The sequence below is a fragment of the Streptomyces sp. NPDC020742 genome, assembly GCF_040641675.1.
In the GTDB taxonomy this organism is placed as follows: domain Bacteria; phylum Actinomycetota; class Actinomycetes; order Streptomycetales; family Streptomycetaceae; genus Streptomyces.
In genome coordinates, this window is record NZ_JBFAEA010000033.1 from 1 (window position 1) to 55,140 (window position 55,140).

At 70.7% G+C, this 55,140-nt stretch carries 51 protein-coding genes and 3 pseudogenes (1 of these 54 only partly in view); 23 read left to right on the plus strand and 31 right to left on the minus strand.

Annotation, left to right across the window (positions count from 1 at the left end; all coding sequences use genetic code 11):
* Nucleotides 1–135 (minus strand): annotated as a pseudogene (locus AB0G84_RS32815) (aminofutalosine synthase MqnE); the annotation flags it as partial.
* Nucleotides 136–359: 224 nt separating this feature from the next.
* Nucleotides 360–818 (minus strand): Lrp/AsnC family transcriptional regulator, encoded by a 459-nt coding sequence (locus AB0G84_RS32820; RefSeq protein ID WP_361329115.1) that lies wholly within the window; start codon nt 816–818, stop codon nt 360–362.
* A gap of 120 nt (nt 819–938) precedes the next feature.
* Between AB0G84_RS32820 and AB0G84_RS32825 the strand changes: the two genes are divergently transcribed.
* A complete protein-coding gene (locus AB0G84_RS32825; protein WP_361329118.1) occupies nt 939–1,070 on the plus strand; it encodes a hypothetical protein in 132 nt (43 codons plus the stop codon).
* A gap of 54 nt (nt 1,071–1,124) precedes the next feature.
* Here the strand turns inward: AB0G84_RS32825 and AB0G84_RS32830 are convergent, their stop codons facing one another.
* Entirely contained in the window at nt 1,125–1,853 is a 729-nt protein-coding gene (locus tag AB0G84_RS32830; RefSeq protein WP_361329121.1) for a UbiX family flavin prenyltransferase, read from the minus strand.
* 114 nt (nt 1,854–1,967) lie between these two features.
* Here AB0G84_RS32830 and AB0G84_RS32835 point away from each other — a divergent pair, with 114 nt between their 5' ends.
* Entirely contained in the window at nt 1,968–2,573 is a 606-nt protein-coding gene (locus AB0G84_RS32835) for a rhomboid family intramembrane serine protease (protein ID WP_361329124.1), read from the plus strand.
* 103 nt (nt 2,574–2,676) lie between these two features.
* Nucleotides 2,677–3,345, plus strand: a complete 669-nt coding sequence (locus AB0G84_RS32840) for a DUF4870 domain-containing protein (protein WP_361329127.1) — start codon at nt 2,677–2,679, stop codon at nt 3,343–3,345.
* 45 nt (nt 3,346–3,390) lie between these two features.
* Here the strand turns inward: AB0G84_RS32840 and mqnP are convergent, their stop codons facing one another.
* Together mqnP and AB0G84_RS32850 are read right to left on the minus strand one after the other, a co-directional pair.
* The gene (gene mqnP / locus AB0G84_RS32845) at nt 3,391–4,293 is read right to left on the minus strand and encodes a menaquinone biosynthesis prenyltransferase MqnP (RefSeq protein ID WP_361329130.1); all 903 of its coding nucleotides are present in this window, start codon (nt 4,291–4,293) and stop codon (nt 3,391–3,393) included.
* Complete coding sequence (locus tag AB0G84_RS32850; protein ID WP_361329133.1) at nt 4,290–5,750, minus strand: menaquinone biosynthesis decarboxylase; 1,461 nt, start codon at nt 5,748–5,750, stop codon at nt 4,290–4,292. Before AB0G84_RS32850 ends, mqnP begins: the two co-directional genes overlap by 4 nt.
* An 88-nt stretch (nt 5,751–5,838) precedes the next feature.
* On the opposite strand from AB0G84_RS32850, the gene AB0G84_RS32855 reads away from it, so the two are divergent.
* The 3 genes from AB0G84_RS32855 (at nt 5,839) to AB0G84_RS32865 (ending at nt 8,702) form a co-directional block, all read left to right on the plus strand.
* A complete protein-coding gene (locus AB0G84_RS32855) occupies nt 5,839–6,267 on the plus strand; it encodes a PLD nuclease N-terminal domain-containing protein (RefSeq protein WP_361329136.1) in 429 nt (142 codons plus the stop codon).
* Between the two features lie 178 nt (nt 6,268–6,445).
* The gene (locus AB0G84_RS32860) at nt 6,446–7,060 is read left to right on the plus strand and encodes a DUF4291 domain-containing protein (RefSeq protein WP_361329139.1); all 615 of its coding nucleotides are present in this window, start codon (nt 6,446–6,448) and stop codon (nt 7,058–7,060) included.
* A gap of 214 nt (nt 7,061–7,274) precedes the next feature.
* Nucleotides 7,275–8,702, plus strand: coding sequence for an alkaline phosphatase family protein (locus tag AB0G84_RS32865; RefSeq protein WP_361329142.1), 1,428 nt, complete (start codon nt 7,275–7,277; stop codon nt 8,700–8,702).
* A gap of 124 nt (nt 8,703–8,826) precedes the next feature.
* Here the strand turns inward: AB0G84_RS32865 and ccsB are convergent, their stop codons facing one another.
* The 7 genes from ccsB to hemL all read right to left on the minus strand — a co-directional run bounded on the left by ccsB (nt 8,827) and on the right by hemL (nt 16,495).
* Nucleotides 8,827–9,915 carry a c-type cytochrome biogenesis protein CcsB gene (gene ccsB, locus AB0G84_RS32870; RefSeq protein WP_361329145.1) on the minus strand — a complete coding sequence of 363 codons (1,089 nt, stop codon included), beginning with the start codon at nt 9,913–9,915 and terminating at the stop codon, nt 8,827–8,829.
* The gene (locus AB0G84_RS32875) at nt 9,912–11,651 is read right to left on the minus strand and encodes a cytochrome c biogenesis protein ResB (protein WP_361329148.1); all 1,740 of its coding nucleotides are present in this window, start codon (nt 11,649–11,651) and stop codon (nt 9,912–9,914) included. The genes ccsB and AB0G84_RS32875 overlap by 4 nt, the downstream gene beginning before the upstream one ends.
* Before the next feature lie 3 nt (nt 11,652–11,654).
* The gene (locus AB0G84_RS32880) at nt 11,655–12,413 is read right to left on the minus strand and encodes a cytochrome c biogenesis protein CcdA (protein WP_361329283.1); all 759 of its coding nucleotides are present in this window, start codon (nt 12,411–12,413) and stop codon (nt 11,655–11,657) included.
* Between the two features lie 7 nt (nt 12,414–12,420).
* On the minus strand, nt 12,421–13,032 hold the full coding sequence (locus tag AB0G84_RS32885; protein ID WP_361329151.1) for a TlpA disulfide reductase family protein: 612 nt from the start codon (nt 13,030–13,032) through the stop codon (nt 12,421–12,423).
* 77 nt (nt 13,033–13,109) lie between these two features.
* Complete coding sequence (locus AB0G84_RS32890; protein WP_361329154.1) at nt 13,110–14,333, minus strand: hypothetical protein; 1,224 nt, start codon at nt 14,331–14,333, stop codon at nt 13,110–13,112.
* Nucleotides 14,334–14,480: 147 nt separating this feature from the next.
* On the minus strand, nt 14,481–15,161 hold the full coding sequence (locus tag AB0G84_RS32895; RefSeq protein ID WP_361329157.1) for a histidine phosphatase family protein: 681 nt from the start codon (nt 15,159–15,161) through the stop codon (nt 14,481–14,483).
* A gap of 8 nt (nt 15,162–15,169) precedes the next feature.
* A complete protein-coding gene (gene hemL / locus AB0G84_RS32900) occupies nt 15,170–16,495 on the minus strand; it encodes a glutamate-1-semialdehyde 2,1-aminomutase (RefSeq protein WP_361329159.1) in 1,326 nt (441 codons plus the stop codon).
* Between the two features lie 304 nt (nt 16,496–16,799).
* Here hemL and AB0G84_RS32905 point away from each other — a divergent pair, with 304 nt between their 5' ends.
* On the plus strand, nt 16,800–17,360 hold the full coding sequence (locus AB0G84_RS32905; RefSeq protein ID WP_361329286.1) for a hypothetical protein: 561 nt from the start codon (nt 16,800–16,802) through the stop codon (nt 17,358–17,360).
* Nucleotides 17,361–17,654: 294 nt separating this feature from the next.
* Here the strand turns inward: AB0G84_RS32905 and AB0G84_RS32910 are convergent, their stop codons facing one another.
* The 3 genes from AB0G84_RS32910 to AB0G84_RS32920 all read right to left on the minus strand — a co-directional run bounded on the left by AB0G84_RS32910 (nt 17,655) and on the right by AB0G84_RS32920 (nt 20,116).
* Nucleotides 17,655–18,545 carry an SDR family NAD(P)-dependent oxidoreductase gene (locus tag AB0G84_RS32910; protein ID WP_361329162.1) on the minus strand — a complete coding sequence of 297 codons (891 nt, stop codon included), beginning with the start codon at nt 18,543–18,545 and terminating at the stop codon, nt 17,655–17,657.
* Nucleotides 18,542–19,213 carry a cupin domain-containing protein gene (locus AB0G84_RS32915; protein ID WP_361329165.1) on the minus strand — a complete coding sequence of 224 codons (672 nt, stop codon included), beginning with the start codon at nt 19,211–19,213 and terminating at the stop codon, nt 18,542–18,544. The genes AB0G84_RS32910 and AB0G84_RS32915 overlap by 4 nt, the downstream gene beginning before the upstream one ends.
* A gap of 279 nt (nt 19,214–19,492) precedes the next feature.
* A complete protein-coding gene (locus AB0G84_RS32920; protein ID WP_361329168.1) occupies nt 19,493–20,116 on the minus strand; it encodes a TIGR03086 family metal-binding protein in 624 nt (207 codons plus the stop codon).
* A gap of 289 nt (nt 20,117–20,405) precedes the next feature.
* Here AB0G84_RS32920 and AB0G84_RS32925 point away from each other — a divergent pair, with 289 nt between their 5' ends.
* Entirely contained in the window at nt 20,406–21,377 is a 972-nt protein-coding gene (locus tag AB0G84_RS32925) for a helix-turn-helix domain-containing protein (protein ID WP_361329171.1), read from the plus strand.
* A 43-nt stretch (nt 21,378–21,420) separates the two neighbouring features.
* On the opposite strand, the gene AB0G84_RS32930 is transcribed toward AB0G84_RS32925, so the two are convergent.
* The gene (locus AB0G84_RS32930; RefSeq protein WP_361329175.1) at nt 21,421–22,125 is read right to left on the minus strand and encodes a TetR family transcriptional regulator; all 705 of its coding nucleotides are present in this window, start codon (nt 22,123–22,125) and stop codon (nt 21,421–21,423) included.
* A gap of 145 nt (nt 22,126–22,270) precedes the next feature.
* On the opposite strand from AB0G84_RS32930, the gene AB0G84_RS32935 reads away from it, so the two are divergent.
* Nucleotides 22,271–24,049 carry an FAD-dependent oxidoreductase gene (locus tag AB0G84_RS32935; protein WP_361329178.1) on the plus strand — a complete coding sequence of 593 codons (1,779 nt, stop codon included), beginning with the start codon at nt 22,271–22,273 and terminating at the stop codon, nt 24,047–24,049.
* Here the strand turns inward: AB0G84_RS32935 and AB0G84_RS32940 are convergent.
* A complete protein-coding gene (locus AB0G84_RS32940; protein ID WP_361329181.1) occupies nt 24,003–24,746 on the minus strand; it encodes an AAA family ATPase in 744 nt (247 codons plus the stop codon). The two genes, AB0G84_RS32935 and AB0G84_RS32940, sit on opposite strands and share 47 nt — an antisense overlap.
* Before the next feature lie 94 nt (nt 24,747–24,840).
* Between AB0G84_RS32940 and AB0G84_RS32945 the strand changes: the two genes are divergently transcribed.
* The 3 genes from AB0G84_RS32945 (at nt 24,841) to AB0G84_RS32955 (ending at nt 28,305) form a co-directional block, all read left to right on the plus strand.
* Nucleotides 24,841–25,176, plus strand: coding sequence for a YnfA family protein (locus AB0G84_RS32945; protein ID WP_361329184.1), 336 nt, complete (start codon nt 24,841–24,843; stop codon nt 25,174–25,176).
* Between the two features lie 157 nt (nt 25,177–25,333).
* Nucleotides 25,334–26,083 (plus strand): SDR family oxidoreductase, encoded by a 750-nt coding sequence (locus AB0G84_RS32950; protein ID WP_361329187.1) that lies wholly within the window; start codon nt 25,334–25,336, stop codon nt 26,081–26,083.
* A 593-nt stretch (nt 26,084–26,676) separates the two neighbouring features.
* Nucleotides 26,677–28,305, plus strand: a complete 1,629-nt coding sequence (locus tag AB0G84_RS32955) for an alpha/beta fold hydrolase (protein WP_361329190.1) — start codon at nt 26,677–26,679, stop codon at nt 28,303–28,305.
* A gap of 57 nt (nt 28,306–28,362) precedes the next feature.
* Here the strand turns inward: AB0G84_RS32955 and AB0G84_RS32960 are convergent, their stop codons facing one another.
* The gene (locus tag AB0G84_RS32960) at nt 28,363–29,487 is read right to left on the minus strand and encodes a homogentisate 1,2-dioxygenase (protein WP_361329193.1); all 1,125 of its coding nucleotides are present in this window, start codon (nt 29,485–29,487) and stop codon (nt 28,363–28,365) included.
* Between the two features lie 355 nt (nt 29,488–29,842).
* Between AB0G84_RS32960 and AB0G84_RS32965 the strand changes: the two genes are divergently transcribed.
* A complete protein-coding gene (locus AB0G84_RS32965; RefSeq protein ID WP_361329196.1) occupies nt 29,843–30,892 on the plus strand; it encodes a LysR family transcriptional regulator in 1,050 nt (349 codons plus the stop codon).
* On the opposite strand, the pseudogene AB0G84_RS32970 reads toward AB0G84_RS32965, so the two are convergent.
* Nucleotides 30,864–31,004, minus strand: a pseudogene (locus AB0G84_RS32970) (RtcB family protein); the annotation flags it as partial. The gene AB0G84_RS32965 and the pseudogene AB0G84_RS32970 sit on opposite strands and share 29 nt — an antisense overlap.
* A 288-nt stretch (nt 31,005–31,292) precedes the next feature.
* On the opposite strand from AB0G84_RS32970, the gene AB0G84_RS32975 reads away from it, so the two are divergent.
* Nucleotides 31,293–32,024 carry a glycosyltransferase family A protein gene (locus AB0G84_RS32975; protein WP_361329199.1) on the plus strand — a complete coding sequence of 244 codons (732 nt, stop codon included), beginning with the start codon at nt 31,293–31,295 and terminating at the stop codon, nt 32,022–32,024.
* A 188-nt stretch (nt 32,025–32,212) separates the two neighbouring features.
* Here the strand turns inward: AB0G84_RS32975 and AB0G84_RS32980 are convergent.
* Nucleotides 32,213–32,584, minus strand: a pseudogene (locus AB0G84_RS32980) (RtcB family protein); the annotation flags it as partial.
* Between AB0G84_RS32980 and AB0G84_RS32985 the strand changes: the two are divergent.
* From AB0G84_RS32985 to AB0G84_RS32995, 3 genes are all read left to right on the plus strand, one after another.
* Nucleotides 32,582–33,064: a hypothetical protein gene (locus AB0G84_RS32985; protein ID WP_361329295.1), complete on the plus strand. Its 483-nt coding sequence runs from the start codon at nt 32,582–32,584 to the stop codon at nt 33,062–33,064. The pseudogene AB0G84_RS32980 and the gene AB0G84_RS32985 overlap by 3 nt on opposite strands.
* A gap of 1,176 nt (nt 33,065–34,240) precedes the next feature.
* A complete protein-coding gene (locus AB0G84_RS32990; RefSeq protein WP_361329202.1) occupies nt 34,241–35,416 on the plus strand; it encodes a putative T7SS-secreted protein in 1,176 nt (391 codons plus the stop codon).
* 650 nt (nt 35,417–36,066) lie between these two features.
* Complete coding sequence (locus AB0G84_RS32995) at nt 36,067–36,798, plus strand: hypothetical protein (RefSeq protein WP_361329206.1); 732 nt, start codon at nt 36,067–36,069, stop codon at nt 36,796–36,798.
* A 94-nt stretch (nt 36,799–36,892) separates the two neighbouring features.
* Here AB0G84_RS32995 and AB0G84_RS33000 read toward each other — a convergent pair whose 3' ends face one another.
* Nucleotides 36,893–38,086 (minus strand): RtcB family protein, encoded by a 1,194-nt coding sequence (locus AB0G84_RS33000; RefSeq protein WP_361329209.1) that lies wholly within the window; start codon nt 38,084–38,086, stop codon nt 36,893–36,895.
* 171 nt (nt 38,087–38,257) lie between these two features.
* On the opposite strand from AB0G84_RS33000, the gene AB0G84_RS33005 reads away from it, so the two are divergent.
* The 3 genes from AB0G84_RS33005 to AB0G84_RS33015 all read left to right on the plus strand — a co-directional run bounded on the left by AB0G84_RS33005 (nt 38,258) and on the right by AB0G84_RS33015 (nt 41,758).
* A complete protein-coding gene (locus AB0G84_RS33005) occupies nt 38,258–39,199 on the plus strand; it encodes a hypothetical protein (protein WP_361329212.1) in 942 nt (313 codons plus the stop codon).
* A gap of 151 nt (nt 39,200–39,350) precedes the next feature.
* Nucleotides 39,351–40,064, plus strand: a complete 714-nt coding sequence (locus AB0G84_RS33010; RefSeq protein WP_361329215.1) for a DUF3558 family protein — start codon at nt 39,351–39,353, stop codon at nt 40,062–40,064.
* A 296-nt stretch (nt 40,065–40,360) separates the two neighbouring features.
* Complete coding sequence (locus tag AB0G84_RS33015) at nt 40,361–41,758, plus strand: DUF2637 domain-containing protein (protein WP_361329218.1); 1,398 nt, start codon at nt 40,361–40,363, stop codon at nt 41,756–41,758.
* Nucleotides 41,759–41,916: 158 nt separating this feature from the next.
* Here the strand turns inward: AB0G84_RS33015 and AB0G84_RS33020 are convergent, their stop codons facing one another.
* Together AB0G84_RS33020 and lysS are read right to left on the minus strand one after the other, a co-directional pair.
* Entirely contained in the window at nt 41,917–42,150 is a 234-nt protein-coding gene (locus AB0G84_RS33020; protein WP_361329221.1) for a hypothetical protein, read from the minus strand.
* A 124-nt stretch (nt 42,151–42,274) separates the two neighbouring features.
* The gene (gene lysS, locus AB0G84_RS33025; RefSeq protein ID WP_361329224.1) at nt 42,275–44,086 is read right to left on the minus strand and encodes a lysine--tRNA ligase; all 1,812 of its coding nucleotides are present in this window, start codon (nt 44,084–44,086) and stop codon (nt 42,275–42,277) included.
* A gap of 120 nt (nt 44,087–44,206) precedes the next feature.
* Between lysS and argS the strand changes: the two genes are divergently transcribed.
* Nucleotides 44,207–45,970, plus strand: coding sequence for an arginine--tRNA ligase (gene argS / locus AB0G84_RS33030; protein ID WP_361329227.1), 1,764 nt, complete (start codon nt 44,207–44,209; stop codon nt 45,968–45,970).
* Nucleotides 45,971–46,120: 150 nt separating this feature from the next.
* Here argS and AB0G84_RS33035 read toward each other — a convergent pair whose 3' ends face one another.
* From AB0G84_RS33035 to AB0G84_RS33050, 4 genes are all read right to left on the minus strand, one after another.
* On the minus strand, nt 46,121–46,306 hold the full coding sequence (locus AB0G84_RS33035) for a CsbD family protein (RefSeq protein WP_361329230.1): 186 nt from the start codon (nt 46,304–46,306) through the stop codon (nt 46,121–46,123).
* Between the two features lie 221 nt (nt 46,307–46,527).
* Entirely contained in the window at nt 46,528–47,517 is a 990-nt protein-coding gene (gene hemB, locus AB0G84_RS33040) for a porphobilinogen synthase (protein WP_361329233.1), read from the minus strand.
* Between the two features lie 84 nt (nt 47,518–47,601).
* Nucleotides 47,602–48,486 carry a helix-turn-helix domain-containing protein gene (locus AB0G84_RS33045; protein ID WP_361329236.1) on the minus strand — a complete coding sequence of 295 codons (885 nt, stop codon included), beginning with the start codon at nt 48,484–48,486 and terminating at the stop codon, nt 47,602–47,604.
* A 295-nt stretch (nt 48,487–48,781) separates the two neighbouring features.
* Complete coding sequence (locus AB0G84_RS33050; RefSeq protein ID WP_361329289.1) at nt 48,782–49,237, minus strand: ATP-binding protein; 456 nt, start codon at nt 49,235–49,237, stop codon at nt 48,782–48,784.
* Between the two features lie 194 nt (nt 49,238–49,431).
* On the opposite strand from AB0G84_RS33050, the gene AB0G84_RS33055 reads away from it, so the two are divergent.
* Entirely contained in the window at nt 49,432–50,244 is an 813-nt protein-coding gene (locus AB0G84_RS33055) for a helix-turn-helix transcriptional regulator (protein WP_361329239.1), read from the plus strand.
* The gene (locus AB0G84_RS33060) at nt 50,241–50,558 is read left to right on the plus strand and encodes a DUF397 domain-containing protein (protein WP_361329242.1); all 318 of its coding nucleotides are present in this window, start codon (nt 50,241–50,243) and stop codon (nt 50,556–50,558) included. Before AB0G84_RS33055 ends, AB0G84_RS33060 begins: the two co-directional genes overlap by 4 nt.
* Before the next feature lie 53 nt (nt 50,559–50,611).
* Here AB0G84_RS33060 and AB0G84_RS33065 read toward each other — a convergent pair whose 3' ends face one another.
* The 4 genes in view from AB0G84_RS33065 to AB0G84_RS33080 are tightly spaced (each overlapping or abutting the next) and all read right to left on the minus strand, a layout consistent with a single transcriptional unit that may run on beyond the window.
* Nucleotides 50,612–52,270: a bifunctional uroporphyrinogen-III C-methyltransferase/uroporphyrinogen-III synthase gene (locus AB0G84_RS33065; RefSeq protein WP_361329245.1), complete on the minus strand. Its 1,659-nt coding sequence runs from the start codon at nt 52,268–52,270 to the stop codon at nt 50,612–50,614.
* A complete protein-coding gene (gene hemC / locus AB0G84_RS33070; RefSeq protein WP_361329248.1) occupies nt 52,267–53,274 on the minus strand; it encodes a hydroxymethylbilane synthase in 1,008 nt (335 codons plus the stop codon). The genes AB0G84_RS33065 and hemC overlap by 4 nt, the downstream gene beginning before the upstream one ends.
* Nucleotides 53,271–54,668 carry a glutamyl-tRNA reductase gene (locus AB0G84_RS33075; RefSeq protein ID WP_361329251.1) on the minus strand — a complete coding sequence of 466 codons (1,398 nt, stop codon included), beginning with the start codon at nt 54,666–54,668 and terminating at the stop codon, nt 53,271–53,273. Before AB0G84_RS33075 ends, hemC begins: the two co-directional genes overlap by 4 nt.
* Nucleotides 54,665–55,140, minus strand: partial view of a redox-sensing transcriptional repressor Rex gene (locus AB0G84_RS33080; protein WP_361329254.1) — the 3' portion only. Its footprint extends 304 nt past the window's final position; 476 of the gene's 780 nt are visible here — the last part of the coding sequence; the start codon falls outside the window, past its right edge — the gene reads right to left on this strand; it ends in the stop codon at nt 54,665–54,667. The genes AB0G84_RS33075 and AB0G84_RS33080 overlap by 4 nt, the downstream gene beginning before the upstream one ends.

Genomic DNA, 55,140 nt, shown 5'->3' on the forward strand with positions numbered 1-55,140 from the left:
GGTACGCACCTCATGCGCCAGACCACCCAGCCACGCCAGGTCATCACACGCGTAGAGCGCGATACCGTCCTCACGGCTCAACCGCTCACCGGCGCGGACCTTGGCCTCCAGCTCGCGCTTGAGGCCCGCATCCATCGACGCAGCCATCCGGTCGCCTCCCAGTCTCCGCCGTGTCACCAGGCGTCTTCGCTAGCCGTCCTCAGCCGTCTCCCAGCCGCTCCGGCGGCGGTGTCGTCAGCTGTGCCTCCGGCCGTTCCCATGCGCAGAACGAGCCTTGCCGAGCCTACTCCCCCGTCACGACGGCGGACGGGCCGCCCTTGGCGCGCCCGCCCGCCGCGTTCGCCCTTGCGGCCGGCGGCCTACTCGACCTCTTCGGGGAGCTCGCCGACGCGGTTCTCCCACTTGGTGGAGAGCACGACCGTGGTGCGCGTACGGGAGACGCCCCTGGTGCCGGAGAGCCGCCGGATGGTGCGCTCCAGGCCGTCCACATCGCCAACGCGCACCTTGAGCATGTACGAGTCGTCGCCGGCGATGAACCAGCAGTCCTCGATCTCGGCGAGGTCCCGCAGCCGGCGGGCGACGTCCTCGTGGTCGGCGGCGTCGGAGAGCGAGATGCCGACGAGTGCGGTGACGCCGAGGCCGAGCGAGGCGGCGTCGACCGTCGCGCGGTAGCCGGTGATCACCCCGGCCGCTTCGAGGCGGTTGATCCGGTCCGTGACGCTCGGCCCGGAGAGCCCCACGAGCCGGCCGAGCTCCGCGTACGAGGCCCGGCCGTTCTCACGAAGTGCCTGGATGAGCTGCCTATCCACCGCGTCCATGCCCTCAAGCCTTCCAATCTTTACGCATTTTCGAGTTTTGCATGTAGAATCTAAGGCATGCAGGGTCGAAACCCTGCGAATCTTTCGGCGATCAAAGACGATCTCACAGGAGCTGTCACCGTGTACTCGATCGAGTTGGCCTACGCCCGCATGCGCGAGCTGCAGGACCAGGCCAATCGTTCACGTGCCCACAAGTCCGCACAGCAGCCGTCCCGGCGCCGCTTCGGCCGCGCCGCAGCGAAGAAGCGCTGACCCACGGGCCGGCCGGCCCGACGGGCTGACCGGCCGCCGCGGGACACCGCAGCGCTAAGGAGCGTCCGGGGCCTCCTCCGCATCCTTGGAACCGCCCCCGAGCTCCCCCTCCCAGCGCCGGTACAGCCCGTGCGGCACCTCGGCCGCATCGAGCACCCGGCCGGCGACGAAGTCCACCAGGTCCTGGATGTGCGTCGCCCCCGCATAGAACGCCGGTGAGGCGGGCAGCACCACGGCGCCCGCCTCGTCCAGCGCCACCAGATGCTTCAGCGTCGGCCCGTTCAACGGCGCCTCGCGCACCGTCACCACCAGCCGCCGCCGCTCCTTGAGCGTCACGCTCGCGACCCGCTGCAGCAGGTCCTTCGACAGTCCGAGCGCCACCCCCGCCACACACGCCGTGCTCGCCGGGACGATCAGCATCCCCTTCACCGGGTACGAGCCCGACGACGGCCCGGCGGCCAGGTCCCCGGCCGGCCAGTACCGCACGTCCGCCAGGTCCGCCTCGGTCACCGGGAACGCCGTCGGCTTGCCGTCCGCCCCGCGCGCCAGCCACTCCCGCAGGTCGGCGCGCCAGTGGGCGTCCCGGAAGGCGATACCGGTCTCGTCCAGTAGCGTCAGCCGCGACGCCCGGCTGACGATCAGGTCCACCGCCTCCCCGGCGGCGAGCAGCCCGCGCACCACGGACGCCGCGTACGGCGTTCCGGACGCGCCGGAGATCCCCACGACCCACGGACGGCGCCGGCCGGGGTCCTGCTTGCTGGTGTCGTTGTGCGGCGGCTCCACGCATCGAGCCTATCCGGCGGAACCACGGACCCCGTCACGGCCGTTGTTACCTGTGCGCCCCCGCCGGGCCCCGCCCGGGGCCGCCGCGGCGGAGGACGGGAAGGACGGCCCCGGATGCCAGGACGGACCACACGACGAGCGGTGCCCGCGCTCTGCCTGATGCTGGGCTGGGTCGCGTTGCTCTGGCTGCTGGAGGGCGTCGACGTCCTCACCGGGGGCGCCCTGGACGCCTTCGGCATACAGCCGCGCGACCCCGACGAGCTGGTCGACGTGGTGCCCGCCGCCTTCCTGCACTTCGGCTTCGGCCATCTGGCGGCCAACACCCTGCCGTTGCTGGTGCTCGGCTTCCTCGCCGCGCTGCGCAGCGGCATCCGCCGCTTCCTCGCCGTCGTGCTGCTGATCATCCTCGCCAGCGGGCTGGGCATCTGGCTGACCGCCGCCCCGAACAGCAACACCGTGGGCGCCTCCGGCGTCGTCTTCGGCCTCTTCGGCTACCTCCTGGTGCGCGGCTTCATCGAACGCTCGCCGCTCGACATCGGCATCGGCCTGGCCGTCGGCGTGGTGTACGGCTCGATCCTGTGGGGCGCGCTGCCGACCACCGCCGGCATCAGCTGGCAGGGGCACCTCTTCGGGCTGATCGGCGGCGTGGCGGCGGCCTTCGTCCTGCGCGAGCGTGCCCGGGGCGTCACCGACAGCACCACTGTCAGACCCGTCCCGTAGCCTCGAAAGCGGCACGATGACCGGGGCGCCGCCGCAGGAACGGGCGGGCCCCGAGCGCATCGGCGCAAGGGCGCAACAGGCAGTTCACACGGGGGTGCACACCATGTCCGACCCGCACGGAGGCGCATACGGCGCCGTTCCCGGCGGCCCTCAGGGGCCCTACGGCACCCCGCCGCACGGCCCCCAACCGGCCTACGGCACCCCGCCGCCGCCGTACGGCACCCCTCAACCGCCCTACGAGGCCCCGCCGTCCTACGGCTCGCCCTCGCCGTACGGGTCGCCCGCGCCGTACGGGGCGCCGCAGGGGTGGTCCGGCGGCGCGCCGCCGTCCGGGCCCTCGACCGGTCCCGCCATGTGGGCGCACCTCGGCGCGCTGCTGACCGTCACGGTCGGGTCGGGGATGTGCTGTGGGCTCGGTGCCTTCCTCGGCTGGATCTTCCCGATGTCGGTGCGCTCCAACGACCGCCACCGCCACGACCCGTACGTCCGCCACCACGCCACCCAGGCGGTGAACTTCGGCATCACCCAGGCCATCGTGGCGGCCCTCGGCGTGGTGCTGTACTTCGGCAGCGCCGTCATCTTCGCCGCGGTCGGCACCGAGGCGCAGCGCAACAGCTCGGGGCTGGCGGTCCCGCTGGTGACCGTCCTGGTCATCATGGCCGCGTACGGGATATCCGGCATGGTCTGCGCGGTCATCGGCACGGTGAAGGCGAACCGCGGCGAGCTGTGGACCTACCCCCGTCTGATCGCCTGGCCCCTCAGCAAGGGCTGACCGTACGGCGGGAGCCGGCCCGTCGGCCGTCCCCCGCCCGCGGGCTCAGACCGACAGCCCGCGCACCAGCAGGTCCAGCAGTGCGCAGACGAAGAGCGCAATCCCGATGAAGCCGTTGACCTGGAAGAACGCCCGGTTGAGGCGGCTGAGGTCGTGCGGCTTGACGAGGGTGTGCTCGTAGAGGAAGGCGCCCGCGACGATCACCAGGCCCAGCCAGAGGAACGGGCCTGCGCCGATCGTCAGCGCGTACCAGACGAACAGCGCCGTGGTGACGAGGTGACAGCCGCGCGCCCCCCAGATCGCGGCCGGGATGCCGAAGCGGGCCGGGACCGACCGCACGCCGATCTCGCGGTCGGTGTCCACGTCCTGGCAGGCGTAGATCAGGTCGAAGCCGCCGATCCAGATGCCGACCGCGAGGCCGAGGATCACCGCCTCCCAGGACCAGGAGCCGGTGATGGCGATCCAGGCGCCGACCGGGCCCATGGCCTGGGCCAGACCCAGGATCGCCTGCGGGAAGTTGGTGAAGCGCTTGCCGTACGGATAGACCACCATCGGCACCACGGCGACCGGGGCGAGCACCAGGCAGAGCGGGTTCAGCAGCGCCGCGGCACCGAGGAAGACGGCCAGGGCGATCAGTGCGCCGGTCCAGGCGGAGCGCACCGACACCGCACCGGTGACCAGTTCGCGGTGTGCGGTGCGTGGATTGCGGGCGTCGATCTCCCGGTCGATGATCCGGTTTGCGGCCATCGCGAAGGTGCGCAGGCCCACCATGCAGACGGTGACGAGGAGCAGCCGGGCCCAGTCGATGTGCCGGTCCCGCTCGAACATCGCGGTCAGCGAGGCGATATAGGCGAAGGGCAGCGCGAACACCGAGTGCTCGATCATGACCAGTCGCAGGAAGGCCTTGGTCCGGCCCGGCTGGGGGATGGCTGCGGATGCACTGCTCACGAGAGGCCGTACTCCTTCCAGCGGCGGTCCACCAGGGCCGCCGTGCTCGGGTCGGACTCGACCATGTCCGGCCAGCCCCCGTCCCTGGTGTAGCCCTCCTCGGGCCACTTCTTGGTGGCGTCGATACCCGCCTTGCCGCCCCAGAACTGCTGGTAGGAGGCGTGGTCGAGGTGGTCGACGGGGCCTTCGACGACGGTCAGGTCACGGGCGTAGTCGGTGTTGCCCAGCGCCCGCCAGGAGACCTCGTGAAGGTCGTGGACGTCGCAGTCGGCGTCCACCACGACGATCAGCTTGGTCAGCGACATCATGTGCGCGCCCCAGATGGCGTGCATCACCTTCTGGGCGTGCTTGGGGTACTTCTTGTCGATCGAGACGATGGCGCAGTTGTGGAAGCCGCCGGACTCGGGCAGGTGGTAGTCCACGATGTCCGGGACGATGATCTTGAGGAGCGGCAGGAAGAACCGCTCCGTCGCCCGGCCCAGCGGCCCGTCCTCGGTCGGCGGCCGGCCGACCACGATCGACTGCAGCAGCGGCCGCTTCCGCATCGTCACACAGTCGATGGTCAGCGCCGGGAACGGCTCCTGCGGCGTGTAGAAGCCGGTGTGGTCGCCGAACGGGCCCTCCGGCAGCATCTCGCCGGGCTCCAGCCAGCCCTCGATGACGACCTCGGCGTGCGCCGGGACCTGGAGCGGGACGGTCTTGCAGTCGACCATCTCGATCCGCTTGCCCTGGAGGAAGCCGGCGAAGAGGTACTCGTCGATGTCGCCGGGCAGCGGGGCGGTGGAGGCGTAGGTGACGGCCGGGGGGCAGCCGAAGGCGATGGCGACGGGCAGCCGCTCCCCGCGCCGGGCCGCGACCTGGTAGTGGTTGCGGCTGTCCTTGTGGATCTGCCAGTGCATGCCGATGGTGCGCTTGTCGTGGCGCTGGAGGCGGTAGAGGCCCAGGTTGCGGACCCCGGTCTCGGGGTGCTTGGTGTGCGTCAGCCCCAGGTTGAAGAAGGAGCCGCCGTCCTTGGGCCAGGTGAAGAGCGCCGGCAGGGCGTCGAGGTCGACCTGGTCGCCGGTGAGCACGACCTCCTGGACGGGTGCGCTCTCGCCCTTGACCTTCTTCGGCGGGACGTGCGTCATCCCCGCGAGCTTGCCGAACGCCTCGCGGATCCCGACGAAGCCGTGCGGCAGCTCGGGCTTGAGCAGTCCGCCGATCTTGCCGCTGATCTCCTCGTAGGACTTCAGGCCGAGCGCCTTCAGCAGCCGGCGGTCGGTGCCGTAGACGTTCATGGCGAGCGGCATCGCCGCGCCCTTGACGTTCTCGAACAGCAGGGCCGGTCCGCCGGACTTCTGCACCCGGTCCACGATCTCGCCGACTTCCAGGTGTGGGTCGACCTCGGCCTTGATGCGCTTGAGGTCGCCCTCCCGCTCAAGTGCGCGCAGGAACGAGCGGAGATCGTCATAAGCCATGCGTTCCAGTATCGGGCACGCACTACCCTGGACGGGTCACCGGGCCCCGCAGCGGGCCCGCCGTCGTGTGCAGGGGGCCCGCTCCGCCATGCTCAGGTATCTGCCGCTCCTTCTGGTGCTGGCACTGTGGATCTACGCGTTCATCGACTGCCTCAACACCCCGGAATCACAGGTGCGCGGCCTGCCCAAGGTGGCGTGGGTGCTGATCATCCTGCTCTTCGGCGAGGTGCTGGTCGGCCCGGTCGCCTGGCTGGTGGCGGGCAAGCAGCGGCGGCCCGCGGGCGGCGGCGGCAGCACGCCCTCACCGTGGCACCGCAACCACCGCACGGCGTGGGTGGCGCCGGACGACAACCCCGAGTTCCTCCGCTCCCTCAAGGACGAGAGCGCCGCGAAGGACAAGGACGCCGCCCTGCTGAAGGACTGGGAGGCCGACCTCCGCCGCCGCGAGGAGGAACTGCGCCGCAGGTCCCAGGAGCCCGAGGGCCCGGAGGACACCCCGCCGCCGGCCAAGGGCTAGCCCGCTCCGCGCCGGGTCCGTCGCGCGGCCCGACGCCCCCGCCCCGACGCCCCGATGTTCCGACGCCCCGATGTCCCAATGTCTCCGGAACGGTGGCACGAGGACATCGGGGACCGGTGAGCCAACGGCGCGGATAACCGGTGGCCCGGGCAGCGGCCGTGCGCCAGGATGGCGCGTCATGAGCACCGCCCCGACCAGCGCCGAACCCGTCCGACGCATCCGCGCCTCCTTCACCGAACGGACCGTCACCGTCTATCAGGCGTACGCCCCGTCCCTGGGCGTGCCCGCGGCGCGCGACGGCCGTTTCCCGTCGGCCTGGAAGCGGGAGCGGATGACCTGGATCAAGCCGTCGTTCCTGTGGATGATGTACCGCTGCGGATGGGGCGCCAAGGCCGATCAGGAGACGGTGCTGGCGGTCGAGATCGACCGGGCGGGCTTCGACTGGGCGCTGCGGCACGCCTGTCTGTCGCACTACGCGCCGGACGAGCACGCCGACCGGGAGGCCTGGAAGCGCCAGTTGAAGGGCGCGCCGGCACGGGTGCAGTGGGACCCGGAGCGGGATCTGCGGCTGCGGCCGCTGCCGTACCGTTCGCTGCAGCTGGGGCTGGCGGGCGAGGCGTCGCGGCGGTACGCGGACGAGTGGACGGTGGCGATCCGGGACGTCACCCCGCTCGCGCACGAGGTGCGGGCGCGGATGCGGGCGGGCGATGAGGCGGGGGCGGCCGCGCTGCTGCCCGAGGAGCTTCCCTACCCTGCACCCGAGGGAACTCCGGGCCTCGGCCGCGTGTCCTGACGCGGCTTCCCGGACGCGTATTTCCGGCCATCCAAGGGTCCGCGGGGCACTGCGTCGAGTGGCGTACGGGACGTAGCGTGCCCCAGCCAACTGGCGGCCGTTCACAGCCATTTGATGCACCGTTCAGCTACCTCCCCCTGCCCGGGAAACTCGCCCGCCGCCACAGTCATGTCGGCCCACTGAGGGCTCACGCGACTCAGGGAGAGTGGCACATATGCCCGACATGACCCGACGCAGACTCCTCGGCTCGGCGGCCGGCGCGGTCGGTGGCGCCGCCGCGCTGTCGCTGCTGCCGCCCAGTGTCCAAAAGGCCGTCGCCGCCGGACCCGCACGGCACGGTTCACTGCACGACGTCGAGCACGTCGTCATGCTCATGCAGGAGAACCGCTCGTTCGACCACTACTTCGGCACTCTGCGCGGGGTCCGCGGCTTCGCCGATCCGGACGCGCTGACGCTGCCGGACGGCCGGTCGGTCTTCCACCAGCCGGACGCGGCGAATCCGGACGGCTATCTGCTGCCGTTCCGCCTCAACACCCACACCTCCAGCGCCCAGGCCATCCCCTCCACCAGCCACGCCTGGTCGGTGCAGCACGAGGCGTGGAACGGCGGCAAGATGGACCGCTGGCTGCCGGCACACCGGAAGGCGGACGGGGTCAACGGGCCGTATGTGATGGGCTATCACACCCGGGAGGACATCCCGTTCCAGTTCGCGCTCGCGGAGGCGTTCACGCTCTGCGACAACTACTTCTGTTCGGTCTTCGGCCCGACCTGGCCCAACCGGCTCTACTGGATGACCGGGACCATCGACCCGGGCGGCACCCGGGGCGGACCGGTGCTGAACAACACCGCGCCCAAGCCGTACCGCTGGACGACGTACGCGGAGCGGCTGCAGGCGGCCGGCATCAGCTGGAAGGTGTACCAGGAGGAGGACGACTACGGCTGCAACCTGCTGGAGCAGTTCCAGACCTTCCGGGACTCCCAGCCGGGCGATCCGCTCTACGAGCGGGGGATGCGGTCGCAGCCGGCCGGCACCTTCGAGGACGACGCGCGCAACGACCGGCTGCCGGCCGTGTCCTGGCTGATCCCGACCAGCCACCAGTCGGAGCACCCCGACTACCTGCCGGCGGCCGGTGCGGACTACGTCGCGCAGAAGCTGGAGGCCATCGCGTCGAACCCGAAGGTGTGGGCGAAGACGGTCTTCATCCTCAACTACGACGAGAACGACGGGCTCTTCGACCATGTGCCGCCGCCGGTGCCACCGCCGGGCACCAAGGACGAGTTCGTGCAGGGGCTGCCGATCGGCGGCGGGTTCCGGGTGCCGTGCCTGATCGTCTCGCCGTGGACGGTGGGCGGCTGGGCGGCCGGTGACGCCTTCGACCACACCTCGGTGCTGCAGTTCCTGGAGCGCTGGACGGGGGTGGCCGAGCCCAACATCAGCGACTGGCGGCGGGCCGCGTTCGGCGACCTGACCTCGGCGTTCGGCTTCCGGCACGCGGCTCGTCGGCCGCCGCGGCTGCCGGACAACACCGCGCAGCAGCTCGCGGAGGCGCAGTGGGAGGTGGCGCACCTGCCGAAGCCCACGCTGCCGGGTGCGGACCAGCATCCGCCGCGCCAGGAGCCGGGGCGCCGCCGGCGCCGCTGAGGACGGAGCGGCCGGAGAGGCCGGTCGGCGGGGCCGTACGGACCGCGGGAACGGCGGTGCCGTACGGCCCCCGCGTGGTGTGGGGGCCGTACGGCACCGGTGGTGTTCCCGTGACGGGAGGGGCTCAGACTCCGGCGTAGGAGTGCAGGCCGGTCACGAAGATGTTCACGCCGTAGTAGTTGAACAGGTAGCAGGCGAAGGCGATCAGGCCGAGCCAGGCGGCTTTGCGGCCCTTCCAGCCGGCGGTGGCGCGGGCGTGCAGGTAGCAGGCGTAGGCGACCCAGGTGATGAAGCTCCAGACCTCCTTGGGGTCCCAGCCCCAGTAGCGGCCCCAGGCGGCCTCGGCCCAGATGGCGCCCGCGATGATGGTGAACGTCCACAGCGGGAAGACGGTGGCGTTGATGCGGTAGGCGAACTTGTCCAGGGAGGCCGCGGACGGCAGGCGCTCCAGCACCGAGGTGGCGAAGGCGCCGGGCTGCTTGCCGGCCGGGTCGGCCAGCTTGGCCTCGTGCCGGTCGCGGAAGAGGAACAGCAGCGTGGCGACCGCGCCCATGTAGAGCGACGCGCCGGAGATGATGGCGCAGGAGACGTGGATCCACAGCCAGTACGAGTGCAGCGCGGGCACCAGCTGGTCGCTGGCGGTGTAGAGGACCGAAACGGCCAGCCCGAGGTCGAGCAGGACCGTGGTGACCAGCGGCAGGCCGATCCATCGGACGTTCTTCTTCAGGGTGAGCAGCAGCAGGTAGATGCCGACCGCGACCGCGGCGAAGGTGGTGGAGAACTCGTACATGTTGCCCCAGGGGGCACGCTGTACGGACAGCGCACGGGTGACCACGCCACCGACGTGCAGCGCCCAGGCCAGCACGGTCAGCGAGATGGCGATCCGCCCGTAGAGGTCGCCCTTCTCGGTGCCGCCGGCGGCACCGGGGCCGTCCGGGACGTCGCGCTGGCCGGCCACGGACCTGGTGATCACCTTGGGGCGTTCCAGTACGGCGGTGCCGCCGCCCTGGGCCTCGGCGCGGGCCCCGGCGGCCGACGCGGCCGGGGCGTCGGCGGTGAGCGCCGCGGCGGTGCGGCCGACCTTGCTGCGGCTGCCGAACACCCACTCGGCCATGTGGGCGACGAACGCGAGCGTATAGACGGCCATCGCCGAATAGACCAGCAGGTTGCTGTTGTTCGCCAGTGTCTCGTTGGCTGCGGCAGCGAGGTTCACGCGCGCGCTCCTTCGGAGGGTTCAGCAGGACCGTCAGAGTCGGTGGGCTCCGCGGGGTCTTCGGTGGGCGGGCTGAGCGGGGCGTCGGGCTCCAGAGCGGCGGCGAGGGCGGCGAGCTCCTCGGGGAGCCGGGGGGACTCGCTGCGGCCGAGTCCGGCCAGCTCGACCACGGTGTGGGTGGTGCCGTTCTCCTCGACCTGCTCGGCCCGGATCCACACCCGGCGGCGCTGGATGAACAGCGAGCCGGCCAGCCCCAGCAGGGCGCCGACCGCGCCGGTCAGGGCGAGGCCGTTGCCCGGCTGGTGGCTGATCTTGAAGCTGGCCCAGGTCTTGACGCCGTTGAAGGTGATGCTGCCGTCGCCGCCGGGGAGCTTCATGGTCTCGCCGGGCCGCATCATCTGGGCGACCGCCCGGCCGTCCACCTTGTACTGCTTGAGGCCCTTCATCTGCAGCTGGTAGACGTTCTGCGGGATGCCGGAGTCGACGCCCAGGTCGCCGTGGTAGGCGGTCAGCACCAGCCGGGGGTTATCCAGCGCCGGGAACTGCGAGAACATCGAGCCGGAGCCCTTGCCGCCGAAGGTCGGCACGAAGAAGCCCTGGAAGCCGAGCTGGTTGCGCTTGCCGTCCTTGGTGCGGGCGCCGGGCACCTTGACCACGCCGGTCGAGGTGAAGTTCTTGGGATCCTGCGGGAGGAACGGCACCGCGCCCTTGTAGACGACCTTGTCGCGGCCGTCCTTGACGGTGACCTGCGGCGAGTAGCCGTGGGAGAGCAGGTAGACCCGGTTGCCGGCGATGTCGAGCGGGGTGTTCACCTTGATCGACGTCTTGTGCTGGGCGCCGTCGGCACCGGAGTAGTAGGTGACGTCGGCGCGGAAGATCCGCGGGGTGCCCTTCTGGGGGCCGGACCGCTCGTAGGTGGCGACGAACTTGTCCAGGGTGAAGCCGAAGGGCTCCATGGTGTCGGTGTCGTAGAAGGAACCGGACTTGAAGTCGTCGTACTGGGTGAGGCTGTTGGCGAAGCCGTCGCCCTCGGTGATCAGCTTGCCGCCCTCGGACTTCCACAGGCTGCCGACCGCGAAGGCGACCAGCATCACGATCAGCGCGACGTGGAAGACGAGGTTGCCGACCTCGCGCAGGTAGCCCTTCTCGGCGGCGACCGCGGTGCCGGCGCGGTGCGCGCGGAAGCGGCGCTTCTTCAGCATCCGCTCGGCCGCGGCGAGGACCTCGTCGGGCGCCGCGGTGGTGCGCCAGGTGGTGTAGGCGGGCAGCCGGGTCAGTCGGCGGGGGGCGGCCGGCGGGCGGCCGCGGAGCTGTCCGACGAACTGCCAGCTGCGCGGCAGGATGCAGCCGATCAGCGAGATGAACAGCAGCAGGTAGATCGCCGAGAACCACACCGAGCTGTAGACGTGGAACATCCCCAGCGCGTCGTAGACCTTCGAGAGGCTGGCGTGGTCGGACTTGAACTGGTCGACCTTGACCGGGTCGATGCTGGTCTGCGGGATCAGCGAGCCGGGGATGGCGCCGATGGACAGCAGGAAGAGCAGCAGCAGCGCCACCCGCATCGAGGTGAGCTGCCGCCAGAACCAGCGGGCCCAGCCGAGCGGGCCGAGCGAGGGGAGGGAGACGTCCTCCTGGGGCGCGGTGGAGAGCTGGGATCCGGCGGCTCCCAGGTCCCCCGGGTCGGCGGCGGGCGGGCCGGCCTCCGGGTCGCGGGGGGTGTCGGTCTTGGTGGACATCAATCAGATCCCAACGGTGAAGCTTTGCGTCCAGCTCTGCAGCTCGGACATCAGGCTGCCCCAGACACCGGTGACGAGCAGGAGGCCGAGCGCGACCATCATGCCGCCACCGGCCCGCATCACCCACACGTAGTGGCGCTTGACCCAGCCGAACGCCCCGAGGATCCGGCGGAAGGCGAGGGCCACGGCGACGAACGGCAGGCCGAGGCCCAGGCAGTAGACGGTCATCAGCAGGGCGCCGCGGGCGGCGCTGGCCTCGTAGAAGGAGAGGGTCTGCACGGCGGTGAGGGTGGGGCCGAGGCACGGGGTCCAGCCGACGCCGAAGACCACGCCCAGCAGCGGGGCACCGGCCAGCCCCATGGCGGGCTTCTTGTGGAAGCGGAACTCGCGCTGGCCGAAGCGGCTGAGGACACCGGCGAAGGCCAGCCCGAGCAGGATCATCAGGGCGCCCAGCACCCGCGAGATGACGTCCTTGTACTCCTGGACGGTCTGCCCGAACCACCCGAAGAGGGCCCCGCCGGAGACGAAGACGGCGGTGAAGCCGAGCACGAAGAGCGCCGCACCGGCCAGCATCCGGCCGCGGCGGGCCTCGGCGAGGTCGGTGCCGGCGACGCCCGTGACGTACGACATGTAGCCGGGTACGAGCGGCAGCACGCAGGGCGAGAAGAAGGAGACGAGCCCGCCGAGCAGCGCCAGGGGGACGGCGGCGAGCAGGGCTCCGGACATGATCGTCTGGTTGTCCGCGGCGGCGGCGAGCTGGATCACGGGATCACTTCTCGGCGATCAGCGGCTTGACCATGGCCCGCAGCTCGTCCTCGGTGAGCGGGCCGATCGAGCGGGCGGCGATCCTGCCCTGCCGGTCGACGGCGATCGTGGAGGGGATGGACTGCGGGTTGAGGCTGCCCTTGGGGAACCGCAGCATCAGCTTGCCGGTGGGGTCGAACAGGCTCGGGTAGGGCACCTTGTGCTCTTCCTCGAAGCTGGTGGCCTGCGACTTCTCGGAGTCGCGGGTGTTGATCCCGATGAACTGGACGCCCTTGCCCTGGGTCTCCCGGGCGACCTTGGTGAAGTTGTCCGCCTCGGCGATGCAGGGCCCGCACCACGATCCCCAGACGTTGAGGATGACGACCTTGCCCTTGTAGTCGCCGACGTCCAGCTTCTTGCCGGTGGTGGTCTCGCCGGACAGCTCGGGGGCCGGCTGGCGGTCGGCCTCCTTGACGGTGGCGATGCCGTCCTTCCCCGGGACGAAGCGGGTCTGGGCCGAGCCGCCGGAGGCGCCGTCACCGCAGGCGCTCAGCGTCAGCGAGGCCGCCGCGGCTCCCGCGGCGAACAGGGCGAGGCGGCGGGGCGTGCGGCGACTGCGGGCACGGTCAGCACTCATGTGAAAAGTTTCGCATGGGCCTTTTCCGGATCTTCCGCACCCCCCTGGCGTGGCTCGGCCTTCCCCGAAGGGGCACGTCAGGCCGCTGAGAGGTACGCCTTCCAGCCCTCGGCGGGGCGGCGGCCGACCGGGATCCGCTGGAGTCTGCTCAGCACCTCGGGGTCCTGGGCGTCCATCCAGTCGGTGAACTGCCGGAAGGACACCAGATGGACATCCTGGTTCTGCTCATTGGCAATGTGCTTGAGGGCTTCCTCGACCGCGTCCATATAGATGCCGCCGTTCCACTGCTCGAAGTGGTTGCCGATGAAGAACGGCGCGCGGTTGGTCTCGTAGGCCCGGCGGAATCCGGAGATATAGGCGTCGGTGGCCTGCTGCCGCCATCCGGGGTAGTTGACCGGCGGGGCCTTGGTGGAGTTCTTGGACTGATTGGCGAGGATGTTGTAGTCCATCGAGAGCACCTCGAAAGAGTGCCCGGGGAACGGAATCTGCTGGAGCGGGTAGTCCCAGAGGCCCATCTTCTTCTTCGGCCACATCTGCAGACCGCCGGGCGAGCTGGCGTCATAGCGCCAGCCGAGTTCCTTAGCGGTGGGCAGCAGGTTCCGCTGACCGAGGAGGCATGGCGTACGGCCACCGACCAATTCCTGTCGGTAGTCGAAGGGCAGCGGTTCGAGTCCGTTGAAGCCGGTGTTGGTGCGCCATTTCGTGACGAAGTCCATCGCCTGTTCGATCTCGGAGCGCCACTGCTCGGGGCTCCAGTACTTGACGGCGCCGGAGCCGGAGCAGAAGTGGCCGTTGAAGTGGGTGCCGACCTCATGGCCGTCCAGCCAGGCCTCCCGGACGTACTTCAGCGTCTCCTTGATGTGGTCGTCGCTGAGGTAACCGATGTCGGAGGCGCCACGCCGGTTGTTCGGCGGCTCGTAGAGGTGCCTCTGGCCTTCCGGCAACAGGTAGAGACCGGAGAGGAAGAACGTCATGGACGCGCCGTGGTCCTTGGCGAGCTTGAGAAAGCGGGGGAAGAGGCCGTTGCCGACCTCTCCCGCGCCGTCCCAGGAGAAGACCACGAACTGCGGAGGGGTCTGTCCGGGCTCCATCCGCTGGGGGGCTTTCGGCTGATGAGGCTGCGCGCCGTAATTCGCCGTCGAACCGTCACCGATGAGCTTGGGGCGGGCCTGGACCGAGTTCTTCACCTTTTGCTTGTCGGCTATCGCATCCGAGCTCGACGAGGAGCAGCCGGCGACGCCCAGCGCCGCGGCTGCCCCAACCCCCATGCCCAGCAGGTTTCGCCGACTGATCGCGCGCATACCCTCGTCCCCATCCGTGCTCGCCCGAACTCAATATCCATATAAACGGACAACTGAGTAGAGGGCATGTTGAACGAGGGGGTTCCGAGTTAATCGCTCGAATATGTCATTTTGCTCGCTTTTGACGTACCGCCAGGTGAGGCAGTGTCAGGCCCCGAAAGCCTTGGCCTTTCCCTTGACGGGTTTGGCGCCCGCCAGGAGGTGGGAGGGAACCAGGTCGCGCGCCGGCTCGCTGTACCCCACCGAAACGATCTTGTCGCCGTGGAACGTGAACGACGTCAGCGAGGCCAGCGTGCACTGCCGCTTGCGCGGGTCGTGCCACAGCCGCCGCCGCTCCGCGAAGCTGCGCACGATCCAGATCGGCAGCTGGTGACTGACCGCCACCGCCTCGTGCCCACGCGCCGCGTCCCGCGCCGCACCGAGCGCCGCCATCATCCGGACGACCTGCTCGATGTACGGCTCGCCCCACGAGGGCCGGAACGGGTTGGTCAGGTACCGCCAGTTACCCGGCTTCTTCAGCGCCCCGTCGCCGACCCCGAAGGTCTTCCCCTCGAAGGCGTTGGCGGCCTCGATCAGCCGCTCGTCGGTGGCCAGCTCCAGACCGTGCGCCCCGGCGACCGGCGTCGCGGTCTCCTGCGCACGCTCCAGCGGCGAGGCGACGACATGGGTGATGTCGCGTTCCGCGAGGTGCTCGGCGACCCGGTCGGCCATCTTCCGCCCGAGGTCCGAGAGGTGGTAGCCGGGCCGACGGCCGTAGAGGACGCCCTCGGGGTTGTGCACCTCGCCGTGCCGCATCAGGTGGACGACGGTGATCTCTTCGTTGCTCATGGCGCCCCTCACTCCGTCGCTTCGGCGGCGGCCCGGGCGGCGGCCGGCAGCGCGGCCGCGATCCGCTCGACGGCCTGGGTGTCGTGCGCGGTCGAGACGAACCACGACTCGAAGGCGGACGGCGGGAGGTAGACGCCCTGCGCCAGCATCGAGTGGAAGAAGGCGGTGAAGCGGAAGGACTCCTGCGCCCGGGCCTGGTCGTAGTTGGTGACGTCCGCACCGGTGAAGAAGACCGAGAACATGTTGCCCGCGGCCTGCAGCCGGTGCGCCACGCCCTCCTTCGTCAGCGCCGCGGTGACCAGCTCCCGCAGTTCGGCGGAGACCGCGTCGACCTTCTCGTACGCGGCGTCGTCCAGCAGCCGCAGCTGCGTGACACCGGCCGCGGTGGCGATCGGGTTCCCGGAGAGGGTGCCCGCCTGGTAGACGGGGCCGGCCGGGGCGAGGTGCGCCATGACGTCCGCCCGGCCGCCGAAGGCCGCGGCGGGGAAGCCGCCGCCCATCACCTTTCCAAAGGTCATCAGATCCGGGCGAACGCCATCAATTCCGTACCAACCGGACTTGCTGACGCGGAAGCCGGTCATCACCTCGTCGGAGAGGAACAGCGCGCCGTTGTCGGCACACAGGTCCTTCAGCCCCTGGTTGAAGCCGGGCAGCGGCGGCACCACGCCCATGTTGCCGGGCGACGCCTCGGTGATCACGCAGGCGATCTCGCCCGGGTGCGCGGCGAACGCGGCCCGCACCGCCGCCAGGTCGTTGTACGGCAGGACGAGGGTGTCGCCGGCCTGCGCGCCGGTCACCCCCGGCGTGTCGGGCAGCCCGAAGGTCGCCACGCCCGAACCGGCCGCGGCCAGCAGCGCGTCCACATGCCCGTGGTAACAGCCGGCGAACTTGACCACCTTGGGGCGGCCGGTGAAACCGCGCGCCAGACGGATCGCCGACATCGTCGCCTCGGTGCCGCTGGAGACCAGCCGCACCTGCTCCACCGGCTCGACCCGGGCCACGATCTCCTCGGCCAGCTCGACCTCGCCGGCGCCGGGCGTACCGAAGGACGTGCCGCGGGCGACCGCCTCCTGGACCGCGGCGATCACCTCGGGGTGGGAGTGGCCGAGGATCATCGGGCCCCATGAGCACACGAGGTCGACATACTCGCGGCCGTCGGCGTCCGTGAGGTACGGACCGGTACCAGACACCATGAACCGGGGCGTACCACCCACGGCCCGGAACGCCCGCACCGGGGAATTGACGCCGCCCGGCGTCACCGCGGACGCACGCTCGAACAGCGACTGCGAAACAGGGGCTTCATACGGAAAAGACACTGTGATCCTGACCTGCATAAACGGGGAGGGCGGCGACGCTGGGACACGGCCCGGCTGACAACGGTGCGGGAATCCGCGCTTGGACCTCCCTAGGGGTCGCGCGGTTCCCGGTCGATCCTTTTTTGATTCCTCTCGCTTTCGGCCGGGCGTCAGCCCCCAGTCGTCTGCGAAACTGGGGCGACGTACGAGTAAGTCACGCAAGCAATGGTCTCAGAGGCGCACGGGGGCGTGTGGCCGGGCGTTTCACGCGCCGGTGACGGGGGAGGTCTCTGAGACGATGATCGGGTTGCGCGGCTGGGGCTGCGAGTGGTCGGGTGGAGATATGCATCGCGGTGGCGAACTGGGCGAAGGAACCGACGACCGGGGTTCCGGGCGCGCCCAGCGCGGCCGTCACCGGCGCGAGGACACCGAGGGCGTCAAGGGTGGGGAAATCAGAGGCGGCCGCATGGGGGTGACGTACAAATACTTCGGCGCGCCCAATGGTGCGACCGCGGCCCGCGTCCCGATCTCCATGCGCCCTGAGGAACTCGGCGGTGACGAGCTCGGCATGGGCGGCATGTTCACCAAGATCAAGCCGGAGACCATGGCCGCCATGGTCCTCACCGGTATAGAGGGCATACCGCTCCATAAGGTTCCACCGCTCGAACTCGTCGTGCTCCACCCCGACTACGCCGTCGTCAAGCTGCCCATGACCGTGGTCGACCCGCTGCGCGGGGTCGGCGAGGAGTCGGTCGGTGCGGCCGCCTTCATCTGGTCCACCGTCCCCGACCGCGGCGGCCCCCGCGATGCCTTCAGCGTCTACCAGCTGCTGCACGAGTGGCAGGACTTCAGCCACCGGCTGCACGAGGCGGGGCATCAGGCGTACTGCCTGGTCTGGCCGTAACGACTCCGCGGACCCGGCCGAGCGAAACGGTTCGGCGGGCCGCGGGGCAGTGCCGGGCGCGGCGCGGGGCGGAACCTGGTACGGCACCGGTGTTTGGTGCGGCACGGTGCCGGTGGGGCAGGCCTTCCGGTGCGGCACGGTGCCGGTGGCGCAGGGCGTCCGGTGCGGCTCGGAGCCCGCCCGGTGCGGCGAGCCGATCAGGCGCCGATCCGGTCAGGCGGCGAGCCGGTCATCGGGTGAGGCCGTTGCCGCGCGGGCCGGTCGCCTGGTGGGGCAGTCACCAGCAGGGGCGGGTCACCAGGTGGGGCGGGCCGACACCCCGCCGTCCACGACCAGGTCATGGCCGGTGATCCAGGACGCCATCGATGAGGCGAGGAACACACAGGCGTCGCCGATGTCCTCCGGCCGCCCGAGCCGCCCGGTGGGCACGGCCGCCCGCCAGCGCCGCACCCCTTCCGGCCAGTCGTCCTCCAGGCCCGGGCGCGCGATCAGGCCCGGCGAGACGCTGTTGACGCGGATGCCGTACCCGCCGTACTCCAACGCCGCCGCGCGGGCGTGCATCACCACCGCCGCCTTCGACGCGCAGTAGTGGGCGTGCCCCGGCGCCGGGCGGTCCGCCTCAATGGAGGCGATGTGGGTCACCGACCCGCCGCCGGCCGACCGCATCACCTCCACCGCGGCCTGGGTGCAGGCGACGACGGAGTGCACGTTCACATCGGCCACCGCGCGCCAGTCGGCGAGCGACATCCCCGCCAGTGCCTGGACGGGCTGCACTCCGGCGTTGTTCACCAGCGCGGTCAGCCGGCCGCGCCAGCCGGCCGCCTCCTCGACCAGCCGGTGGCACTCCTCCTCGACGGCCAGGTCGGCGCGGAGCGCCCGTGCGCTGCCCCCGCCGTCCTCGATCCGCGCGACCAGCGCCCGCGCCGCCTCGGCGCCCGTCCGGTGGTGCACCACCACTGCGGCCCCGGCGGCGGCGAACCGCAGCGCGATGCCCCGGCCGATGCCGCCGGCGGCTCCGGTGACCAGGGCGACCTGGCCGGTCAGATCGGGAAGTTCGGAACGGGCGGGGGGACCGGGGCGATCCCCGGCAGCGGCCGGCTCCGGGCTGCTGGGCGCTCCGGGGGCGGTGGGTTCCCCGGAAACCGCTGCCGTGGCGGGCGGGTGAGGGGGCTTCGGTTCCGTCATGGCCGGCTCAGCGCGGCGATCCGCGCTGCCTCCTCGGGGAAACGCGCGGCCAGTTGGGCGGCGTCCCCGTGCTCGTAGTCCTGATAGGTGAATCCGGGCGCCATCGTGCAGCCGAAGAGCGTCCAGGCACCGCCGTCCACGACCTGCGCGGCCATCCACGTACCGGCCGGGACCGTGAACTGGACCTGCTGGCCGCCCAGGACGTCCGGCCCGAGGACGACCGTACGGGCCGAGCCGCCGCACCCGGGGCGCGTGCTGGCTCCGGGCGCATCGGCTGCCCCGGGCGCCTCGTCGACTCCGGGCACACCGCCGGCCCCGGGCGCGCTGTCGCTCGGGGGAGGACCACCGGCTCCGGGCGGACCGTCGTCCGGGGGAGCACCATCGGCTCCGGGCGGACCGTCGTCCTCAGTGAGTAAGTACAGGGTGAGCGGGTCTCCCGCGTAGAAGTGCCAGATCTCATCGGTCGGCAGGCGGTGCAGCGCCGAGAAGTCGCCGGGTTCGGCGGTCAGCAGCATCACGATCGCGGTGCCCTCGGGCCGCCCGTCGGGGCGCGGCGGGCCCGCCCAGGTCTGCCGGAACCGCCCGCCCTCACGGGGCAGCGGGGCCAGTCCGTAGAGCTCGACCAGCGCCTCGGGGAGCGGGGCGGGGGAGGTGCGCTGCTCGTCCATCGGTGAGTACTCCTCGGTGCCGGTGCCGTGGGAGATGCCGTGGGAGAACCGTGGGTGGTGCTCTGTGTGGTGCTCTGGGTGAGCTTCTGTGCGTTGCTCTGGGCGTTGCTCTGGGCGTTGCTGCTGAGGATGCCGGAGGAGCGCTGCGTTCCGGGTGGGACGGGATGCCGGGGATGCCGTGGTCCGTCCCGCGGTGATCCACCCTAGGCAATCCCGGGGCCCGGGACCGGTCACAATCGGGCCATGTCCGCCCCGGCCGTCATCCTCAGGCCGCCGTCCTCAGGCCGCCGTCCAGTGGGGGTCACGGCCCGTCTCCGCCAGCAGGGTCTCGAACGCGGAGGCGCCCGGCGGTACCGGCACCGGGTCGGCGAAGACGTTCATCGAGCGGGCAGTCGGGCCCATCTGTGCGACCAGCGCCCGCAGTTCGGCCACGCACTCCGGGGGCGGCGCGTACGGGTGGCCGCCCGCCCGGGCCAGGTCCCAGGCATGCACCGTCAGATCCAGCAGCACCATCGCCCCAACGGTCCGGGCCGGCAGTCCCATCCCGGGGCTCACCCCTTCCTCGGCGCCGGGCGCCGCCCACGCCTCGACCAGCCGCGCCGTCTCCTCGGCGAACCGGTCCGGCCACCCGTCGCCCCACTCCGCGAGCCGGTCCGGGGTGTGCCCGAAGTCCGCCGCCTCCTTGGCGGCCAGCGCCTGGAAGCTGACGACGACATGGAAGAGGTGGTTGAGCAGCGCCCGTACGTCGTACTCGGCGCAGGGTGTCGGCAGCGCTGTCCGGCCGCCGTCCACGGTGCGCAGGACCGGGAGCGCGGCATCGACCGCGACGGCCAGCAGATCGCTGATCGGCACGACGGCATCGCTTTCGAGCTTTTTGTTCCGCATGTGCTGTTCGTCGTTCATGCCGGTGACGCTACGGGGCGGTGTCGGCGGCGGCTTGAAGAAATGCGTCAGGTGCGGAGGTGTGTGCGGGGGGGGGGCGTGGGTGCGACGTCGGGGCGTCTGAGGCGTCCGGGGCGTCCGGGGCGTCCGGGGCGTCCGGGGCGTCGCCGAACGCCCTCGCCGCGCTTCCCCTCGCCGCGCTTCCCGTCACCGCGCTCCTCTTCCCCGCGCTCCCTTCCCCGCACTCTCGTCCACGCGCCTCTCGCCATCGCCCCTCTCGCTACCGCGCGATCCGCCCTAGGATCCCGGTATGGCCGGTCCACGGCGCGACACCCGGGGCATCGTCGACGCCCCGGATCTCTTCACGCGGGTGCAGTTCCGCCGCCGCACCCCCGCCGCCGCGCTGCGCCCGTACATCGAGCACTACTGGCTGATCGACTGGGACCTGACCGAGCCGTACGCCGCCCATGTCGTGCCGCACCCGAGCGTGAACCTCGTCTTCCAGCAGTACGCCGACCGGCCCGCCTTCGGAGAGGTCGCGGGGGTCGGGCTGGAGCTGTTCGCGCAGAAGCTGGCGGGGCGGGGGCGGGTGTGCGGGGTGCAGTTCCGGCCCGGCGGGTTCCGACCGTTCGCGCCGGAGCGACCGGTCACGGACTGGACGGACCGCCGGCTGCCGTGGACGGCGGTCCTCACCGGGGGCGGGGCGGAGCCCACCGGGACCGGCGATGCGCTACCGGGCGGAGCGGGCACCGACGCCGCGCCCGTTGCACCGGAGCCCGCGCATGAACGGGAACCCGCGCGGGCACCGGGCCCCGCACAGGTACCGGCGCCCGCACAGGTACCGGCGCCCGCACTCGTACCAGGGCCCGCGGAGGTGCTGGGGCCCGCGGACGAGGACGCCCGGGTGGCCGCGCTCGACGCCCTCCTGGTGCCGCTGCTGTGCGACGACCCGCAACTGCTGGCCCGGGCCGAGCTGGCCATGGGGCTGGCCGACCGGATCCGCCGGGACCGCACGATCCGCCGGGTGGCGGACTTCGCCCGCGACCAAGGGCTGTCGGTACGGGCGCTGCAGCGGCTGTTCGCCGGGTACGTCGGTGTCAGCCCCAAGTGGGTGCTGCTGCGCTACCGGGTCCACGAGGCTCTGGAGCGCGCCGCGTCGGACGCGGCGGTCGACTGGGCGGCGCTCGCCGCCGAGCTGGGCTACAGCGACCAGGCGCATCTGGTCCGGGACGTCACGGCGACGATCGGGGTGCCCCCGACGGCGTACGCGAAGGCGCCATGAAGCGGGCTGACGCCCGCCGGATACGCAGCGGGAGCGCCGCGGCTCAGGGCAGCTCGCCCGTCAGGTAGCGCTGGATGGTGGGCGCCAGCCAGGCGACGATCTCGTCGCAGCCGAGGTCGACAGCCGGCGGGAAGTGCAGGACGTAGCGGCACAGCGCCATGCCCAGTATCTGCGAGGCGATCAGCGCGGAGCGCACCTCGGCCTCCTCGGGCGACGGGCACACCGCGGCGATGGCCGGCCCGATCTGCTCGGCGAAGACGCCCCGCATCCGCTCCGCGCCGGCTTCGTTGGTGACGCCGACGCGCATCATGCCGGTCAGCGTCTCGTCGGACTCCCAGCGCTCCAGGAAGTAGCCCACGAGCCGGGTGCCGAGCTCCTCGTGCGGGACGTGGGTGAGGTCGGGGACGTACAGCTCGATCTCGGAGGCGGCCGCGAACAGGCCCGCCTTGTTGCCGTAGTAGCGCATCACCATCGACGGGTCGATGCCCGCCTCCCTGGCGATGGAGCGGATGGTGGCGCGCTCGTAGCCCTCGGCGGCGAAGCGGTCACGGGCGGCGGCCAGGATCGCGGCGCGGGTCACCGTGGAGCGCGGCGGGCGGCCTTCGGCGGAGGCGTCCGCGCCGACGGGGGCCGGGGCGTCCTGGGGGGCGCCGTGGCCGGGGGCTTCCGTGCCGCCGGAGGCCGTACGGCCGGAGGCTGTGCCGCCGGAGGCCGTGCGGTCCTCGGCGAGGGGTGCGTGCTGAGCCATGCCAACGACAGTAGGCCAACACCTGTTGACACGCCAGCGCACGGCGACCTACGCTTGCCAACAAGCGTTGGTCAACAGATGTTGGCCATCACCTGTTGACCCATACGTATCGACCCGGTACCGCACGGCACAGGAGGCAGCAGTCATGAACGCCCCGCACCCCACGCCCGGCGACCACGACCCCGCGGGCCGGACGGCCCCGGCCCGCCGCCGCACCGACGTCCTCGTCGTCGGCGCCGGCCCGACCGGGCTGCTGCTGGCCGGAGACCTCGCCGAGGCCGGCCTCTCCGTCACCCTCCTCGAACGCCGCCCCGATACGACCAGCAACCTCACCCGTGCCCTGGTCGTGCACGCCCGGACGCTGGAGCAACTCGACGCCCGCGGGCTCGCCGACGAGTTGGTGTCCCGTGGCCATCCCCTCTCCCATCTCCGCCTGTTCGGCGAGGCCGAACTGGACCCGGGGTTGCTGCCGTCCCGCTTCCCCTTCGTGCTGTTCACGCCGCAGTTCGAGGTCGAGCGGCTACTGGAGCGGCGGGCTCGGGAGGCCGGGGTGGAGTTCCGGTGCGGCACCGAGGTGACCGGACTGGCGCAGGACGCGGACGGCGTGACGGTCTCGCTGCGCACTGCGGACGGCGAGGACCGCACCCGGGCCGCCTACGTGATCGGCACGGACGGGGTGCACAGCACCGTCCGCGCGGCCGTGGGCCTGCCCTTCCCCGGGAAGTCCGTGATCCGCTCGGTGCTGCTCGCCGACGTCCGGCTCGCCCAGGAGCCCGACTCTCCCTTCACCTTCCACGCCACCGGCGACGCCTTCGCCCTGATCGGCTCGTTCGGCGACGGCTGGTACCGCGTCATCGGCTGGGACCGCCACCACCAGGCCGACGACAACACCCCCGCCGCTCTCGCCGAGGTCCGCGAGGTCACCCGGCGCGCCCTGGGCACCGACTACGGCATGCATGAGGCCCGCTGGGTCTCCCGCTTCCACAGCGACGAGCGCCAGGCCCCCGCCTACCGCGTCGGCCGGGTCTTCCTCGCCGGGGACGCCGCCCATGTCCACTCCCCCGCCGGCGGCCAGGGCATGAACACCGGCCTGCAGGACGCCGCCAACCTCAGCTGGAAGCTGGCCGCGGTGCTCCACGGCCAGGCCCCCACCTCCCTCCTGGACAGCTACCAAGCCGAGCGCCACCCCGTCGGCGCCGCTGTGCTGCGCAGCAGCGGGGCCATCCTCCGTATCGCCCTGCTGCACTCCGCGCCGGGCCGGGCCGCCCGGGCGCTGGCCGCCCAGCTGATCAACCGACTGGGCCCGGTGTCCCGGCGGGCCATCCGCACCCTCTCCGGCCTCGGCATCGCCTATCCGGCCGGGCCGGGCGCCCACAAGCTCGCCGGCCGCCGCGCCCCCGACATCCGACTGGCCGACGGCAGCCGCCTCTACGAGCTGCTCCGCCAGGGCCGGTTCGTACTGATCGCGCCGGCCGACGAGCCCTCGGCGCCGTACGCAACAAGAAACGGCGATCCAGCGGGCGGCAGGGGCGCGGAACGCGGTAGCACCGACGGCAGGGGCGCGGACGGCGGAAGCACCGACGGCAGGGGCGCGGACGGCCGGAGCACGAACGGCAAGGGCACGCAGGGCAGGGGGACGTCCCCCGGCAAAGGCGCGGACGGCAGGGCAGCCGGCGTCCTCGCCGACGGCCGGGTACTGCGGGCCGCCTGGCGCAGCAGCCGGCACACCGCCGTGCTGATACGCCCCGACGGCTATGTCGCCTGGGCCACCGACGCCACCGGCCCCGCGGAGCGCGCCGCCGCGCTACGGACCGCCCTGCTCCAGTGGACCGGCGCCGCCCCCGAGGTCGCCTCGACCACCCCGGTGCACTCCGCCGTCATCCCCGCGCCAGCACATGGCGCAGATACGCCCGCGGATCGTTGAGGTAACGCCGCCAGTGGTCGACGAGCCCCAGCTCCTCCCAGCTCACCGAGCGCATCCCGTGCTCGCCGACCTCCACGATCTCCGCACCGGGCAGCGCCGTCAGCAGCGGGGAGTGCGTGGCGCAGATGATCTGCGCGCCACCGCTCCCCAACTCGTCCATCACCGCCACCAGTTCCAGGCAGGAGGAGAAGGACAGTGCGGCCTCCGGCTCGTCCATCACATACAGCCCCCGCTGCCCGAACCGCTCCCGGAACGCCATCAGGAAACCTTCACCGTGGCTCATCGTGTCCGGGTGCCGGGACAGCCGCTTGGAGCTCACCTCACCGGCCAGCGCCTCCAGCGCCGTCTCGGCCCGCAGGAAGAAACCCTGCCGGCGGGTCCGCGGCCCACGCACCATGCGCCGGCCCTCCCGCGTGGGGTCGAACCGTATCCGGCCGCCCAGCAGCGAGGCCTCCCGGGAGCTGGCGTACTTGTAACCCGCCGATCCCCCATAGGAATCCAGCCCGAAGCCCTCCGCCAGCGCCTCGGCCAGCGTCGACTTCCCCGAGCCGTTCTCCCCCACCAGAAAGGTCACCGGCGCACGGAACGCCAACCCCTCCTCGACCAGCTGGCGCACGCACGGCACCGTCCAGGGCCAGCCGTCAGCGGCCGTGCCCTCCCCTTCCGGAAGATCCACGTAAGCCCGTTCGATCAGCATGTTCCCGAAGCTCTCACACCCCGCTGACAGTGGCGCATGCCCCGGCGCCACCCGCCGCACCCGGCCGCGCCACCGCCTTCCCTAGGCTCTGCTCATGCTCATCGCCCGCTCCGCCGCCCTGTTCCTCGTCGCCGCCCTCTTCGAAATCGGCGGCGCCTGGCTGGTCTGGCAGGGCATCCGCGAACACCGGGGCTGGATCTGGATCGGCGCCGGCGTGCTCGCCCTCGGCATCTACGGCGGGGTCGCCACCCTCCAGCCGGACGCCGCGTTCGGCCGCATCCTGGCCGCTTACGGCGGTGTCTTCGTCGCCGGATCGCTGGCCTGGGGCATGGTCGCCGACGGCTACCGGCCCGACCGCTGGGACGTCCTCGGCGCGCTGATCTGCCTGGTGGGCATGGCGGTGATCATGTACGCCCCCCGGGGCCGCTGACCAGCACCGCATATCCTGGCCACGCACCGCCCCGCACCACATGCACCACTGGCACCACCCGCAGCACCCGCAGCACCCGCAGCACCGGCACGACCGCCCCACCACCCCCGGGCTCCGCAGCGCGCGGGGGGACCGACTTCGTCCCGAGGAGAGCGCCATGACCGCCGATGCCCGTACCGCCGTCGTCACCGGAGCGAGCAGCGGCATCGGCGCCGCCACCGCCCGGGCGCTGGCCGCCGACGGCTACCGGGTGATCCTCACCGCCCGCCGCAAGGACCGCATCGAGGCACTCGCGGCCGAGCTGCCGGGCGCCCGGGCACAGGAGCTGGACGTCACCGACCGCGCCGCCGTCGACGCCTTCGCGGCCGGCCTGGACCGCTGTGACCTGCTGGTCAACAACGCCGGCGGCGCCCTGGGCGCCGAGCCGGTCGCCACCGGCGACCCCGCCGACTGGCGCACCATGTACGAGGTGAACGTGCTCGGCGTGCTCCACATGACCCAGTCGCTGCTGCCCGCGCTGACCGCGTCCGGCGACGGCACCGTCGTGGTGCTCTCCTCCACCGCCGGCCACGCGACGTACGAGGGCGGCGGCGGCTATGTCGCCGCCAAGCACGGCGCACACGTCCTCGCCGAGACCCTCCGACTGGAGCTGTGCGGCGAACCGGTGCGCGTCATCGAGGTCGCCCCTGGCATGGTCAAGACCGAGGAGTTCGCCACCACCCGCTTCCGCGGCGACAACGAGAAGGCCGCAAAGGTCTACGAGGGCGTCGAGCAGCCGCTCACCGCCGAGGACATCGCGGACACGGTCGCCTGGGCGGTCTCCCGTCCCTCGCATGTCAACATCGACCTCCTGGTGGTCCGCCCGCGCGCCCAGGCCTCCAACACCAAGGTCCACCGCACCCGTTGAGCCCGGCCGGGGCCCCCGCCCGAGGGCGCCCCGGCCCTGACACTCACCGGCCGGCCTTCCCCATCCCCCCACATCTACGTAGGGACGCGTTGCCCTGCACGCGATCCCCGTCCCCCACCTCTGCGTACGGGCGCACCGCCCTGCACGCGCCGCCCTGCACACGCCGCCCTGCACGCGAGGCCCTGCACGCGCCGTCCTGCACGCGCCGTGCTGCACGCCGTGCCCTCCCCGCGATGTCCTCCCCGCGATGCCCGCCACCAGGTCCCGCGCGCCCCACGCCCGGTCGCCCCCTGGCCACACGCCTTCTCTGACCGGCTGCCCGACCGCTGCCCCTGACCGGCAGCCCGGCCGCCCGACCACCCGGCTGCCCAACCGCTTCCCCTACCCGGCCGCCCGACCGCCTCCCCTCACCGGCCCGCAGCCGCCCCACAGTCACCCGCAGCCGCCCCACCGACGCGCCCGCCCCACCACCTCGGCCATTCGGCTGCGGTCGGCTCGCGCACCCTCCCGGACCGCGGTCTCGTGGAACACGGATGGCTGACGACGTCCCGCGCACGGGCGGTTTCGGACGCTCAGCCGTGAAAGGACATGGCGTGCTCATAGCCGGATCCATAGCGGGCCGTAGGCGTGGTACCGCGGCCGTCGCCACGGTGGTGGTGCTCTGCACGACGATGCTGACCGGACCGGACGCCGCCGTGGCCGGCGGCCCACCGGGCCCCTCCGCGCCCGCCCCCCAACTGCGGTGGCGCCCCTGCGTCCAGAACGGCCAGTTCGACTGCGCGACCGCCAAGGTGCCGCTGGACTACGACAACCCCGCCGGCCGCGCCCTCGAACTGGCCGTCATCCGGCGGAAGGCAACCGGCCCCGGACGACGCCTCGGCACCCTGTTCTTCAACCCGGGCGGCCCCGGCGGGCCCGGAACCATCCAGATGCCGCAGGAGTACGCGTTGTTCCCGCGCGAGGTACGGGAACGGTTCGACATCGTCAGCTGGGACCCCCGCGGGATCGGCAGCAGCACCGCGGTGAACTGCTTCGCGAGCCCCCAGGAAGCCGAGGCGTGGCGGGCGAGCAAGCCGGCCGGTCTCCCGGTGGGCGCACGGCAACGGGCGGCCTGGTTCGCCGCGTACCAGGACCTGGCCCGCCGCTGCCAGCAGCGCGACCCCGTGCTCCTGCGCCATGTGTCGACCGCCGACACCGCTCGTGACCTGGACCGGCTCCGCCGCTCGGTGGGGGACCCACAGCTCACCTACCTGGGGATCTCCTACGGCTCGTTCCTGGGCGCCACCTACGCCAACCTCTTCCCCCACAAGGTCCGCGCCATGGTCATCGACAGCATCGTCGACCCGCTGGCCTGGACGAACCACGGCTCCAGCACCCCCCGGCTCCCGACCTTCCTGCGCATGGGCTCGGACCTCAGCGCGGCGGCGACCCTGGACCGGTTCCTCGCCCTGTGCGGATCCACCACCACCGACCGCTGCGCGTTCTCCGCCGGTAGTCCGAAGGCGACACGGGAGAAGTTCGACCGGCTGATGCGGCGGCTCCGTGCCCGTCCCGTGGGCACCTGGACCTACGGCCGTACCGCCGCCGACGCCGTGAACAGCCTCTACCTGGTCCACCCCGGCTGGACCGGGCTCGCCGACCGGCTGCAGCTGCTCTGGCAGGGCCGCGCCCCCAAGGCGCCGTCACCCCCACCCGCCCCACCGGTCCCGGACCCGAACCCGTACCTGGGCGAGGAACAGGCCGCCGCGGTGCTCTGCGGCGACAGCCCCAATCCGCGTGACCCCGGCGTCTACCACCCACTGGAGGAGGCCAGCGCCCGCCGCGCGGGCGACGCCGGACGCTACTGGACCTGGGCCGCCGTGGGGTGCGCCTCCTGGCCGGCCGTCGCCGCCGACAGCTACCGCGGCCCGTGGAACCGGCCCACGGCACACCCCGTCCTGCTCGTCGGCACCCGCTACGACCCCGCCACTCCCTACCCGGACGCCCGGGCCACGGCAAGGGAGTTGGCCGACGCCCGCCTGCTCACCCTCGACGGGTACGGCCACACCGCGCTGCTCAATCCCAGCAGCTGCATCCAGACGTACGAGAGCCGCTACCTCATCGGCGGCACCCTTCCGCCGGCCGGGACCACCTGCCGGCAGGACGCGCCCCCCTTCTCCGCCCGCAAGCCGAGCGGCGGCGTCGCCACCGGCGGCGGAGCACTGGCCGACCGCATCTCCTGACCCACCAACCGCCCCAAGGCCCCCCAGCTCAAGGGGGCCGAAGGGAGCCGGCCGCGGTCAGCCGCGGTAGCTCTCCTGCCGGGCGAAGTCGGGTATCTCGACCGCTTCGAAGGCTTCGGTGTAGCGCAGGGGGCGGACGGTGTCGACGTTCCACACGTAGAACGGCAGCCGGGTGCGCGGGTTGGCGTGGCGGACCTGGTTGGGGCCGTGGTTCATACCGGCCGGTGTGACGCTCGCCAGCCCCGCCGGCGGACCGGCCTGGCTGCCGTCGCCGGTGCCGAGGAAGACGAACAGCTCGTCGTAGTCGACGTTGCGATGGGCCGGCTGCGCCTTGTCCGCGTCGTCCGCGGTCTGGGTGGGCCGGGGGGCCATGGTGACGAACCAGTTCTGCCCGGCCTGGAAGGTGGCGTGTGCCACCGGCGGCATTTCGAGGCGTTCGCTGGCGAGCGGGCGGAGGTCGGCCAGGCGCAGCCGGAAGGGCGCCAGGGTGCCGGTCCAGCCTTCCACGTCGGCGGGGTCGAAGGCGTAGAAGATCGACGACAGTTCACCCGCGCGCTGGACGAGCACCTCCCACTCGCCAGCCGGGTTCCGCGCGGAGGGGACGGTGATGCCGGCGTCGAGCCTGGGGACGTCGAGGACGCCGCGGTCGAAGGGCAGGAAGTGCCCCAGCAGCCCCCGCTCGGGGAGCGTGATCGGCTCCCGTGTCTCCACCACGTAGGTGACGTGCTGCTCGGCGCCGGGGTCGGGGACGATCCGGTAGTTGGTGCCCTTGGGGATCACCAGGTACTCCAGCGGCCCGTACGCGAGGGTGCCGTAGTCGGTGACCAGGGCGCCGCTGCCCGACTGGACCAGCAACAGGGTGTCGCCGTCGGTGTTGCGGAAGTAGTACGGCATCGGCGCCGCCCGCTTCGACACCGAGACCGTGATGTCCTCGTTGAACATCAGCGGCGTCGGCAGGGCGCGCTCGTCGTGCTCATCGGCGGCGGGAACGTCGGTGAGCCGGATGCCCCGTGGCCGGATCGGGCCCTCCACCCGCAGCCAGTCCGTGGTCGGGTGGGCGTGGTAGAGCTGAGAGACGTCACCCTCGAACCCCTGACGGCCGTGGTGCTCCTCGAAGGTGCCCTCCGGCACCCGGGCATGGGCCTGGCGGGAGATCCGGCCCTGAACGTGCTTCGCGAACATACTGCGACTTCTCCTTGAGCGCCGGCACACGCCAAGCGCCCCATCCGGTGGGTGAGTTAGAGGTGAGCGGGGTGTGGCGGTCGGGCCGGCAAGAGGCCCCGCCCTGCCACACCCGTGGCGGGCGCGGCGGCGACGCGGCCCGACCGCTCACCGCACCTCGCGGGGCCCGTAGGTAGTCGCGGCCACTGCCTCGCCACGTCACCGGCCTTTGATGCAGCGATCAACTGCCGGACCAGTCCTTCGGTTTGCGCCCCTCTGGCGCCTTTCACTCCATGAGTCAACAACCACAGCGTGCCGCCGGTCCAACACCGTTCATCGGACACCTGACAGCCTCAGACTGTTACGGTGGGGATTTGTGGATCTCGACCTGCGCCAGGTGCGCTACGCCGTCACCCTCGCTGACGAACTCCACTTCGGCCGGGCCGCGGACCGGCTCACCATCGCCCAGCAGACCCTCTCCGCCCAGATCAGAACCCTGGAGAAGCGGCTCGGCGTCCCGCTGTTCACCCGCGACCGCCGCCACGTCGCCCTCACCCCCGCCGGCGAGACCTTCGTCGAACGTGGCCGACGCCTCCTCGTCGACGCCGAGCGCCTGGTCAACGAGATCACCCACACCTGCGCACCCCTGCGCATCGATGTGGTCGCCGAGGGCCTGCCCTCCACGCTCCTGATCCATCACCTGCGCACCCAGGCCCCCGACCTGCCGTTCGAGGTGCTCCAGAGCCACGGCATGGCCGCAGCACTGCCCCGCCTCCTCACCGGCGACCTCGACCTTGCCTTCGGTCGCCCCTTCGGCCTCGGCCGCCCCCTCGGAGCCGCCCTCGCCACCATGCCCGTGGGCCTGGACCCCATCGGCGTCATCCTCCCCACCGACCACCCCCTCGCCGACCGGGACGAGGTCCCCCTCGCCGCCCTCGCCGATTACCCGCTCCTGATCCACTCGGCGGACGAGTCCGCCGAGTGGCACGACTGGGTCGACCAAGCCGTCGCTGCCTTCGACCTGAAGGTGGCGACACGCGTACGCGGTCACGGCCGCACCTCCGCCCTGGCCGCCGTCCAAGCCCTCCGCCACCCGGCCTTCGGCCTCACCTGCTCGCACCTCCCCGACGGCCTCACCGCCCGGCCCCTGAGCGACCCCGTCCCGCTCTACCCCTGGCACGCCGCCTGGAACACCGCCACCGCGCACCCCGCCCTTAACCGAGCCCTGGAACTCATCCACACCTACGCCCGGAGCCACCGCTGGCACCGCCCCCCGAGCGCCAACTGGTGGCTCCCCAAGCCCGATCGGGACACGCTGCGGGTCACGAACGGATCCCCATCGCAAAAGCCCCGGACCGCATCAGGCCCGGGGCCGTCGATCACACGGAGTGCCACACTCAACCCTTCACACACATCACCTGCGTGAGGTGGGCAACGATCTCCACCAGGTCCCGCCGCTGGTCGATGACCTTCTCGATCGGCTTGTAGGCGCCCGGGATCTCGTCGATCACCCCGGAGTCCTTACGGCACTCCACCCCCGCGTCTGCTCCTCCGCCACAAAGTTGTGGTGATTCCCAACACCTTGAACGAGGCTTGTCCGGGGCGTGGATGCGACTTCGAAGCGGTGGGGCGGTAAGACACCCGCACATGAAGACCGCACCCTACGTGGTGAGTCGGATATTTCCGCCCCCCTCGACCTCTCCCGTCATATCGGCACCGGCACGCTCCCGCACCGGCACATGAATTGACGTTCCGTCATTTCTCTTTCCTCTGGCTACCATGATCGATCATCGTCGCATCGCCGGCCTTTGGAGAGGAAGTACCCCATGCCAACAATCAGCATAATCACCCCCGTACACAACGGCGGCCATCATTACCTCGACGAGGCTTACCAGTCCCTGCGGGAGCAGAAGCTTCCGGGCGACTGGGAATGGCAATGGTGCCTTCAAGAGGACGGCCACACCGGAATCACCGCCGGCATCTTTCCCGAGGATCCCAGGATCTCGATCGAATCCGGAATGCCGGCGCGCGCCGCGGTGGCGCGGATGCACGGCCTCACTCGTGCGACCGGCGAGTTGATCCGGAATCTGGACGCCGACGACGTCTTGCTGCCGGGAGCGCTCGAGCGCGACATCGAGACATTGGAACGAGTTCCGTGGTGCGTGTCCGCGTGCATTGACCTCCACCGGGACGGCAGCACCTCACCGGGACCGTATGACCCTCCGGCCGGCCCGGTCGAGCCTGGCAGGTTCTTCGACGAGGTGGTGGAAAAGCGTCTGTCCGTGCAGACGACGACGTTCGCCGCGCACCGTCAACTGGTGCTCGCACTCGGCGGTTGGCATGCCCTGACCGGAGCCGAAGGAATTGCCCTGCTGCTCGCCGCGGAGGTTGTCGCACCTGGTGAATTCATCGCGGAGCCGAGCGCCTTTTACCGGAAACACCCCGACCAGACCACCGCGGCGGATAGTTACTGGAACCCGGCAGAGGCAGCCACTCGAATAGAAGCGGGCATACAGCGGGCCCGGGCATTGCGGGAGGCCGGTTGGACATGGCGGTGAGATTCCCCCGCGCGCACGCAAGCGGCGCGCCACACCTGAGACGTGCTGAGGGGAGGTGACCACACACGGGACCGGCAGCCGAGAGAGCACTCCGCCGGTCACTTCACGGCGTCCACCCGCCATCAGAAAACGCCAGAGCCCCGGACCACGTCCGGTCCGAGGCTTGACGATCACGTGCGGTGCCGGCCTCAGCCCTTCACACAGATGACCTGCTTGAGCTTCGCGACCACCTGGACCAGGTCCCGCTGCTGCTCCATCACCTGGCCGATCGGCTTGTAGGCGCCCGGGATCTCATCCACAACGCCGGAGTCCTTGCGGCACTCCACACCCCGCGTCTGGTCCTCCAGGTCCCGCGTCGAGAACTTCCGCTTGGCAGCGTTCCGGCTCATCCTTCGGCCGGCGCCGTGCGAGGCCGAGTTGAACGACATCGGGTTGCCCAGGCCACGGACGATGTACGACTCCGTGCCCATGGATCCGGGGATGATCCCCCACTCTCCCGAGCCCGCACTGATGGCCCCCTTCCGGGTAACCAGCAGATCCATCCCGTCGTAGCGCTCTTGAGGTTCACGGCCACCTGCACTATGGCCTGCCCGGTGGGCCATGGCCGGGTCAGCCCCTGTCCCATCACAGGCCATCCCAACGGCGCCTCCGCCGAACTTGGCTACGGGGCCAAGCCGCTGGCCCTGTCGGACCACGCCGGGCCTCCGCGGACGCTGTCGCTCCGGGAAACCGCGGGCACGATGTGCGACTGGCTGACCCGTACGCGCCTGCCGAAGAGCCCATCCGGCAAGGGCTGGAAGGTAGCAGCGCCCACGAACGTGCGGGCCCCGATCACCAACTGCTCGCTGCTCGACGCCACGACGGGCAAGTCCGCCATGGACCTCACCGGCTGTTACGGCACTGGAGAGGACCTGTCGCCACAGCTGCCGATGAGCCAAGTACGTTCCTTGCTCAACGCGTTCGCCAAGGACCAGGCTAAGCGGCGCGGCTGCACCGACCTCGAACTCCCTAGCACGACCATCCACCCGGCGGCGCACTGACGGACACGGCCCAAGGGTTGTCCCTTAACTGCCGTTCACGGGTGAAATGCTTTGCCGTGTCTGGCGTGATCACGACGTTCGAGCCGTCCTGGACGGCCCCGTTCACCGGGCTGCCCCCCGCGACGGTTCGGCCAGCTGATCAGCGCGCGCTGCGCCATCAGGCCGCGAGGGCAGGGGCAGGGGCTGCGCACGTTGCCGCTGACGCGGCCGGAGTCGCCGGGTTGCGGGGCCACAGCCATCTGCCGGGTGCGGTCGAAGACCAGGTCCAAGCGCCTGGTGGTCAGGGTACGCAGATCGACGGGCGGCACCGCCATGGTTGAGATCGACGGCCCACGACACATCGTCGGATATCGCCAGCACGTTCCCGATCAGCGCAAGCAGCCCAGTCTCGTCGTTGTGGATCCGGCGGGACAGCAGCCACTCGCCCTCCGTCCCGTAAGCCGCCCAACGGCTCACCCTTTACAGCCACACCCAGAGCCCCGAGGCTCGGCCGATCTTACGAATGACCGGATCAGACCCACGCTTTGAAAGGCGGACACTCTTCAGTGGCCCCTGCATCTCAGGCGAGGCCAGCGCCATCCGCATGAATGCTGATGGCAGCCCGGTAGCAGAGGGCTGCGCAGGCTGCGACAGCCGCAATGCCAGCCCATCCGAGGCAAGTCACAGCGACGCCCTCACACCGAGCCGAACGCTTAACGCGACCCTTACGCGTCGAGCTGCCCCTATTCCACCTTCGTTGCATCAGCCGTTGTTAGACTCACTCCCCGCACGCGATAGGCATAGGGAATATGAGGGGGAACTATGTCTTTACCGGGAACGTTCCGAGTCGACATCGAGGAACTCGGAAGAATTTCACGGAAGCTCGACGAGAGCGTTACCGGAATGCGTACGGTGACGCAGAAAATGGACCAGGCAACAGCAGGTCAACTCGGACACAAATGCCTGGATTCTACTTGCGAAGACTTCCAGTCGAAGTGGAAGTATGGAATCGACCAGATCTCTAAGCTGGCAGACTCCATACGAGGCTCAATAGATGCCACTGCACACTCGTATCGCACATGTGAAATGGGAATTCAGCAGGCGCTCTCCAAGGGGATGGAATCAGGTTCACCTGACCCTTCTCAATCATCTCCGCCCTCCAGTTCGACATCGTCGGTCTTTGGATAAGGGGGAACCATGAGTGGCGGAAAGATACCTTCCGACGCCGCAGGGTACCCAGGGATAGGGTTCGACCCGGCCCCTGGAAATCTCTCAGCGGTGCGTGCGCTGGTTGACCAGTCATTCGATGCGCATCGAAAGCTGTCGTCGGTCTGGCAGACCCTGAGCTCCATCACCCGCGGGGGTGAGGAGTGGAGCGGAATTGCCGCGGACGCGTTTTCTATGCAGGTGAAGGACCTTCCGAAGCTGGTCGACTCTGCAACTCAGAGTTTTTATGATTGTGGATTCCAGCTGAATGAATGGTCCGCCAAGCTGGAAACCATGAAGTCTCGCGCAACGGACATGGAGGCCCGTGCAGTCACCGCTCGTTCCCGACAGCGAGATGCAGAGGAAAACCCGGATCTGGGACTGGCAGGGCATACATTCGAGACCGACGAAGAACTGCACAACGCCGAACAGCGACTGAACAAAGCGGTCAAGGAACTCGATTCAGCCCGGAACGCCCTCAATTCTCTGATCGAGGATGCGAGACGACTCAAGCAGCAGCATGACGAGGCCGCGGAGAAGGTGGCGGAGGCTATCCGCCGGGCTTCAGAAGCGGCCCCCAACGAACCCGGTTGGCTGGATCGACTCGGCGACGCCATCAAGTCCCTGGCCGAGGCCCAGGCACTTCTGGCGAATCAGGCGTGGGACTGGGTGAAGAACCACGCCAACGCGATCGCGGCGTTGGGGGATGTCATGTCTACTGTCAGTGCGGTAACTGGCCTGGTCGGAGTTGGGGCGGCCGCGCTGGGCCTGGAACCACTGGCGGTGGGCCTTGAGGTCGGATCATCCGTATTCGCGGCCGGCGCGTTTGCCCTGCACGGTGTGGCCCGTGTGGCGGGCGGTGAAGACGTTGTATCGAACCGTACGTTGACGCAGGATGCGCTGGGCATGATTCCGCTGGGAGCCGCTGCTCGCGTCGGAGGCGAACTGGGCACCGCGATGCTCAAGAGCCGAGCAGCAAACGGGGCAGCGGGGTTTGGTCTCGCCGACTCCTGGGCCAGCCTTGTCGGAGACCCCTCTGTGTTCGAGAACTTTGTTCCCAAGAATCCTGGGCAAGCCATTGGAATGGTGGCCAGTCCCTTGTTCCCTGCCCTGCAAAATGCTTGGAACAAGGGAAGCGCCAAGGACCGAGCTGCTGATGGCGGGTGACAACGTCTCATGAATGACGAAGGGATAGCAGCACGTTTCGATGGGCGGGCGTCCGTTGAGTTCATCCTCACCGGATTTGAATCACACCAGGCTGACCACATCACCTGGATAGCCACAGAGCTGGGTTACGCGCTCAGCGCTGCGGAACGGTATGGGCGTGGGCAGTTCCGCGTGTCTTATATGCGCGACGACAGTCCAGCCTCCCGCCAGCGTGCCCAGGCGGCCATGGCTCGAGTACAGGCTGCGGGCAGTTGGCTCGCAGTGACTACCTCGCCATGGTCACCCGCTCAGGCCGCTGATCCGTCCCTGATCACGCCGCTGCGCGCCGCACTAGCGGCAAGGAGCGTCAAATCCTACAACGATTTGCCTGCTGCCCAGGTGCCTATCGTCTTCGTCATTTTTGCCGCCGGATTCTTCGCGTTGACGTGGGCCGTACGCGAGTTGGTGCCCGTCAGCGTGGGGTTCTGCCTCATGGGGGTACTGTGCCTAACGGGAGCCGTTCTCGGCCCGCGGCACAGGCGGAATCGCCATGAAGCTAATCTGCGCCTGCTTGAGAGCTTTCGGCGACAGCAGGCGGCTCGATTTTGGGTGCGCCCGCCCGCTCCGCCACCACATCCACCTTCCGGCCCTCCTTACGACCAGACGGGGAAATGAAATTGAAATTTACTGTGCCGGCGGGATTCACTGCGATCCCCATAGGGGTAACCAGCGAAGAAGCGGAGAGAGCAATTACTTCGCGAACATCTCGAGACGCCCTCGAATCAAACCCGCTGCTATTACAGAACCTTGTGGAGGATATCCATAAAGCCTCTCAGGCACTCGAAAATTCGGGCGCCTTGTATGCCGGAACCTGCGTGCGAACCTACAAGGGCGAACTCTCTTTCGGCACCTTGCTTGTCACCGTCACGCCGTTTGCATTCGGAGATGCGACAGTGGCGGCCACCGGCATAGTACGTTCCCTTGTCGCCAAACGAGGAGAAGCCTGGGAAGGTGGTGTGCTCGACACCCCCACTGGACCGGTAGCAATGTTGTCCGGGATGAACGGTATACACATTCCCGCGGAATTCTCCCCGTCGGGTGAGGAGCTGACCGTTCCCATGGCGGAAATGCAGGCGTTTCTTCCCATCCCGCAAGGGGGCGAGAATCAGGAGCAGTGCCTCGTCTGCTTCAACTTTACGACGCCTTGCGAGGACCACTGGGAAGAATACTGCTCAGACATCGTGGAAATCCTGAGCAGCATAACCTTCGACCAGTCTGGCCACTCCGCTCCCGACTCAAGCGCTCAGCCTACGTCAGAGAGTCTTCCTGCTCTGGCTCCTGAGAGATCCGTTCCCGGAGCAGCCCACCCTGACGGCGACAAGCCCGCGACGCCTTTCGGCTAACAACTGCTCCGGGCTTCGACTCACGGGCATTTCACGCTGACGGTGCCCCGGACCCCATCCCGTCCGGGCTCGTCAACCACGTGGAGTGCTGCCCTCAGCCCTTCACGCACACCACCTGCTTCAGGTGGGCCACGATCTCCACCAGGTCCCGCTGCTGGTCGATGACCTTCTCGATCGGCTTGTAGGCGCCCGGGATCTCGTCGATCACCCCGGAGTCCTTACGGCACTCCACACCCCGCGTCTGCTCCTCCAGATCACGGGTGGAGAACCGCTTCTTGGCGGCGTTCCGGCTCATCCTGCGGCCGGCGCCGTGCGAGGCGGAGTTGAAGGACGCGGCGTTCCCCAGGCCCCGAACGATGTACGAGCCGGTGCCCATCGAGCCGGGGATGATGCCGTACTCGCCGCTCCCGGCGCGGATCGCCCCCTTCCGGGTCACCAGCAGGTCCATGCCGTCGTACTGCTCCTCCGCCACATAGTTGTGGTGGCAGGAGATGACCTCGTCGAAGGTCACCCGCGCCTTCTTGAACTCCCGCCGGATCACGTCCTGGGTCAGCGCCATCATGATCTCGCGGTTGTGCTTGGCGTACTCCTGCGCCCAGAACAGGTCGTTGCGGTACGCCGCCATCTGCGGGGTGTCCGCGATGAAGACGGCGAGGTCCCGGTCGACCAGCCCCTGGTTCTGCGGGAGCTTCTGGGCCACGCCCATGTGGTGATCGGCCAGCTCCTTGCCGATGTTGCGCGACCCGGAGTGCAGCATGATCCACACCGCCCCGTCGTCGTCCAGGCAGATCTCGTGGAAGTGGTTGCCCGAGCCGAGCGACCCCATCTGCTTCAGGGCCCGCTCCCGGCGGAACCTGACCGCCTCGGCGACCCGGTCGAACCGCGCCCAGAAGTCGTCCCAGCCCGCCGTCGGCAGGCCGTGCACCCGGCCGGGGTCGACCGGGTCGTCGTGCATCCCGCGGCCCACCGGGATCGCCTGCTCGATCTTCGAGCGGAGGCGGGAGAGGTCGCCGGGCAGGTCGTTGGCGGTCAGCGAGGTCTTCACCGCGCTCATCCCGCAGCCGATGTCCACGCCGACCGCCGCCGGGCAGACCGCGCCGCGCATCGCGATCACCGAGCCGACCGTGGCGCCCTTGCCGTAGTGCACGTCCGGCATCACGGCCAGGCCCTTGATCCACGGCAGGGTGGCGACATTGCGCAGCTGCTGCATGGCGACGTCCTCGACCGTGGCCGGGTCCGTCCACATCCGGATCGGCACCTGAGCGCCGGGTACCTCGACGTACGACATAACTTCCCCATTCCCCCGAAAACCTGAATAACGCAAAAGCCGGACAAACCATATGATCTCGGACGCCGGACCGGCGTATGCGGCAATGCGTGCGGTAGACATTGTGTCCATCGGCCGCCAACCGGCGGCAACCGCATTTCTCGGGGAACGCAGGGAAAGGAGCAGCGGACGATGTCACGGAAGTCGTTCGTACCCGGTGCCGCTCTGGTGGCGGCGGCGGCACTGGCCGTCGGTCTCGCCGGCTGCTCCGACGGCTCCAGCACCGACGGGAGCGCCACGGACGCCAAGAGCGGCGACGCCACCTCGGCGGTCCAGTCGGCCGAGCCGGGCCGCTACCAGACCCTCCCGGAGGCCTGCGGGCTGCCCTCGCGCAACTCCCTGCGCAGCATGCTGCCCGGCGACGGGCAGCAGCTGTCGAGCGCCGAGGCGAAGAAGCTCTACGCGGGCCAGGCCGACATCACCTATGACACCGACCGCCGGGTCGGCTGCCGCTGGTCCCGCGAGACCACCCGGGGCACCCGCCACCTGACCCTGGACATCCAGCGCGTGGTCTCGTACGACGCCGAGGTCAGCGACGACGACAAGGCGCAGGGGATCTACGCCGGCAAGCAGCAGGACGCGCAGATCCCGTCCGGCGGCTCCGCCTCACCGGGCACCCCGCCCCCCTCCTCCGCGAAGCCGAAGGGCCCCACGGCGGACGGCGCGGCGAGCGCGTCCGGCGCCCCGGTCGCCAAGGACAGCAAGACCGGCGGGGGCGGCAACGGCACCGACGACGGCAAGAGCAGCACCACCGGCAAGGCGGCCGACCAGGCCAGCGGCAAGGCGACGCCCGGCACCCCGGAGGCATCCACCCCCGGCGCCGCCCCCAGCGGCTCGATCGCGCCGCGGGTCCTGGACGACCTCGGGGACGCGGCGTTCCTCAACGACAAATTGGTCACCGCGGACTCCGGATTGCACCGCGATGTCACTGTGGTGTTTCGCACGTCGAATGTGATCGTGACGCTCACCTACGACCAGTGGTCCACGGACAAGTCGATGGTGCCGGACAGCCAGGAACTGCAGGACAAAGCCCGTTCACTGGCCGGTGAGCTCTCAGACCGCCTCAGCGAATAGTCCGAATTGAGCGAATCGCCGCGATGCGGCGATGAGTTCCCTATGCCCCGCTTTGCTGGTCGCCCTCATCCCCAGGAAACGGTCACCCACCCCGCCACGCCGCGTACCGTGCCGTCTAGCCGATCCGATGTCGACGAACAGCGAAGGAACCATGCACCGTTCAGCCAAGCGTCTCGCCAGCCTCCTCACCTGCGCAGCAGTACCGGTGCTGCTTGTCGCCGGCTGCTCCGGCTCGGACAGCGCCAGCTCCGGTGACGCCTCCTCCTCCGCGTCCGCCTCCAGCAGCGCGGGCAAGCCGTCGCCCTCCGTCGCCCCCGCGAAGTACAAGTCGCTGCCCGACCCCTGTGCGGCGTTCTCCAAGGACACCCTCAAGAAGATGCTGCCGAAGGCGAAGAACGCCGCCGGCGACCAGGGCACCTCCACCGACAAGGCGGCCCACGGCACCTGCTCCTGGAACAGCTCGGACGAGAACGGCGTCGACGGCACCCAGTTCCGCTGGCTGGACATCGGCTACCAGCGCTACGACTCCGACCCCGCCATCGGCTCCGGCGAGAAGCGGGCCACGGACTTCTACACCAAGCAGATCGCCGACGCCAAGGGCACCAAGGGCGCCAAGAAGCTGGAGACGGTCAAGACCTCCGGCACCGGCGACGAGGCGACCGCGATCACCTACGACGTGAAGAAGGAGGGCAACGACTTCAAGAACACGACGGTCGTCGCCCGGATATCCAACGTCGTCGTCACGATCAACTACAACGGTGCGGGCCTGGCCGGCGCCGACACCCCCAAGAGCGCCGACCTGCTCAAGAACGCCCAGGCCGCCGCCAAGGAGGCGGTCACCGCCGCCACCAAGACCAGCGCCTGACCCGGTCCAGCGCCTGACCGGTCCGGTCCCCGGCGGCCGGCACCGGTCCGGTCCCGGCCGGCCGGGACGCCTCGGCCGCAGCGGGCCCGCACCGACATGCGCGAGCACGGTGCGGGCCACGGCGCGGGGCACGGCGCGGGTCACGGGGCGGGCCACCGGGGCGACGGACCGTCCGGGCCGGCGCCCTCCGTCCGCAGCCCGATCGTGACCCGGCTCCCCCAGTACCGGCACACACCCGCTCGTACGCATGTGCCAGGCTGTCGGTCGCAACAGACCGACTGGGAGAGGGTCCTCGGGTGGCCGCGCCACTGAAGCTGACACGCACACACCGGATACTCATCGGAGTCGTCATCGCCGGCGCGGTGGTCATCGCCGGCATCGGCTTCGCCGGCTCCTACGCGGCCGTGCGTGAACTGGCCCTCAAGAAGGGCTTCGGCAACTTCGCCTACTTCTTCCCCATCGGCATCGACGCGGGCATCTGTGTCCTGCTCGCCCTGGATCTGCTGCTGACCTGGATCCGCATGCCCTTCCCGGTGCTGCGGCAGACGGCCTGGCTGCTGACCGTCGCGACGGTGGCGTTCAACGCCGCGGCGGCGTCCGACCCATTGGGCATGGGCATGCACGCCGTCATCCCGGTGCTGTTCGTCGTCACCGTCGAGGCCGCCCGGCACGCCGTCGGGCGGATCGCCGACATCACGGCGGACAAGCACATGGAGGGCGTGCGCATCACGCGCTGGCTGCTGTCGCCGGTCCCGACGTTCCTGTTGTGGCGGCGGATGAAGCTGTGGGAGCTGCGGTCGTACGACGCGGTGATCAAGCTGGAGCAGGAACGGCTCGTCTACCAAGCCCGCCTGCGTTCGCGGTTCGGGCGGGGCTGGCGCCGTAAGGCACCCGTGGAGTCCCTGATGCCACTGCGGCTCGCCCGGTACGGGGTGCCGCTGGCCGAGACCGCTCCCACGGGGCTCGCCGCGGCGGGCATCGAACCGCAGTTGCTGCCGCCCCAGCAGTCCGTGCCGCCCGCCGTGGAGCCGAGGGCCCCGGCGCCGACCGAGGCCCAGGAGGCCCCGGCCCAGTCGCCGACCGGGTCGCCGGCACCGTCCCGGGCCCAGGCCCAAGAGCCCGCCCAGGCCCAAGAGCCCGCCCAGGCCGAGGAGTTGCCGAACCAGTGGTTCGCGGCACCGCAGGAGGTGACCTACCGGGGCAACTACGACCCTGCATACGTCCCCGGGCAGGAGCAGCAGCCGGAGCACCAGCACCCGTACGCCGAGCACCAGCAGCCACCGGTGCACCAGCAGGCACCGCTGCAGGAGCAGGCCCCGGTGCAGGAGCAGCCCCCCGTACCGGCGCCGCGCGCGTCGGAGCCCGAACCGCAGGTCCCGGTGCCGACCGGCGCCGGCGGGACGCGTCCGCTCGGCAAGGGCATCCCGGAGGCGGCGCCGGGGCCCGCCACGGCCCCGCAGCCTCCCGCGGCCCCGCAGCCCGCCCAGGAACCGGCCGGGCCCCCCACCGAGGAGGACCTGTACCAGGTGTTCCGGCGCTCGATAGAGGGCGAAGGCCTGCCGACACCGGGCGCGTTCGCGGCGAACCTGGAGGCGCAGTACGGAGTGCGCCTGCGGGCCCGGGACCTGAACCGCTACATGGACCGGTTCGGCGACCGTCTCAACGCGGAACTGATGGACGAGCACATCGCGTAACCCGCACAGGCCGTGTACCGCACACAGATCGCGTCACGCGCACAGGTCACCTAGCCCGCACAGGTCGCCAAGCGCCCACAGGTCGCATCACGCGCACACACCGCGTCACGCACACACACCGCGTCACGCACGCACACCCCACACGTACCGCGCAGCGCCTACGCCGCCCCGGCCCCCGCGTCCTTCTCCGAGTGCTCCCTGCGCTCCTTGCGCTTCTTGTCCGTCTCTCCCCAGGCGATCAGCGCCACACCGGCCGCGCAGATCCCCACGTAGACGGCCGACGGCAGCTCGAACCAGCGGGGCAGCAGCCCCCAGGCACCGTCGAAGAACACCTGGCCGATGAAGCCCATGGCTCCCTGGAGCATGATGATGAAACCTAAGAATCCCCTCATGGCCCCAGAGTGACGGGTTCGGCCCCGGGGATCCTCCTCCCCGGGGCCGAACCCGTTCTCACTCCCAGGTCGCACCCGCACACCGTGGGCTACGACTCAGCGGCAACGGCCGCCGGCGTGTCGGTCAGCCGCCGAGCAGCTTGCGCACCCGGTCGGCGCCGACGGCCAGCAGCAGGGTGGGCAGCCGCGGCCCGGTGTCCCGGCCCACCAGCAGGTGGTACAGCAGCGCGAAGAACGTCCGCTGCGCCACCTTGATCTCCGGCGGCAGGTCCTTCGGCGTGGCATCGGCGGAGAAGCCCGCCTGCACCTTGGGCACGCCGTAGACGAGGTGGGTCAGCCCGTCCAGCGACCAGTGCGAGTCCAGGCCGTCCAGCAGCAGCCGCAGCGACTCCCGGGCGGTGTCGTCGAGGGACTTCAGCAGCTCCGCGTCCGGCTCGTCGCGGACCACGGTGCGCTGGTCGGCCGGGACCTGGGTGGTGATCCAGTACTCGGCCTTGTCCAGCCGCGGCCGGGTCTCGTCGAGCGAACCGACCGGCTTGTCGGGGTCCAGGTCGCCGAGGATCCGCAGGGTCTGCTCGTCGTGGCCGGCGGTGATGTCCGCGACCGAGGCCAGCGTGCGGTACGGCAGCGGGCGCGGGGTGGTCGGCAGCGGTCCGGCTGCGGTGCCCACGGCCCGGAGGTAGGCGGCTTCGTCGGCGGGCTGGGCGGCGCCGTCGGCGACCTTGGCCGCCAGCTTGTCCCACTCGTCGTAGAGCCGCTGGATCTCCTGGTCGAAGGCGATCTTGAAGGACTGGTTGGGCTTGCGGCGGGCGTAGAGCCAGCGCAGCAGCGGCGCCTCCATGATCTTCAGCGCATCGCCCGGGGTGGGCACCCCGCCCTTGGACGAGGACATCTTGGCCATGCCGCTGATGCCGACGAAGGCGTACATCGGCCCTATGGGCTGCGCGCCGTCGAAGACCTCCCGGACGATCTGCCCGCCGACGACGTACGACGAGCCGGGCGAGGAGTGGTCCACGCCGGACGGCTCGAAGATCACGCCCTCGTAGGCCCAGCGCATCGGCCAGTCGACCTTCCAGACCAGCTTGCCGCGGTCGAACTCGCTCAGCCGGACCGTCTCGGCGAAGCCGCACTCGGTGCAGGTGTAGGACAGCTCGGTGGTCTCGTCGTCGTACGAGGTGACCGTGGTCAGGTCCTTCTCGCACTGGCCGCAGAACGGCTTGTACGGGAAGTAGCCGGCCGAGCCGCCGCTGCCGTCGTCCTCGCCGGCCGCACCGGAGCCCTCGGCGGCCTCCAGCTCGGCCTCGTCCACCGGCTTCTGCGACTTCTTCGCGGGCGCCTTCTTGGTGCGGTACTGCCCGAGGATCTCGTCGATCTTCGCGCGGTGCTTCATCGCGTGCAGGATCTGCTCGCGGTAGGCGCCGGAGGTGTACTGCTCGGTCTGGCTGATCCCGTCGAACTCGACGCCCATCTCGGCGAGCGCGTCGGCCATCGCGGTCTTGAAGTGCACCGCCCAGTTCGGGTGCGGCGAGCCGGCCGGGGCCGGCACCGCGGTCAGCGGCTTGCCGATGTGCTCGGCCCAGGACCCGTCGACGCCGGGCACGCCGTTCGGCACCTTGCGGTAGCGGTCGTAGTCGTCCCAGGAGATCAGGTGCCGGACCGGCAGGCCGCGGCGGCGGATCTCATCGGCGACCAGGTGCGGGGTCATGACCTCGCGGAGGTTGCCCAGGTGGATCGGGCCGGAGGGGCTCAGACCGGAGGCGCAGACGATCGGTTTGCCCGGGGCGCGGCGCTCCGCCTCGGCAATGACCTCGTCCGCGAACCTGGAGACCCAGTCGGTCTCGGTGCTCTGCTGAGCCACGATCGGCCCTTCCTCTTCCTGGTTCTTCCCGTTAGCGCCACCTTGCGCACGCGGCGCACAAAAGCCTGACGGTGCCATTCTCCCAGACAACCGCGGCTTGGAAATTCAGTGGTACAGGCGTGGGATACTCAGGGGCAAACCCCTTTCCGTCCCCAGCCACCTCCACAGACACCTTTGTCTAGAAGAGAGCGCAGCTTCATGGCCTCGGTCCCTTCCCTCGCAGCTTCGGTCACCCAGCGCGTCGCGGACGCCCTCTCGGCAGCCCTGCCGGAGGCCGGCGCCGCGGACCCGCTGCTGCGACGTAGCGACCGGGCCGATTTCCAGGCCAACGGCCTGCTGGCACTGGCCAAGAAGCTCAAGGGCAACCCGCGGGAGCTGGCGACCAAGGTCGTCGCGGAGATCGGCGAGAACGACCTCCTCAAGGAGGTCGAGGTCTCCGGCCCCGGCTTCCTCAACATCACGCTCACCGACCGGGCGATCACCGAGACGCTGGCCGCGCGCGCCGCCGACGACCGGCTCGGCGTCCCGCTGAAGGAGCAGCCGGGCGTCACGGTCATCGACTACGCCCAGCCGAACGTCGCCAAGGAGATGCACGTCGGGCACCTGCGCTCGGCGGTCATCGGCGACGCCCTGCGCCACATCCTGGACTTCACCGGTGAGCGGACGATCGGCCGGCACCACATCGGCGACTGGGGCACCCAGTTCGGCATGCTCATCCAGTACCTGATCGAGAACCCCGGCGAGCTGGCCCCCGCGGCCGACGTCGACGGCGAGCAGGCGATGAGCAACCTCAACCGCGTCTACAAGGCCTCCCGCGCCGTCTTCGACTCCGACGAGGACTTCAAGGAGCGGGCCCGCAAGCGGGTCGTGGCGCTGCAGTCCGGCGACACGGAGACCCTCGACCTGTGGCAGCGGTTCGTGGACGAGTCGAAGGTCTACTTCTACTCGGTCTTCGAGAAGCTGGACATGGAGATCCGCGACGACGAGATCGTCGGCGAGTCCGCGTACAACGCCATGATGACCGAGACGGCGCGGCTGCTGGAGGAGTCGGGCGTCGCCGTCCGCTCCGAGGGCGCGCTGGTGGTCTTCTTCGACGAGATCCGCGGCAAGGACGACCAGCCGGTGCCGCTGATCGTGCAGAAGGCGGACGGCGGCTTCGGCTACGCGGCCTCCGACCTCTCCGCGATCCGCAACCGCGTCTTCGACCTGAAGGCGACGACGCTCCTGTACGTCGTGGACGTCCGCCAGTCGCTGCACTTCCGGATGGTCTTCGAGACGGCCCGCCGGGCGGGCTGGCTGAGCGACGACGTCACCGCGCACAACATGGGCTACGGCACGGTCCTCGGCGCGGACGGCAAGCCGTTCAAGACCCGTGCGGGCGAGACCGTACGCCTGGAGGACCTGCTCGACGAGGCGGCCGAGCGGGCGACCGCGGTGGTGCGCGAGAAGGGCGCGGCGGTCGGCCTGACCGAGAAGGAGATCACCGAGAACGGTGCGCAGGTGGGCATCGGCGCGGTGAAGTACGCGGATCTGTCGACGTCGCCGAGCCGCGACTACAAGTTCGACCTGGACCAGATGGTGTCGCTCAACGGCGACACGTCCGTCTACCTCCAGTACGCCTACGCCCGGATCCGGTCGATCTTCCGCAAGGCCGGCGACGCGCGCCCCGAGGCGCACCCGGAGCTGGCGCTGGCCCCCGCGGAGCGGGCGCTGGGTCTACACCTGGACCAGTTCGGCGAGACCGTCGCCGAGGCCGCCGAGGCCTACGAGCCGCACAAGGTCGCCGCGTACCTCTACGGCCTCGCCTCGCTGTTCACGACCTTCTACGACCAGTGCCCGGTCCTGAAGGCCGAGGGCGGCCCGGAGCAGGTCGCCAACCGCCTCTTCCTGTGCGACCTGACGGCCCGCACCCTCCACCAGGGCATGGCCCTGCTCGGCATCCGCACGCCCGAGCGCCTCTGACCGACGCCGGAGGCCGCCGGGCTCCCGGGCCCCGGCACTCCCTGACGCAGGCCAATGGCCCCGTACAGCAACCCTGTTGTACGGGGCCTCCGCCGTGGGGAGCCGTTGCCGTGGGCCCTGGGGGCGTCGCCGCGGGCCCCGGGGACCCGGTCAGTGCTGCCAGGGCTTGCGCAGCGTGTGCTTGACCTTCTCGCCGGCGTCCATCCCCTTGCCGGCGGTCTTCTCGGCCTTCCCCTCGGCCTCCAGCTTGTGGTTGTGCGTCGCCTTGCCGACGACTTCCTTCATAGCGCCGATGACCTGGGCGCCCTTGGCGCGCATCGTGTTCTTGGCAGTCATGGTGATCCGCTCCCTGAGCCGGTGGGCTTCCCCGACACCGAGTGCGTGCCCCGCCCAGGGCGAACAAAACCCCATACATACGACTACATACGACTACATGCGTCGGCATACGGACAAAGCTCCCGCCCCGGAACCCCGGGACGGGAGCTTCGCGCGTCAGGCCCGGCGCACCGGCCGTCAGGCCCGGCGCACCGGCCGTCGGGCCCGGCGCAGCGGGCGGCTCACAGCCCCCGCGCGACCTCCGTCGCCCAGTACGTGAGGATCATGTTCGCGCCGGCCCGCTTGATGCCGGTCAGCGTCTCCAGGATCGCCTTGTCCCGGTCGATCCAGCCCTTCTCGGCCGCCGCCTCGACCATCGCGTACTCACCCGAGATCTGGTACGCGGCCACCGGCACCTCCACCGCGTCCGCGATCTTCGCCAGCACGTCCAGGTAGGGCAGCGCCGGCTTGACCATGACCATGTCGGCGCCCTCCTCCAGGTCGAGCGCCAGCTCGCGCAGCGACTCCCGAAGGTTGGCGGGGTCCTGCTGATAGGTCTTGCGGTCGCCCTGGAGCGACGACCCCACGGCCTCCCGGAACGGCCCGTAGAACGCCGACGAGTACTTCGCGGTGTACGCGAGGATCGAGACGTCCTCGTGGCCGGTCTGGTCCAGCGCGTCCCGGACGACGCCGATCTGACCGTCCATCATGCCGCTGGGGCCCACGACATGGACGCCCGCGTCGGCCTGGACCTGCGCCATCTCCGCGTAGCGCTCCAGCGTCGCGTCGTTGTCGACCCCGCCGTCGGCGTCCAGCACCCCACAGTGCCCGTGGTCGGTGTACTCGTCCAGGCACAGGTCCGACATGATCACCAGGTCGTCCCCGACCTCGGACCGCACGTCCCGGATGGCCAGCTGGAGGATCCCGTCCGGGTCGGTACCGGCCGTCCCGAGGCCGTCCTTCTTCTCGTCCAGCGGCACGCCGAACAGCATGATCCCGGCGACCCCCGCCTCGACCGCCTCCACGGCCGCCTTACGGAGGGTGTCACGGGTGTGCTGGACGACGCCCGGCATGGCCCCGATCGGCACCGGCTCGGTGACGCCCTCCCGCACGAACGCCGGCAGGATCAGATCGGCCGGGTGCAGGCGGTACTCCGCGACCATCCGACGCATGGCGGGGGTGGTACGCAGCCGCCGCGGCCGCGCCCCCGGAAAGCTTCCGTACTTCGTCATACCGCCCACGCTACGCCCGCCCCGCACCCTCCTTTGCCGACGTGGCGTCGGACGTCAGGCACCGCCGAGCGCTGCTGAGCGACGTCAGGCCGCGGCATCGTCCTCCGCCGTGCGGCCACGGCAGTCCCGGCACAACCCCGGCTCCCGGGCACGGAAGGCCCGCTCACAGCCATCGCAGGTCCGGAGCGGATGCGGCCGGGGCGGCGGCGGGGCCTCAGCCCTGGCCGCATCGGGTTCCGGTAACGCCCCGGCCCCCGCCGGCAGGGGCGGCGGAAGCAGCTCCCGGAGCCGGTGGGCGAGCAGCCCGGCCGGGTGCGCGAGGTCGGGCGGGAGGTTGGCGGTCAGGGTGCGGTGGACGGCGGCCGGGCTGGCCCCGCGGTCCAGCCAGACGGCCAGCGCCGGGGCCAGGCGGCGGACGTCCCGTGCGGGGAGGGTGAGCCGGTCGTCGGCCCGCCGCAGCGCCGTGAGCAGGGCGACGGCCGTGCCGTGGTGCTCGCTGCGGGGCGCTTCCGGGACGGGGGACGCTACCTGCGGAGCGGGTGGCCTCGGGGGTTCCTCCCTCCGCTCCGGGACCGTCGCGGCAGGGGCCGCCGAGGCCTGAGCGGCGCCGGGGGCGTTGTGAGCGTACGTACGCGTGATCACGCGCCCGTCGGGCGTCCGCTCCCGCACCCGCTCGACGTAACCGTGCGCCTCCAACTCCCGCAGGGCGAAGGCGATCCGGTCACGCCCCTCGGGGAAGCGGGCGGCGAGCGTACGGATGTCGACGGACGCACCCTCGGGCAGCGACAGGATGTGGGTGCCCACCCCGATCGCGGTCAGGGACAGTTCGCGGTGCTGGGCGAGGTGGTTGCCGATGATCGTGTACCGGTCCGGCTGGTGGTGCCTGATCTGGGTGACCCCGGTGTGGGTGGCACTTCGTCGAATCCGGCGATCGGCGCGCGCAACGGCGTTAGGCTTCTGCTCAGCCATCGGGAAGGTCTCGTCTTCCTTTGGTGGTCAGGCCCTCGCATTGGGATTGCCGTCCCGGCGAGGGCCGTCGCATGTCTGGGGTTGTCACGGCGAGCCTGCCCGCCCAAACCGCCCGCGCGCCAGCCGAGTTGGGCGGTTTCACTCCCGTGGGTGACGAACGCGGGGTTTGGTTGGTTGGGAAGGTTCTTTCCCCACGTTCTTTGTCCTTGACCGCCCGCCGTTCCGCCGCCCGGTCCACCGCGTCCCGCATTCCCGGGCTCCGGTGCGAGGCACCCCCACTCCCCCCACCCAACACTCAGTGGCCGGGCCGAAGTTGGACTTCCGCCCACACCGTCTTCGTCGGAACCGGCCCCTCCTGCACGCCCCAGCGATCCGCCAACTCCTCGACCAGCAACAGCCCGTAGCCGGATTCGGCCGGCGCGTCGAGAGGGGCGGGGGCGGTGGTCATACGGACCGGAAGCCGCTCCCACCGGGTGTCGGTCACCTCGATACGCAGCGTGGCGGGCGGGGTGACGAGGAGGGTGAGCCGGAAGTCCCGCCCCGGGACCCGGCCGTGCCGCACGGCGTTCGCGGCCAGCTCGGCGACGAGAAGCCGGGCCGGGCCGTACGACATCCCCCACGCGCGCAACTGCTCCGTGGCCAGGAGCCGGGCGAGCCGGGCGCCGCGGCGCGTGGCGGACAGCGGTACGCAGAAACGGAGCGGCGGGGCGCCGGGTGCCGAGACGGTAGCGGAACTGCTGGTTCGGGTGATTTGTCGAGTCACGTCACACAGCGTGGTCGCGCGTACCTAGCCTGAGAAGGGCTGACACCCGTGCTCACGGTGACTGTCCGGCTGCGGTCCGGCTCTGTCCGGGCCGTACGGGGTGACGGGGCACGGGCGGTCGGAGTTGGACGCGTACGGCACGGCGGAGGGCGGTGGCAGCCGTGGATGGCTGGGACACAGGAATGGACGACGACGAGGCCGGCGCGGTGATGCGCGTCGTGACCGGCCAGGTGAAGCTGTGGCGGGAGGCGGCCGGCCTCACCCAGGCGGAACTGGGTGCGGCGATCGGTTACGGGGAGGAGATGGTCTCCTCGGTGGAACGCGGTCGCCGGATCCCCCGGCCGGAGTTCCTGGACCGAGCGGACGAGGTCACGGGGGCGGGCGGCAAACTCGCGGCACTGAAGACCGACGTCGCAGGGATCAGGTACCCGAAGAAGGTCCGGGACCTGAAGAAACTGGAGGCGGAGTCGGTCGAGCTGTGTGCGTACAACAACTCGGTGATTCATGGGTTGTTGCAGACCGAGGAGTACGCGCGGGCGGTGATCGGAAATCGTCAGCCGCCCTTCCCGGAGAACGAGGTGGAGCGGCGCGTGGCCGGGCGCCTGGACCGCCAGGGGATCATCAGCAGCGCGACAGGGCTGCCGGTCGTCAGCTTCGTACAGTGCGAGGCGACGTTACGACGCCGCATCGGGGGCACAATGGTCCTGCGCAGGCAGCTCGAACGGTTGTTGGAGGTCGGGCAGTTGCCGAACGTGTCGATCCAGGTCCTACCCCTTCAACGGGAGGACAACGCCGGGCTCGCAGGGCCATTCCGGCTGCTCAAGCTCAAGGACGGCACCGCCCACGGACACCTCGAAGTCCAGCATTTGAGCCGAGTGATCTCCGATCCGCGAGAGCTCCAGATCCTCGAATTGCGCTATGGCATGATCCGGGCGCAGGCGCTCACCCCACGGGAGTCGCTTGCCTTCATCGAGAAAGTGCGGGGAGAGACATGACACTCAAGCCCTCTGGCGGGAACAGTTCCGCACTGGAGTGGATAAAGAGCAGCTACAGCACCGACGAGGGCCCCGACTGCGTCGAGGTGGCCTGGCACAAGAGCAGCTACAGCACCGGCGACGGTCCAGAATGCGTCGAGGTGGCCTGGCACAAGAGCAGCTACAGCACCGACGAGGGCGCCCAGTGCGTTGAGGTCGCCGCCGCCCCCGGCACCATCCTCATCCGCGACTCCAAGAACCCCGACGGTCCCCGCCTCACCTTCGCCCCCACCGCCTGGGCCGACTTCCTCCCGTACGCCACCGCACGGGGCTAACGCAGAAGGGCGCCCCGCAAGGAGGCGCCCTTCAAAGCCGTACGTACAGCCGATCAGCTACGGGCCCGCCGACGCGACCCCGGCCGCCGCTCGCTCGGCCGGGTCACCGGGTCACCGGCCGCGATCGCGGCATCGCGCCGCGCCGCACCGAAGTCCGCGAGCGCTTCGGCCAGCTTGTGCACCGACGGCTCGGGCGACATGACATCCACCCGCAGCCCGTGCTCCTCGGCGGTCTTGGCGGTGGCCGGACCGATACAGGCAATGACCGTCACGTTGTGCGGCTTGCCCGCGATGCCGACCAGGTTCCGCACGGTGCTCGACGACGTGAACAGCACCGCGTCGAAGCCACCGCCCTTGATCGCTTCCCGGGTCTCGGCCGGCGGCGGCGAGGCGCGCACCGTCCGGTAGGCGGTGACGTCGTCGACCTCCCAGCCCAGCTCGATCAGGCCGGCGACCAGGGTCTCGGTGGCGATGTCGGCCCGCGGCAGGAAGACGCGGTCGATCGGGTCGAAGACCGGGTCGTAGGGCGGCCAGTCCTCCAGCAGACCGGCGGCCGACTGCTCACCGCTCGGCACCAGGTCGGGCTTCACACCGAAGGCCACCAGCGCCTTGGCGGTCTGCTCGCCGACCGCGGCGACCTTGATCCCGGCGAACGCCCGGGCGTCCAGGCCGTACTCCTCGAACTTCTCCCGGACCGCCTTGACGGCGTTGACCGAGGTGAAGGCGATCCACTCGTAGCGCCCGGTGACCAGTCCCTTGACCGCGCGCTCCATCTGCTGCGGGGTACGCGGCGGCTCCACGGCGATGGTCGGGACCTCGTGCGACACCGCGCCGTACGAGACCAGCTGGTCGGAGAGCGACGCGGCCTGCTCCTTCGTCCGCGGCACGAGTACCCGCCAGCCGAACAGCGGCTTGGACTCGAACCACGAGAGGCGGTCGCGCTGGGCCGCGGCACTGCGCTCACCGACCACGGCTATGACCGACTGACCGCCGTCGGGCGAGGGCAGCACCTTGGCGGCCTTCAGCACCTGGGCGATGGAGCCGAGGGTGGCGGTCCAGGTGCGCTGCCGGGTGGTGGTGCCGGCGACCGTGACGGTCAGCGGGGTGTCCGGCTTGCGGCCCGCGGAGACCAGCTCACCGGCCGCGGCGGCCACCGCGTCCAGCGTGGTGGAGACCACCGCGGTGGCGTCGCTGGTGCCCAGCTCGGCCCAGCACCGGTCGTCGGCGGTGCGGGCGTCGACGAAGCGGACGTCCGTGCCCTCGGCGTCCCGCAGCGGCACACCGGCGTACGCGGGTACGCCGACCGCGGCGGCGACGCCCGGTACGACCTCGAAGACGATGCCCTCGGCGGCGCAGGCCAACATCTCCTGGGCGACATTGCCGTCCAGGCCGGGGTCGCCGGTGACCGCACGGACGACCCGCTTGCCCGCGCGGGCGGCCGTCATGACAAGATTGGCGGTGTCCCGAAGGGGGGAAACGCCATTCGGGGCGACGGGGTTTGACGCCTCGTCAGCTGACGCCTGCAGTGGTGTGTCCACCTGTGCGCGCGCATGCACACGCACGACGTCCAGCACCTGGGGGTCAGCGATCAGTACGTCCGCGGAGGCCAGCGCCTCCACGGCACGCAACGTCAGCAGTCCCGGGTCACCGGGCCCGGCACCGAGGAAGGTGACCTGACCGGAGGCGGAATGGTTAGGGGCGGTGGGGTTCAAAGTGCTCGCTCCCCCATAAGACCGGCCGCACCCTTTGCGAGCATCTCGGCGGCGAGTTCGCGACCCAGGTTCAGCGGGGTCGACTCATCGTCGAGAGAGGCGGGTACGTGCCCGGTGGTGGACATCTGCACCAGCGTGCTGCCGTCGGTCGTGCCGACGACACCGCGCAGATGCAATTCGGTGACAGCCTGCTCATCGGCCTTGGGGCCTCCGCTTGGGGAGAGGTCGGCCAGTGCTCCCACGGGTGCGGAGCAGCCGGCCTCCAGGGCGGCGAGCAGGGACCGCTCGGCGGTCACGGCGGCCCGGGTACCCGGGTCGTCGAGCTCGGCGAGCGCAGCGACGAGGTCTGCGTTGGCGGCAGCGCACTCGATCGCCAGTGCCCCCTGGCCGGGGGCGGGCAAAACCACGTCGGGCGACAGCGCTTGCGTCGCCTCGTCGATCCGGCCGATGCGGGTGAGTCCGGCGGCGGCCAGCACGACCGCGTCCAGCTCACCCTTCTCGACGAAGCCGATGCGGGTGTCGATGTTCCCGCGTATCGGCACGGTTTCGATGTGCCGGCCCAGGGAGCGGGCCCAGGCGTGCAGCTGCGCCATCCGCCGCGGGGAGCCGGTGCCGATCCGGGCGATGCGCTCCGGGTCGGCGGTCAGCTCCTCGAAGGTGAGCCCGTCCCGGGCTATCAGCGCATCACGGGGGTCCTCCCGTGGCGGGACCGCCGCCAGGGCCAGGGCCTCGGGCTGCGCGGTGGGCAGGTCCTTGAGCGAGTGCACGGCGAAGTCGATCTCACCGGCGAGCAGCGCGTCGCGCAGCGCGGAGACGAACACGCCGGTGCCGCCGATCTGCGCGAGGTGCTCGCGGGAGGTGTCGCCGTAGGTGGTGATCTCCACCAGCTCGACGGGGCGCCCGGTCAGTTCGCGGACCGCCTCGGCCACCTGGCCGGACTGGGCCATGGCGAGCTGGCTGCGCCGGGTGCCCAGTCGCAGTGGTCTTGTGGTGCTGTCGTTCATGCCCGCTCCCGTGCTTCCTGGCTGCCGCCGCGCGTGTCGGCCCGGCTGACGGCGGCGACCGTCTGCGGGTCGAGGTCGAACAGTTCGCGCAGCGCGTCCGCGTACCCGGCACCGCCGGGCTCGCTGGCCAGCTGCTTGACCCGCACGGTCGGCGCGTGCAGGAGCTTGTCGACGACCCGGCGCACGGTCTGGGTGATCTCGGCGCGCTGCTTGTCGTCCAGGTCGGGGAGGCGGCCGTCGAGCCGGGCGATCTCGCTGCTGACGACGTCCGCGGCCATGGTGCGCAGGGCGACCACGGTGGGGGTGATGTGCGCGGCGCGCTGGGCGGCGCCGAAGGCGGCCACCTCGTCGGAGACGATGCCGCGCACCAGGTCCACGTCGGCCGCCACCGGCGCCGCCGACGACGGGGTCGGCTGGTCCGCGGCCGTGGCGGAGGCGTCGGCCAGCGACTCGATGTCGACCAGGTGCGCGCCCTCGATCCGGTGGACCGCGGCGTCTATGTCCCGCGGCATGGCGAGGTCGAGCAGGTACAGCGCGTCGTCCCGGCCCTGCAGCGCGGCCTCGATCATGCCGCCGGTCAGCAGCAGTCCGGTCGCGCCGGTGCAGGACACCACGATGTCGGCGACCGCGAGCTCGTGCTCCACACAGCTCATCGCCGCCGCGCGGGCGCGCAGCCCGGTGGCCGCGCCGGGCCCGCCGGGCTCGGTGAGGATCTGCACGAGCCGCTCGGCGCGCTCGACGGTGCGGTTGACCACGGCCAGCTCGCCGATGCCGTTGCGAACCAGGGTGGTGGCGGCCAGCGACGACATCGAGCCGGCCCCAATGACCAGCGCCCGCTTGCCGCGCGCCCAGTCGGTCACGTCCGCCCCGGCCGCGAGCTGCTCCAGGCCGAAGGTGACCAGCGACTGGCCGGCCTTGTCGATGCCGGTCTCACTGTGGGCGCGCTTGCCGACCCGCAGCGCCTGCTGGAACAGGTCGTTCAGCAGCCGCCCAGCGGTGTGCAGCTCCTGGGCGACGGCCAGCGCGTCCTTGATCTGGCCGAGGATCTGGCCCTCGCCGACGACCATCGAGTCCAGGCCGCAGGCCACCGAGAACAGGTGGTGGACGGCGCGGTCCTCGTAGTGGACGTAGAGGTAGGGGGTGAGCTCCTCCAGGCCGACGCCGCTGTGCCGGGCCAGCAGGGTGGACAGCTCGGCGACACCGGCGTGGAACTTGTCCACGTCGGCGTAGAGCTCGATGCGGTTGCAGGTGGACAGCACCGCGGACTCGGTGACCGGCTCGGCCGACACCGCGTCCTGCAGCAGCTTGCCGCGCGCCTCCGGGGCCAGCGCGGCCCGCTCCAGCACGCTCACCGGCGCGCTGCGGTGGCTCAGTCCGACGACCAACAGGCTCATGCCGGCATCACGGCGGGCACGTCCCCGTCAGGTCCCTTGCGGTCGCGGCGGATGGCGGCGGCCTCGCCCGCCACGGCGGGCCCGGCCGGCGTGCCGGCCTCCGGTCCGCCGTCCTCGCCCGCCTTGCGCTGCTCGTGGAAGGCGAGGATCTGCAGCTCTATCGACAGGTCGACCTTCCGCACGTCCACCCCGTCGGGGACGGTCAGCACGGTCGGCGCGAAGTTGAGGATCGAGGTGACACCGGCGGCGACCAGGCGGTCGCAGACCTGCTGGGCGGCCCCGGCCGGCGTGGCGATCACACCGATCGACACGCCGTTGCTCTCGATGATGTGCTCCAGCTCGTCGGTGTGCTGCACCGCGATGCCGGCGACCGGCTTACCGGCCATGGCCGGGTCGGCGTCTATCAACGCGGCGACCCGGAAGCCCCTGGAGGCGAACCCACCGTAGTTGGCCAGCGCGGCGCCGAGGTTAC

Excerpts from the sequence above, each read along its gene's own strand:
- lysS (WP_361329224.1), bottom strand. The coding sequence starts at position 44,086 with ATGGCACCGTCAGGCTTTTGTGCGCCGCGTGCGCAAGGTGGCGCTAAC.
- AB0G84_RS32840 (WP_361329127.1), top strand. The coding sequence starts at position 2,677 with ATGTCCGACCCGCACGGAGGCGCATACGGCGCCGTTCCCGGCGGCCCT.
- AB0G84_RS32905 (WP_361329286.1), top strand. The coding sequence starts at position 16,800 with ATGCATCGCGGTGGCGAACTGGGCGAAGGAACCGACGACCGGGGTTCC.
- AB0G84_RS32820 (WP_361329115.1), bottom strand. The coding sequence starts at position 818 with ATGGACGCGGTGGATAGGCAGCTCATCCAGGCACTTCGTGAGAACGGC.
- hemC (WP_361329248.1), bottom strand. The coding sequence starts at position 53,274 with ATGAACGACAGCACCACAAGACCACTGCGACTGGGCACCCGGCGCAGC.
- AB0G84_RS32850 (WP_361329133.1), bottom strand. The coding sequence starts at position 5,750 with ATGGCTTATGACGATCTCCGCTCGTTCCTGCGCGCACTTGAGCGGGAG.
- hemL (WP_361329159.1), bottom strand. The coding sequence starts at position 16,495 with ATGCAGGTCAGGATCACAGTGTCTTTTCCGTATGAAGCCCCTGTTTCG.
- AB0G84_RS32995 (WP_361329206.1), top strand. The coding sequence starts at position 36,067 with ATGAAATTGAAATTTACTGTGCCGGCGGGATTCACTGCGATCCCCATA.
- AB0G84_RS32990 (WP_361329202.1), top strand. The coding sequence starts at position 34,241 with ATGAGTGGCGGAAAGATACCTTCCGACGCCGCAGGGTACCCAGGGATA.
- AB0G84_RS32920 (WP_361329168.1), bottom strand. The coding sequence starts at position 20,116 with ATGAACGACGAACAGCACATGCGGAACAAAAAGCTCGAAAGCGATGCC.
- AB0G84_RS33020 (WP_361329221.1), bottom strand. The coding sequence starts at position 42,150 with ATGAGGGGATTCTTAGGTTTCATCATCATGCTCCAGGGAGCCATGGGC.
- AB0G84_RS33000 (WP_361329209.1), bottom strand. The coding sequence starts at position 38,086 with ATGTCGTACGTCGAGGTACCCGGCGCTCAGGTGCCGATCCGGATGTGG.
- AB0G84_RS32910 (WP_361329162.1), bottom strand. The coding sequence starts at position 18,545 with ATGACGGAACCGAAGCCCCCTCACCCGCCCGCCACGGCAGCGGTTTCC.
- AB0G84_RS32950 (WP_361329187.1), top strand. The coding sequence starts at position 25,334 with ATGACCGCCGATGCCCGTACCGCCGTCGTCACCGGAGCGAGCAGCGGC.
- AB0G84_RS33005 (WP_361329212.1), top strand. The coding sequence starts at position 38,258 with ATGTCACGGAAGTCGTTCGTACCCGGTGCCGCTCTGGTGGCGGCGGCG.
- AB0G84_RS32890 (WP_361329154.1), bottom strand. The coding sequence starts at position 14,333 with ATGCGCGCGATCAGTCGGCGAAACCTGCTGGGCATGGGGGTTGGGGCA.
- argS (WP_361329227.1), top strand. The coding sequence starts at position 44,207 with ATGGCCTCGGTCCCTTCCCTCGCAGCTTCGGTCACCCAGCGCGTCGCG.
- AB0G84_RS33045 (WP_361329236.1), bottom strand. The coding sequence starts at position 48,486 with ATGGCTGAGCAGAAGCCTAACGCCGTTGCGCGCGCCGATCGCCGGATT.
- AB0G84_RS32915 (WP_361329165.1), bottom strand. The coding sequence starts at position 19,213 with ATGGACGAGCAGCGCACCTCCCCCGCCCCGCTCCCCGAGGCGCTGGTC.
- AB0G84_RS32860 (WP_361329139.1), top strand. The coding sequence starts at position 6,446 with ATGAGCACCGCCCCGACCAGCGCCGAACCCGTCCGACGCATCCGCGCC.
- AB0G84_RS32960 (WP_361329193.1), bottom strand. The coding sequence starts at position 29,487 with ATGTTCGCGAAGCACGTTCAGGGCCGGATCTCCCGCCAGGCCCATGCC.
- AB0G84_RS33035 (WP_361329230.1), bottom strand. The coding sequence starts at position 46,306 with ATGACTGCCAAGAACACGATGCGCGCCAAGGGCGCCCAGGTCATCGGC.
- AB0G84_RS33060 (WP_361329242.1), top strand. The coding sequence starts at position 50,241 with ATGACACTCAAGCCCTCTGGCGGGAACAGTTCCGCACTGGAGTGGATA.
- AB0G84_RS33075 (WP_361329251.1), bottom strand. The coding sequence starts at position 54,668 with ATGAGCCTGTTGGTCGTCGGACTGAGCCACCGCAGCGCGCCGGTGAGC.
- AB0G84_RS32925 (WP_361329171.1), top strand. The coding sequence starts at position 20,406 with ATGGCCGGTCCACGGCGCGACACCCGGGGCATCGTCGACGCCCCGGAT.
- AB0G84_RS32855 (WP_361329136.1), top strand. The coding sequence starts at position 5,839 with ATGCTCAGGTATCTGCCGCTCCTTCTGGTGCTGGCACTGTGGATCTAC.
- AB0G84_RS32865 (WP_361329142.1), top strand. The coding sequence starts at position 7,275 with ATGCCCGACATGACCCGACGCAGACTCCTCGGCTCGGCGGCCGGCGCG.
- AB0G84_RS32885 (WP_361329151.1), bottom strand. The coding sequence starts at position 13,032 with ATGAGTGCTGACCGTGCCCGCAGTCGCCGCACGCCCCGCCGCCTCGCC.
- AB0G84_RS32935 (WP_361329178.1), top strand. The coding sequence starts at position 22,271 with ATGAACGCCCCGCACCCCACGCCCGGCGACCACGACCCCGCGGGCCGG.
- hemB (WP_361329233.1), bottom strand. The coding sequence starts at position 47,517 with ATGACGAAGTACGGAAGCTTTCCGGGGGCGCGGCCGCGGCGGCTGCGT.
- AB0G84_RS33010 (WP_361329215.1), top strand. The coding sequence starts at position 39,351 with ATGCACCGTTCAGCCAAGCGTCTCGCCAGCCTCCTCACCTGCGCAGCA.
- AB0G84_RS33055 (WP_361329239.1), top strand. The coding sequence starts at position 49,432 with ATGGACGACGACGAGGCCGGCGCGGTGATGCGCGTCGTGACCGGCCAG.
- AB0G84_RS32945 (WP_361329184.1), top strand. The coding sequence starts at position 24,841 with ATGCTCATCGCCCGCTCCGCCGCCCTGTTCCTCGTCGCCGCCCTCTTC.
- AB0G84_RS32940 (WP_361329181.1), bottom strand. The coding sequence starts at position 24,746 with ATGCTGATCGAACGGGCTTACGTGGATCTTCCGGAAGGGGAGGGCACG.
- AB0G84_RS32975 (WP_361329199.1), top strand. The coding sequence starts at position 31,293 with ATGCCAACAATCAGCATAATCACCCCCGTACACAACGGCGGCCATCAT.
- AB0G84_RS32835 (WP_361329124.1), top strand. The coding sequence starts at position 1,968 with ATGCCAGGACGGACCACACGACGAGCGGTGCCCGCGCTCTGCCTGATG.
- AB0G84_RS32875 (WP_361329148.1), bottom strand. The coding sequence starts at position 11,651 with ATGTCCACCAAGACCGACACCCCCCGCGACCCGGAGGCCGGCCCGCCC.
- AB0G84_RS32930 (WP_361329175.1), bottom strand. The coding sequence starts at position 22,125 with ATGGCTCAGCACGCACCCCTCGCCGAGGACCGCACGGCCTCCGGCGGC.
- AB0G84_RS32895 (WP_361329157.1), bottom strand. The coding sequence starts at position 15,161 with ATGAGCAACGAAGAGATCACCGTCGTCCACCTGATGCGGCACGGCGAG.